Here is a 55806-nt window from a genome sequence, read left to right on the forward strand (position 1 = left end):
CGTCCATCGACCGTTTTCGATCGTTCCTTTCAGTAATTCCGAATGGTGTGGCTCCTAGCCGGGCCCTTGTCCCGTGGACCCCCGGACCACCAGCTCCGGCTGGAACACGTACTCCGTCCGCTGGACCGGAGTTCCGGCGACCGCCTCCAGGAGTGCTCCGACCGCCGCCGTGGCCATGGCGCGCACCGGTTGGCGGACCGTGGTCAGCGGGGGGTCGGTGAAGGCGATCAGCGGGGAGTCGTCGAAGCCGACCACCGAGATGTCCTCCGGCACGCGCAGGCCCCGTTCGCGGGCGGCCCGTATGACGCCCAGTGCCATCGGGTCGCTGCCGCAGACGATGCCCGTGCAGCCCCGGTCCAACAGGGCTCCGCCCGCCGCGTGGCCGCCCTCGACCGTGAAGAGGGTGCGCTGGATGAGGCCTTCGGCCGCCGCGGAGGGGAGGGCGGCGGTGAAGCCCGCCTCCTTGCGGGCCGACGGGACGTAGCGCGTCGGCCCGATGGCCAGGCCGATCCTGCGGTGGCCCAGGTCCTCCAGGTGGCGCACCGCCATGTCCGCCGCCGCGCGGTCGTCCGGGGAGATGAAGGGGGCCTGGACCTGTTCGTTGAAGCCGTTGATGAGGACGAAGGGCACCCCGCGGGCCGCCAGCCGCTGGTAGCGGGACGGATCGGCCGAGGAGTCCGCGTGCAGGCCGGACAGGAACACGATGCCGGTGACCCCGCGCTCCTCGAGCTGCTCCACCAGCTCGTCCTCGGTGGCCCCGCCCGGGGTCTGCGTGCACAGCACCGGGGTGTAGCCGTGGCCCGCGAGGGTCTGCTCGATGACCTGGGCGAACGCGGGAAAGATGGGGTTGGTCAGCTCCGGGGTCAGGAGACCCACCAGGCCGTTGCTGCGCCTGCGCAGCCGGACGGGGCGTTCGTACCCCAGCAGGTCCATGGCGGCCAGCACCTTGTGCCGGGTGCCGGACGCCACGCCCGCCTTGCCGTTGAGCACGCGGCTGACGGTCGCCTCGCTGACCGCGGCCTGCGCGGCGATGTCCGTCAGCCGCAGCGGGGAGGTCATCCCCGCCACCACACCGCCGTGTCGGCCGGCAGCTCCGACGCGTCGGGCAGGGGCCCGCTCGCCAGCAGTACGGTGCCCGGCGCGGGCATCCGTACCGGCTCCTCCGTGGTGTTGACCGTGCAGGTGAAGTCCCCCCGGCGGAAGGCCAGGACGCCCGCCGGGGCCTCCAGCCACTCCACGCCGTCGCCCGCGCCCAGCTCGGGGTGCGCGCGGCGCAGGCGCAGCGCGGCGCGGTAGAGCTCCAGGGTGGAGGCCGGGTCGCCGGTCTGCGCGGCCACGCTCAGGTCCGCCCACTCGGCGGGCTGCGGCAGCCAGCTGCCGCCCTCGCTGAAGCCGTACGGGGCCTCGGTGCCCGACCACGGGATCGGGACGCGGCAGCCGTCGCGCAGTCCGTCCTGCCCGGCGCCGCGGGCGAAGGCCGGGTCCTGGCGGACGGCGTCGGGGAGGTCGACGACCTCCGGCAGGCCGAGTTCCTCGCCCTGGTAGACGTACGCCGATCCGGGCAGCGCCAGCATGAGCAGCGCGGCCGCCCGCGCCCGGGCCAGGCCCTGGGCCCCGCCGCCGTAGCGCGTGACGTGGCGCACCACGTCGTGGTTCGACAGGACCCACGTGGTCGGCGCGCCCACCGGGCGCATCGCGTCCAGGGACTCGTCGATGGTGGCGCGCAGCGCCTGCGCGTCCCAACCGGTGTTCAGGTAGTGGAAGTTGAAGGCCTGGTGCAGTTCGTCGGGCCGCAGGTACATGGCGGTCCGGTCGGCGCTGGGGGTCCAGGCCTCGGCGACGCCGATGCGGTCGCCGGCGTACTCGTCGAGGACCCGGCGCCAGGAGCGGTAGATCTCGTGGACGCCGTCCTGGTCGAAGAAGGGCAGCACCTGGTTGCCGAGCAGCTTGAGCTGTTCGCCGCGGCCGAGGTCGGGCAGGCCGGGGGCCTTGACCAGGCCGTGGGCCACGTCGATGCGGAAGCCGTCGGCGCCGAGGTCGAGCCAGAACCGCAGGATCGAGCGGAACTCGTCCTGGACGGCCGGGTGTTCCCAGTTGAAGTCGGGCTGCTCGGGCGCGAAGAGGTGCAGGTACCACTCCCCGTCGGCGACCCGGGTCCAGGCGGGTCCGCCGAAGATGGACTCCCAGTCGTTGGGGGGCTCCGAGCCGTCGGCGCCCCGCCCCGCGCGGAAGTGGAACCGTTCGCGCAGCGGCGTACCGGGCCCTTCGCGCAGTGCCTGCTTGAACCATTCGTGCTGGTCGGAGCAGTGGTTGGGGACCAGGTCCACGATGATCCGCAGGTCCAGGGCGTGGGCTTCGCGGATCACGGCGTCGGCGTCGTGGAGGCTGCCGAACATCGGGTCGATGGCCCGGTAGTCGGCGACGTCGTAGCCCGCGTCGGCCTGCGGGGAGGCGTAGAAGGGGCTGAGCCACACGGCGTCGACGCCGAGGTCCTTGAGGTAGGGCAGTCGGCTGCGGATGCCTTCGAGGTCCCCCATGCCGTCCCCGTTGGAGTCGGCGAAACTGCGCGGATAGACCTGGTAGATCACCGCTTCTCTCCACCAGCCGGGCTGGGTGCCGGTGGAGGTGGGGAGGCCGTCCAGCGAGGGTTCGGCGGCGAGGTGCTGGGTCATGTCGTCCTTGAAGAGGTCGGGCCGGTTGGTACGAGGGCGGGGCGCGGGGTGGTCAGCCCTTGGTCGCGCCCGCCGTCATCCCGGCGACGAGGTGACGCTGGGCGAAGAGGAAGAAGAACGCCGCGGGGATGGCGATGAGGATGGAAGCGGCGCTCATCGCACCCCAGTTGGAGGTGTACTGGGTGACGAAGGTCTGCAGGCCGCCGGCCAGCGTGAGGTGCTCGTCGCCGACCATGAAGGCGGAGGCGTAGGCGACCTCGCCCCAGGCGGTGATGAAGGCGTAGAAGCCGGTGACGGCGAGGCCGGGCTTGGCGAGCGGCAGGATCAGGCGCCAGAAGGTGCCGAAGGGGTTGAGCCCGTCGACGCGGCCGGATTCGTCGATCTCGACCGGGATGGTGTCGAAGAAGCCCTTCATCATCCAGGCGCAGAACGGCACGGCGATGGTGAGGTACGTGATCACCAGGCCGAGCGGCTGGTTGAGCAGCCCCAGGTCGCCCATGAGGTTGTAGAGCGGCACGATGAGGATGGCCATCGGGAACATCTGCGTGATGAGCAGGGTCCACATCAGCGGCTTCATTCCGGGGAACTTGAAGCGGCTGACGGCGTATCCGGTGGTGGCGGCGATGAACACCCCGAGGACGGTGGTGATGCCGGCGACCAGGACGGAGTTGCCGAACCAGGTGAGGAAGGAGGTCGACTCCACCAGGTAGCGGTAGTTGTCGAGGGTCGGTTCCTTGACGAAGTCCGTGGAGATGGCGTGCTTCGCGGGCTTGAGGGAGGTCAGCAGGATCCACAGCACCGGGAAGACGGCGATCACGGCGGCGAAGGCCAGGGTGCCGTGCAGGCCGGCGGAGGCGAGCGCGGAGCGCTTGCCGCGGGGGCGGGCGGAGCCGTCCTTCGCGGCACCGGCGGAACGAGCGGAGTCGGTCGTCGTCATGGTCACCACACCTCTCCCTGCTTGCGCAGCGAGCGCCGGTAGACCAGCGCGAACATCGTGAGCAGCAGGAGGATCAGTACGCCCCAGGTCGCCGAGACCGCGAAGTCGCGCGGGCTGGTCACGAACGCCTCGCGGAAGGCCTGGGTCACCAGGATCTCCGTGGAGTCGCCGGGGCCGCCCCGGGTGAGCAGGAAGATCACCGGGAACATGTTGAAGGTCCAGATGGTGGAGAGCAGGATCACGGTCATGCTGACCGTGCGCAGTCCCGGCAGGGTGATGTGGCGGAACCGCTGCCAGGGGCTGGCCCCGTCCATCTCGGCCGCCTCGTAGAGCTCGCCGGGGATCGACTGCATGCCGCCGAGCAGGGCGACCATCATGAAGGGGACGCCGAGCCAGACGTTGACGGCGATGACCGCGATCTTGGCCCAGGTCGGGTCGTCGAGCCACGGGACGGCGGAGATGCCGCCGCCTTCGAGGATCTTGTTGAGGATGCCGTTGTCGCGGTTGAAGAGGAACCGCCAGGCGAAGACGGAGACGAATCCGGGGACGGCCCAGGGCAGGATGAGCGCCATCCGGTAGGCGGCGCGTCCCTTGAACTCGCGGTTGAGCAGGGTGGCGAGGCCGAGGCCCAGCGCGAAGGTGACCGATACGCAGGCGACGGTCCACGTCACCGTCCACACCAGCCGCTGCAGGAACACCGGGTCGGCGAGGACCTCGGCGTAGTTGTCGAGGCCGATGAACTGGTACGTGGCCTCGATGTGGTTGACGCCGATGGTCCGGCTGACGTTGCGCTCGGTGGCGTCGGTCAGGGACAGGTAGACGCCGCGGACGAGCGGCCAGCCGATGATCACGCCGAGCACGAGCACCACGGGGGTGATCATGGCCCAGGCGTACCAGTGGGTGGCCAGGGCCCGCTTCAGCCCGGGGCGGTTCTTCCCGCCGGCGTTTCCGTCAGTCCTGCGGCTCCGGCCGCGGACGGCGGAACCGGCGTCAGGGCCGGTCTCGCCGTCCGCGGCCTTCGCCACCGACTGGCTGGTGTGAGCAGCCATCTTTTCGTTACTTCCAGCCCTTGAGGATCTTGCGGAATTCGGCGCCGGCCGCCTTGGCCGCGTCCTCGGGGCTCGACGCCCCGGTGATCGCCTTGGTGTATTCGACCTTGAGCGGCTCGAAGAGGGATCCGTTCTCCGGGATCCAGGCGCGCTCGACGGCCTTGTCCACGGCCGGCTTGAAGAACTGCACCATCTCGCTGGACTTGACGTCGGGCTGCTCGTAGGCGGCCGTCCGGGTCGGGAGCAGGCTCAGCTCCTTGGCGGACTGGACCTGCACCTCCTGCGAGGTCATGTAGTCGACGAAGGCGTTCGCGGCGGCGATGTTCTTGGAGCCCGCGTACACGGCCAGGTCGTGGCCGCCCTGCGGGGCGCCCGCCTTGACGGAGCCGGCCGGGACCGCGGCGATGCCGAGGTTGGCCTTGTCCTTGAACTGGTCGCCCGCGTAGCTGTCGGCCACGGCCCAGGGGCCGTTGATCATCATCGCGGCCTCGCCCGTCTTGAAGGCGGTCTGCATGTTGGTCCAGCCGTCGGTGGCGTTGGTGATCGCCGCACCCGAGGTGACCAGGTCGCGGGCGGCCTTGAAGGCCTTGACGCCCGCCGCGTTGTCGACGGTGACCGTCTTGGTCTTCGCGTCGACGAGGTCGCCGCCCTCTCCGTAGATGAGGGGGAGGAACCAGTAGGAGTCGTCGCCGCGCAGGTAGAGGCCGGCCTTGCCGGTCTTGGCCTTGATGGCCGCGGCGGCGGTCTTCACCTCTTCCAGCGTCTTGGGGGGCTGGACGCCGGCGTCGGCGAGCATCTTCTTGTTGTAGAAGAGGCCCATGGTGTCGATGACCTGCGGGACGGCGTAGGTCTTGCCCTCGTACTTGCCGCTGGCGGCGGCCTGGGGCAGGAACTCGGCGTCGACCTTCTTGGCCGTGTCGGCCGGGACCTCGGCGAGGTAGCCGAGGGAGGCGAAGTCGGCGACCCAGCCCACGTCGGCGCGGATCACGTCGGGGGCCTCGGAGCCGCTGCTGAAGGCGTTCTTGACCTTGTTCTGCGCGTCGCCGTAGGGAACGTTGACGTACTTGACGGTCACCTTGGGGTGCTTGGCGGTGAACGCCTCGGCGAGCTTCTGGAAGGACGCCTTCTCGGCGTCGTTCGAGGTGTCCCACCACGTGACCGTGCCGGAGAGCTCCCCGTCGGCCTTGGCGCCGCTGTTGCCGCCGTCCTTGGTGTCACCGCCGCAAGCCGTCGCCGCGAGCGCCAGAGCCGCGACCAGCGCGGTGGCCGCTATGCCACGCCGCATATGAACTCCTTCGATGATCCCGGCCGCGCCTCGCGTCCCGAGTTGCCGAGAACGTAACAAGCCTGAAAGCCGACCGAAAGACCTTGCGGGAACTTTCTGCAAGAAGGGGTGATCGTTACATCCGTGTGTCCGGACGGTTGCCGCAGCTTGCTGTTAGTTCGAACCCTCTTCGACTGTCCGGGCCCGCAACCAGGGGGCTCGTACGCGCGTTGACCCGATATGACCCACGAGTTGACCGCCTCCCGGCTTGCAAGCGCTTCCAGCAACGCCACCACGAGCGGCGGCTGGTGGCGCGATGCCGTCATCTACCAGGTGTACGTGCGCTCCTTCGCCGACAGCGACGGCGACGGCGTCGGGGACCTGCGCGGGATCCGCGAGCACCTGCCCCACCTGGCCCGGCTCGGGGTCGACGCGGTGTGGCTGACCCCCTTCTACGTCTCCCCGCAGGCGGACGGCGGCTACGACGTCGCCGACTACCGGGCCGTCGACCCCCTCTTCGGGGACCTCTCCGACGCCGACGAGCTCATCCGGGCCGCGCACGCCCTGGGGCTGCGGGTGATCGTGGACGTGGTCCCGAACCACACCTCCGAGCAGCACGTCTGGTTCCGGGCGGCGCTGGCCGGGGAACCCGGGGCCCGCGAGCGCTACCACTTCCGCCCCGGCCGGGGGCCCGCCGGGGAGCTCCCGCCCAACGACTGGGAATCGGTCTTCGGCGGACCCGCCTGGACCCGGACCCCGGACGGGGCCTGGTACCTGCACCTCTTCGCCCCCGAGCAGCCCGACCTGAACTGGGAGAACCCCGAGGTCGCCGAGGAGTTCTCCGCCGTCCTGCGGTTCTGGCTCGACCTCGGCGTCGACGGCTTCCGGGTGGACGTGGCCCACGGCATGGTCAAGGCCCCAGGCATGCCGGACATCGGCCGCGGAGCGCAGGCCACCCTGATCGGCACCGAGCCGCTCCCCTTCTTCGACCAGGACGGCGTCCACGAGATCCACCGCTCCTGGCGGCGGCTGCTCGATTCCTACGAGGTCCCGCGCATCGGGGTCGCCGAGGCCTGGGCGCCCACCTCCGAGCGGCTCGCGCTGTACGTCCGCCCCGACGAACTGCACCAGGCCTTCAACTTCCGCTTCCTGGAATGCCCGTGGGACACCGGCGCGCTGCGCACCGTCATCGACGAGTCGCTGGCCGCCACCGCCTCCGTCGGCGCCCCGACCACCTGGGTGCTGTCCAACCACGACGTCGTGCGCCACCGCACCCGCTACGGCAGCCTGGCCCGGGCGCGGGCGGCCGCGCTGCTGATGCTGGCGCTGCCCGGATCGGCGTACGTCTACCAGGGCGAGGAGCTGGGCCTGCCCGAGGTGAGCGACCTCCCGGACTCCGCCCGCCGGGACCCGGCCTTCGCCCGGAGCGCCGGGCAGGACGGGCTGCGCGACGGCTGCCGGGTGCCGATCCCGTGGTCCGGCGAGGAGCCCCCGTACGACTTCGGGCCGGCCGGGAGCTGGCTCCCGCAGCCGGCGGGCTGGGGCGGGCTCAGCGTCGCCGCGCAGACCGGGGACCCCCACTCCACCCTGGAGCTCTACCGGGCCGCCCTGGAACTGCGCCGGGCTATGCCGGGCCTCGGGGCCGCGGAGGCGGGGGTCACCGGGGACGAGCCCGGAATGCGGTGGCTGCCCGCGCCCGAGGGGGTGCTGCTCTTCACCCGCCCCGGCTTCGCGTGCACGCTCAACACCCGCCCGGTCCCGCTCGAACTGCCCTCGCCCGGACGCCCCGTCCTGTCCAGCGCCCCGGTGGAGACGGACGGCCGTACCGTCCGGCTTCCCCCCGATTCGTGCACGTGGTGGTCATTGTGAACGTCCGACCGGTACAGTCCAATCCCGTGACCGCACGGCTAGCCGACATCGCAGCCCAGGCGGGGGTCAGCGAAGCCACAGTCAGCCGCGTGCTCAACGGCAAGCCCGGTGTGGCCGCAGGCACCCGTGAATCCGTGCTGGCCGCGCTCGACGTGCTCGGGTACGAACGCCCCGTACGCCTGCGCCAGCGCAGCGCGGGACTCGTCGGCCTGATAACCCCCGAGCTGGACAACCCCATCTTCCCGGCGCTCGCCCAGGTCATCGGCCAGGCGCTGACCCGGCAGGGGTACACCCCGGTGCTGGCCACGCAGACGCCCGGCGGATCCACCGAGGACGAGCTCGTCGAGATGCTCGTCGAGCGCGGGGTCTCCGGGATCATCTTCGTCTCCGGACTGCACGCGGACACCACCGCCGACATGGGCCGCTACGACCAACTCCGCGGCCAGGGCGTCCCGTACGTCCTCATCAACGGCTTCTCCGACAAGGTGCAGGCCCCCTTCGTCTCCCCCGACGACCGGGCCGCGATGCAGCTCGCGGTGACCCACCTGACGGCGCTCGGGCACACCCGGATCGGGCTGGCCGTCGGACCCAAGCGGTTCGTGCCGGTGCTCCGCAAGATCGAGGGCTTCCGCCTCGGCATGAAGGAGCGGCTCGGACTCGGCGAGGAAGAGGTCGAGGAGCTGATCCAGCACTCCCTCTACACGCTGGAGGGCGGGCAGGCCGCCGCGTCGGCGCTGATCGCGCGCGGCTGCACGGCGGTGGTGTGCGCGAGCGACATGATGGCGCTCGGCGCGATCCGGGCGGCCCGGCAGCAGGGTCACAGGGTCCCGCAGGACGTGTCGGTGGTCGGCTTCGACGACTCTCCGCTCATAGCGTTCACGGACCCGCCGCTGACCACCATCCGCCAGCCGGTACAGGCCATGGGCCAGGCCGCGGTGCGGACCCTGCTGGAGGAGATCGGCGGTACGCCGGCCCCGCACAGCGAGTTCGTGTTCCTGCCCGAGCTGGTGGTCCGCGGCTCCACCGCGTCCGGACCGCAGCAGGGCCGCGGGGGCGCGCGCGCCTGAGGCGCGGGGGGGCCGAGGCGCGGGGGGGCCGAGGCGCGGGGGCCCGAACCGTACCCGTCGCGCCTTCCGCACCGACTCCGCGGGGGCCGGAATGGCCTCGTGAGCGTCTACGGAGCAGACGGCGACCTGATCCGCAACGGGAAGCTCCGGCCGGACGCCCGTCCCCGGGGAGGCCGGGGACCGACCCCCATCCATCCCCTAGGGACGCACGGCCTCCGGTCGTCCTCGAGGCGGAGAGGCTGCGGCCAAGACCGTCCCAAGGGATGATCGGAGGCGAGTCCGCATCTGGCAGACTCTTTTCCTATGGGTGAAGCGAGCGTGAAGACACTGGATACCCGGACGGACGTCTCGTCATCCCCCGTGACCGAGAACCAGGACCGCCCGGAGTCGTCCGAGCGTGCCGTGCTCTCCAGGCTGCGCGTGCCGCGGCGACCCCGGATCTGGTTCGAGGTCCTGCTGATCGCGGTCAGCTACTGGACGTACTCGCTGATCCGCAACGCCGTGCCCGAGCAGAAGGCCGCCGCGCTCGCGAACGCCGACTGGATCTGGAAGGTCGAGCAGACCCTCGGCATCGCCGTCGAGGAGAGGGTCAACCACGCCGTCAATTCGGTGACCTGGCTCGTGGTGAGCATGAACTACTACTACGCCACGCTCCACTTCGTCATGACCATCGGCGTTCTGGTCTGGATCTACCGCTTTCATCCCGGGCGTTACGCGGCCACCCGGCTCGTCCTCTTCGCCACCACGGGCGTCGCCCTGGTCGGCTACTACTTCTACCCGCTCGCGCCGCCCCGGCTGATGAACGGGCAGAACTTCATCGACACCGTGCTGGTCCACCACACCTGGGGCTCCATGGCCTCGGGCAACCTCAAGCACATGTCGAACCAGTACGCCGCCATGCCGTCCATGCACATAGGGTGGTCGCTCTGGTGCGGACTGACGATCTTCGCGGTCGCCTCCGCCCCCTGGGCCCGGATCCTGGGCCTGCTCTACCCGACGGCGACCCTGGTCGTGATCGTGTCCACCGCCAACCACTTCTGGCTCGACGCCCTCGGCGGCATGCTCTGCCTGGCCTTCGGCTACGCCGTCTCCCGTGCCTGGTACGGGTCCCTCCCGCACCGGCTGCCGCGCCGGCCGGAGGAGACCGGCCGCCACCCGCTGGCGGCGGCCCTCCTGAACCACCCGGCGCTGGCCCGCTTCCAGCGCTGAGCCGCGCGGCGGATTCCGGCCCCGCCCGGCGCCCCCGCTCAGCGGGCCCGCCCGTCAGCCCGACACCGCCCGGTGCGTGATGCGACCGCCCGACATGGTGAGCCGGACCGGCGCCCCGGCCAGCTCGTCCGCCGGGGCGTCCACCGGGTCCACGCCGAAGGCGGTCAGGTCCGCCCGGTAGCCGGCCGCGATCCGGCCCGCCACCGTTTCCTCCCCCGCCGCCAGCGCGGCGTGCGAGGTCATGCCCTCCAGGGCCATCGACCCGCTCAGGGCCGCCCCGGTCCAGGCCCCCGTACCGGCCGAGGCCGCGCCGCGCGGGCTGCGGGCGGTGGCCAGGACCTGGCGGGCGTCGTAGTGGGCGATGGGCCAGTCCGAGCCGAGCGCGAGCACCGCACCGGCCTCCCGCAGGTCCCGGCAGCGCCAGGCGCGGCCCGCCCGCTCCTCCCCCAGCCGCTTGGACCACTCGTCGCTGTGGTCGGCCCGGGTGTACGCGGTGTGCGGCGGCTGCATGGAGGCGATCACCCCGAGCTCCGCGAACCGCTTCAGCTGGCCGTCCGGGACCGTCTCGATGTGCTCGATCCGGTGCCGCATCCGGCCCCGCGCGCCGAGCGACTCCACGGTGTCGAGGACGTGCCGGACCGCCGCGTCCCCGATGGCGTGGGTCGCGGTGCGCACCCCGGCCGCGTCGAGGACCCGTACCGCCTCGGCGTAGGCACGCGGGTCGGGCCAGAAGGCGTCGGTGCCCCGGCCGTGGCAGTCGGCGTGCTCCAGCCAGGCGGTGCCGCCCTCGACGGTGCCGTCCATGAAGAACTTCACCCCGCCGACCTTCCAGTGCCGGCCCGCGAGCCGCTGGAGCTCGATCAGCTCCTCCAGGTCCTCGGCGGTGGCGCCGGGCATGCACCAGGGCGAGAGGTTCAGCCGCAGCGGCAGGTCGCCCTCGTACTCGGCGGTCGCGAGCAGGGCGGGTACGTCCCCGTCGCCGAGGTCCATGACGTGGGCGCCGGTCAGGCCGGTGGCCGCCATGTCGCGGAGCAGCGCGGTGAGGCGTTCCCGGCGCTCGGTGTACGTGGGCTTCGGCGCGAGCGAGCCGACCAAGTCCATCGCGGCGTGCTCGACGAGGTGGCCGGTGGGCCGCCCGTCGGAGTCGCAGACGATCTCGGAGCGCTGGGCGAAGGCGCGCGGGCCGGTGATCCCGGCGGCGGCCAGGGCCGCGCCGGAGGCGAGCGCGGAGTGGCCGTCGTAGAGGCGCAGGAAAGCGGGGGCCCCGGCGAGGGCCTCCTCGATCAGGGCCTTGTCGACGGGGCGGCCGCCGAAGGCGTTGTGGTCGAGGCCGAAGCCGGTGATCCAGCCGCCGGGGCCCCGCTCGGCGGTGCGCAGGGCGGCGCGGAGCTGGTCGAGGTCGGTGACGGCGGAGAGGTCCGTACCGGTCGCCATCTCGATGCCCCAGACGGGGTGGCTGTGGGCGTCGGTGAGGCCGGGGGTGAGGGTGGCGCCGCCGAGGTCGACGGTCTCGGTGCCGGGGCCGCGCCAGTCGCGGACGTCGGCCTCGTCGCCGACGGCGACGATCTCGCCGCCGAGGACGGCCACCGCGCGGGCCTCGGGGCGGGCGGGGTCGAGGGTGCGGACGCGGGCTCCGGTGAGGACGGTGTCGGCAGCGGGCACGGCTCTACTCCTTGCGGGGGTTCGGGCTGGTCGGGCTGATCGGGCAAGTGCGGGTCGGGCTGGTCGGGCTGTTCGGGCAAGTGCGGTTCGGGCTGGTGCTGTTCGGGCGGTACGGGTGCTGCGGGCTACGCGGACGCCACGGGAGCCGCCGGCTCCCCGTGCGCTGCCGGTGCCGCAGGTCCGGCTTCCCCGGCCGGCTCCTCCGCGAAGCGGGCGTAGACCTCGGGCCGGCGGGTCTTCAGGCGCTGGGCGAGGGCGAGCCCGGCGAGGAAGACGGCGGGCACGAGGGCCACGAGGAGGGTGTTGACGGTGGTGGAGGCCATGGTGAAGAGGGCCACCTTGGAGACGACCAGGCAGATCGCGACGGCCAGCAGCACCGCGGCGATGACGGGCGCGATCAGGGTCCGCCAGGGGCCCTCGTCGTGCCGGGCGCGGTGGAAGTAGACGGGTACGGCGATGGCGGCGAGCAGCATCAGGGCCATGAGGCCGATCATGCCGGGTGTGTTCACCCAGAGCAGCAGCTGCTGGTATGGGTCGGCTCCGGCGAGGGCGAAGCCGAGGACGATCACGGCTCCGAGGGCGGTCTGCGCCGCGCCGGCGAGGTACGGGGAGCCGTGGCGCGGGTGGATCCGGCCGAGGGCGGCGGGCAGGACGCCCTCCTCGGCGAGGGCCAGCGCGTACCGGTTGATGGCGTTGTGGAAGGCGAGGAGGGAGGCGATGACGCTGGTGACGATGAAGACGTGCATCAGGTCGGCCGCCCAGGGGCCCACGTAGGTGGTGATGGCGGTGAAGAAGAGCCCGGCGGGGTCCTCGGCGGCCGCGGCGAGCACCTCCTCGGAGCCGAAGGCCTGGATGACGGTCCAGACGATGAAGGCGTAGAAGAGGCCGAGGAAGGCGACGGCGATGTAGGTGGCGCGCGGGACGGTCCGGTCCGGGTCGCGGGCCTCGCGGCGGTAGATGACGGTGGACTCGAAGCCGGTGAACGCGGCGAAGGCGAAGGCCAGGACGGCCGCGGTGCCGGGGACGAGCACCGCGCCGGGGGCGAAGGATCCGAGGGAGAGGCCGTGGGCGCCGCCCTTCAGCAGGACGCCGCCTGCGAGCAGGACGAGGATCCCGGTCTCGGCGACGAGCAGGACGCCGAGCAGTTTGGCGCCGAAGTCGATGGAGCGGAAGCCGCCGTACCAGACGAGGAGGAGGCCGGCGAGGGAGACGGGCAGCCACGGAATGTCGAGGCCGGCCAGGGCGTGCCCGGTGTCGGCGGTGGTGGTGCCGAGGAGCCCGTAGACGCCGATCTCCATGCCGTTGTAGCCGATGAGGGCGAGCAGCGCGGCGCCGATGCCGACGCGCTTGCCGAGGCCGCGGGCTATGTAGGCGTAGAAGGCGCCGCCGCTGCGGACGTGGCGGCTCATGGTAGTGAAGCCGACGGCGAAGACCGCGAGGGTGAGCCCGGCGAGGAGGTAGCCGGCGGGGGCGCCGATGCCGCCGAGGAGGATCGCGACGGGGGCGACGCCGGCCATGACGGTGAGCGGGGCGGCGGCTGAGACCACGAAGAAGGAGATGTCGGCGGTACCGAGGGCGCCGCGGCGCAGGTCGGTACCGGTTCTCGGCGGCTCGGGCGTTTCGGGCATGCGGGAGCACCCTTCTGCGAACGGCAGGCTGCGGGGAGACAAAACCTAAAGGCTTTCGGTTTGCGGCAATGTAGCCTCCGGTTTTGACGTACGGGAAGACCTGACGGCGGGAGAAATACGATGGCGCGGCCGCGCACCCCACTGCTCGACCGGGAGCGGATCGGCGCTACCGCCCTGCAACTGCTGGCCGAGCAGGGCGAGTTCAGCGTCCCCCAGATCGCCCGGGCGCTCGGGGTGCAGACCGGGTCGCTGTATCACCATGTGGACGGCCGGGCCGGGGTGATCGAGCTGATCCGGGAGCGGGTGTGCGCCGGGATCGACGGCGGGCCGCTGTCCTCGCCGGAGCCCTGGGACCGTTCCCTGGAGGCCTGGGCCCGCTCGTACCGGGCCGCCTTCGCCGCCTACCCGCGGGCCATCCCGCTGCTGATGACCACCCCGGTACGAGCGCCCGCGGTGCTCGCGCAGTACGAGCGGGCGGTCGCCCTGCTCCTACGGGCCGGGTTCGCCGCGGAGCAGGTGATGCCGCTGCTCACGGGCCTGGAGAACCTCGTCCTGGGCTCGGCCCTGGACCTCGCGGCCCCGGACGCCATGTGGGAACCGACCCCGGGCACCCCGCTGCTCGCCCGGGCGCTGGCCGCCCAGGGCCCGGGGCGCGCGGAGGCCGCCTTCGAGGTGGGCCTGACGGCGTTCCTGGCGTACGCGCGGGGGCTGCGCGACGTGGCGGGGGCGGTCGTGGAGGCGGGGCCGGTCACGGGGGTGGTCACGGAGGCGGACAGGACTTGAGCAAGTACCCCCGCCCCCGGTGAGTACGCGTACTCACGCGGCGGGCCCGGCATGATCAGAGACTGTCCGCATGACCCGAACCCATGGCTCCACCAGCACGTTCTCCCGCTCCTCGCGTCGCCGGCCGCTGCTCCCCGTCGCCCTGACGGCCCTCGCCGTGCTGGCGCTCGGCGCGTGCGGAACCGCGAAGGCGACCGGCGGCGGCGAGCCCGCAGCCCCGGCCGCGCCCGCCGCCTCGGCCACGCCTGCGGCTTCGGCCGCGCCCGCAGCCGCTGCCGCGAAGCCCATGGGAAGCCTGACCTCTCCGGCCCTCGCGGAGATACAGGCGCACATCGCGCAGTCGTGCCCGGCTCCGGGCACCCTCCAGGAGGGTCCGCCGAGCCCGCGGCCGGCGCCGCCCGGCGCGGAGGCGCAGAACCCCGGGGTCACCCCGATCACGCCCACGGCGGGCCCCATGGTGGAGCTGGACACCCGCGACTGGTGCGCGGGCGTCAGCCACGAGTCGCAGGTCTACCTGGCCGTCGAGAAGATCGCGGAGCCCACCCCGGCCAAGGTCAGGGCGGCCCTGAACGCCGCCGGCTACCCCGACGACCGCATCCACGGCCTCGAGCAGTCCGGCGCGACCACGCACTTCCTCCTCGACCTGCGCGAGAACGGCGGACGGCTCTGCGTGGAGGGCTCGGTGGGCGGCGGCGAGGAGCCCGTCACGGACAAGTGCGTGGCCCCCGCGACCGGCCCGTTCACGGCCAGGGGCACGCAGTACTGACCTCCGCGCCGACCTCGGCACTGGCCTCCGCGGCCACGGACACGCGCCCCGCGCCCGGCGGCGGGACAATGGTGGCGAGACGCGGAGCCGACGACGCGGCTGCCCTCGCGGAGAGGCGGGACCTCGTGGTGGAGTACATAGCCGTGACCGCCCTGAGCCATGTCGGGCTGGTCCGCGAGCACAACGAGGACAGCCTGGTCATCGGACCGTGGACGCTGTGCGGGACCACGACCCGGAGCCCGCAGACCCTCCTCTTCCCCCTCGGCAGACCGCTGGTGGTCGCGGTCGCCGACGGGCTCGGCGGACAGCCGGCCGGCGAGGTCGCCAGCGAGCTGGTCGTCCGGGAACTCGCCCTGCTCGGCCCCACGCTGGACGGCGCCGAGGCGGTCGAGGACGCGCTCAACCTCTGCAATCGCGCGGTGCACTCCGCCGCCGCGGGCCGTCCGGAGCTGACCTCGATGGGGACCACGGTCGCCGGGACCCTGGTCATGCCGGAGTCGCTGTTGTCGTTCAACGTGGGCGACAGCAAGGTGTTCCACGTCTCCGCGGACGGATTGCGCCAGGTCAGCGTGGACGACAGCCCGCCGCCGCTGCCCGGGCACCGCACGACGTCGGCCGTCACGCAGACCCTCGGCGGGAGCCGCGCCGAACACGTCCTCACCCCGCACGTGGCCACGTTCCCGCTGGCCACGGGCGACCGCTACCTGGTGTGCACCGACGGGCTGACCGACCCGGTGCCCGACGAGGCCATCGACGAGGTGTTGCGGACGCACGACGACGGCAAGGCCGCGTTCGAGCTGTGGCGGGCCGCCATCGAGGCCGGCGGCCCCGACAACATCACGCTGGCACTGGTGCGCATCGGCGCCTGAGGGGCGGCTAGGCCTGGTTCAGGGTGGCCGCGGCCTCGCGCTTCGACTCGTCGTACGCCTCGCGCGCCCGCTGCACGTCCGCCATGCGCACCCCGGTCCACTGGGCGAGGGCGCGGACCCGCTCGGCGGCCTCGCGGCCCATCGGGGTGAGCGAATAGTCGACGCGGGGCGGGATGACGGGCTTGGCGTCGCGGTGCACGAACCCGTCGCGCTCCAGCGTCTGCAGGGTCTGGGTCAGCATCTTCTCGCTGACCTTGGCGAGCGTTCCGATCCCCCGGCGCAGTTCGCTGAACCGGTACGAGCGGTCGAGCAGGGCGTCCAGGACGAGGACGCCCCAGCGGCTGGTGACGTGCTCCAGGACGAGCCGGTGCGGGCACATGGCCTCGGCCCGGACCAGCTTCTCGCGCATCTCACTTACTCCCATGCCAGTACCTTACTTCAAAGTGGGTACTGTCGTTTGGTTAGTGCCCACCGTACGGTGAGTACACAGCCCGGGAACGGGAAGCAAGGTCCAGATCCAGGAGTGAACCACCATGAGCATCGTCGTCACCGGAGCCACCGGAGCCCTCGGCCGTCTCGTCATCGACGAACTGCTCGCCCGGGACGTCCCCGCCGGGGAGATCGCCGCGGTCGTCCGCGACAAGGAGAAGGCCGCCCCGCTCGCCGCGCTGGGCATCGAACTGCGCATCGCCGACTACAGCGCGCCCGAGACCCTCGCCGGGGCGTTCCGTTCCGGCGACCGCGTCCTGATGATCTCCGGGAGCGAGGTCGGCCGGCGCGTGCCCCAGCACTCCGCCGTGATCGACGCGGCGAAGGCGGCCGGGGTGGCGCAGTTCGCGTACACCGGCATCCTGGGCGGCCCCGAAGCGGACTTCGACCTGGCCGCCGAGCACCGGGCGACCGAGGAGCTGATCCTCGCCTCCGGCCTGCCGTACACCTTCCTGCGCAACGGCTGGTACACCGAGAACCACACCGGCAACCTGGCTCCGGTGCTCGCGCACGGGGCCGTCCTCTCCAACGCGGGCGAGGGCCGGGTGGCCTCGGCGGCGCGGGCCGACTACGCGGCGGCCGCCGCGGCCGTGCTGACCGGGGAGGGCCACCTCGACCGGGCGTACGAGCTGAGCGGCGACGTGGCGTGGTCCTTCGCGGAGTACGCGGCGGCGGTGGCGCGGGCCACGGGCCGGGAGATCACGTACAACGCCGTGACCCCGGAGGCCCACCACGCGGTGCTCACCGGCGCGGGAGTCCCGGCGCCGTTCGCCGCGATCTTGGTCGACGTGGACCTCGCCATCGAGCGCGGCCGCCTGGCCGGCACCTCCGGCGACCTGTCCCGCCTGATCGGCCGCCCCACGACGCCGATGGCGGACACGGTGGCCCGGGCGGTGGCCACCGCCCCGAGCGCCGGCTGAAACTCCCGAGACGGGGCGGCTCGCCTCGCGTTAGGTTGACCTCATGGGTTCGTACTCGTACTACTTCTTCCGCTGATCCGCGGCGCGGACGCGGCGTCAGGGCCCGGCCCTGCGTCGCGCGTCCGCGCTGCCCGCATTCAGAAGGAGAACGTGGAAGAAGACCGAGTACCCCGAGGGGATCCCCCATGCGCTCGCGCGCCCATCAGCAGTCCCACCCGAAGCCCCAGACCCAGGCTCAGTCCCAGTCCCAGTCCCAGTCCCAGCTGACGCTGTCCGGAGTCACCAAGGCCTACGGCGACCGGGTCGTGCTCGACCAGGTGTCGCTGACCGTACGGCCCGGTGAGAGGGCCGCCGTCATCGGCGAGAACGGCTCCGGCAAGTCCACCCTGCTCCGGCTGCTCGCCGGAGCCGAGCAGCCGGACGGCGGCGAGGTCACCGCCGTCTTCCCCGGCGGCACCGGACACCTCGCCCAGACCCTCGACCTCGCACCCGGACTGACCGTCCAGGACGCCGTCGACCTCGCCCTCGCCGACCTGCGGGAGCTGGCGGCCCGCATCGGCGCCGCCGAGACCGCCCTCGGCGACTCCGGCGGCGAACCCGACCCCGCGCTCCTCGACGCGTACGGCGCACTCCTGACCGCCTACGAGGAACGCGGCGGCTACCAGGCAGACGCCCGCACCGACGCCGCGCTGCACGGGCTCGGCCTCGGCCACGTCACCCGGGGCCGCACCCTCGGCTCGCTCTCCGGCGGCGAGTGCTCCCGGCTCGCGCTGGCCTGCGTCCTGGCCGCCTCACCCGAACTCCTGCTCCTGGACGAGCCGACCAACCACCTGGACCGGCGGGCCGTCGACTGGCTCGCGGAGCGGCTGCGCACCCATCGGGGCACGCTCGTCGTCGTCACCCACGACCGGGACTTCCTGGAGCGGATCACCAGCACGGTCCTGGAGGTCGACCGGGACCTGCGCACGGTCGTGCGGTACGGGGACGGCTGGGCGGGATACCTCGCGGCCAAGGCCGCCGCGCGCGGCCGCTGGGCGCAGCGGTACGCGGAGTGGCGCGCGGACCTGGCACGCACCGAGGGCCTGGTCGCGGCGGCGGGCCGACGGCTCGACCACACCGGCAAGGACCCCGGCCAGGGCTTCGGCAAGCACCGCCGTTCCTCCGAGGCCAAGCTGTCCGGGCAGGTCAGGGCGGCCCGGACGCATCTCGAACGGCTGCACGCGGAGGCGGTGGCACCGCCGCCGGTGCCCCTGCGCTTCGGCGCCGGGATCGCCACCACCCCCGCGACCGGCTCCGGGACCGGCCCCGAACCCGCCCGCGCACCAGCCCCCGAAGGGCTGTTGCTCGAACTCTCCGGGATCCGGGTCGGCGACCGGCTCCGGCTCCCCGCCCTCACCGTGCGGCCGGGGCAGCGGCTGCTGGTGTCCGGCCCGAACGGGGCCGGGAAGAGCACCCTGTTGCGCGTCCTGGCCGGCGACCTGGCCCCGGACACGGGCACGGTGCGCCGCGCGGAGCACGTACGACTCGGCTATCTGGCACAGGAGTTGCCCCACTCCCCCACCCGGATCCCGCTGCTCTCCGCGTTCGCGGCGGGGCTCCCCGGCCTGCCCGAGGAGCACGCGGAGGAACTGCTGACGCTCGGGCTGTTCCGCGAGGAGGACCTGCCGGTACCGGTCGCGGCGCTGTCCGCAGGTCAGCGGCGGCGCCTCGAACTGGCCCGCCTGGTGACCCGGCCCGCCGACGTCCTCGTACTGGACGAGCCGACCAACCACGTGTCGCTCGCGCTGGTCGAGGAGGTCGAGCAGGCGCTCGCCGGCTACCCGGGAGCGGTGGTCGCGGTCTCCCACGACCCCCGCTTCCGCGCGGCGTTCGGTGGTGACCGGCTGGAACTTCGGGACGGGGCCCCCGCGACTCCAGCCGATGAGCACCCGACAGCAAGGCCCCGATAGCCCCAGTAACACCTACTGGGACTCGATAGGACCTTAGGAGATCTTCGTGTAGTCCCGGATCGGCTCGGTGCCGACGGCGGTCCGGTTGCCGAAGGCCCCGGTGCCCTTGCCCGCGTTCAGCCACGGCCGTCCCGCCGTGTCACGGGACAGGAGGTCCGCCTTGCCGTCACCGTTCAGGTCCCCGGCGCCGACGACGTCCTTGTAGCTGCCGCCCCAGTCCTTGAAGACCAGGGCCCGGCTCTGGAAGGTGCTGCCGACACCGTTGCCGTTCCCGGTGCCGTTGTAGCGCCAGAGCTCACCGGAGGCGTCGAGGGCCAGGACATCGGCCTTGCCGTCGCCCGTGACATCGCGCCGTACGGGAAGCTTGCGCGAGGCGGTGGTCGTGAGGTATCCGACCCTGCGGGTGACGCCTTCGGCGTCCGGCTCGTCCTGGCTGAGCGCCACGCTCGGGCGGCCCTCGGCGTCGAGGGTCATACCGAAGCCTCCGCCGTTCGACGCGCTGAGTACCGTGGGGCCGCCCAGGTACCGCCCACGAACGTGGACACCAGCGCACGGCCGTCCCAGCTCCAGGCGACGACCACGGTGCCGTTGGCGGCGAGCACGCTCTGCACGAGTAGGAATCGACCTGGGCGGCCGGGAAGCGCTGCCCTGCCGCCCAGGTGCCCTTGGCCTCCGAGCGCACGCTGTACCAAGGCGCCCCGAACATCGTCACACCGACCAGGAAGACGTCGCCGTTCGGCAGATCGATCGGTGCGTTGACGCGGTGGGCGTCCCACGGGCCGACGGGCGCGGCGGGACTCCAGGACGTGGCGCCGGGCCAAAGCGAAGCGCGCCGAGTCCCTGCCGGCACGTTCTACCCCTGGACGCACCACGCGAACGAGGAGGAAGCGGACCCGGTGGGCCCCCTCCGCCCGGACGAGCGTGCCGGCGGCGCCACGGCTCCCCCGAGAATTCGTTCGCCCCTCCGGGCAACCGAATCGCGGCGGGCGGTGGTCAAGGGGGGAGGAGGTGCCGATGCAGGCCGAGGAAGAAGCTCAGTTCGAGTCGTTCGTGGCCGCGCGCTGGGCCCATCTGGTGCGAACCGCCTACCTGTTGACGGGTGATCCCTACGACGCGGAGGACGTGACCCAGGCCGCGCTGGCGAAGGCGTACCGCTCCTGGCGGCGCGTGTCGCGCATGGACAGCCCGGAGGCCTACGTCCGCCGGATGCTGGTCACGTGCAACAGCGACCGGTTCCGCAAGCGCCGGCTCGCCGAGCGGCTGACGAGCAGCGTGCCGGACACGACGGTGCGCGACCACGCGGGCGCGTGGGCCGAAGAGCGCGGTGTGCTGATGGAGGCGCTGGCCGAACTTCCCGTCCGTCAGCGGGCGGTGGTGGTGATGCGGTACTGGGAGGACCTCTCCGAGGCCGAGACCGCCGATGTCCTCGGGTGCTCCCAAGGCACCGTCAAGAGCCAGGCCTCCAAGGCGCTGGCGAAACTGCGCACCCGGCCCGGACTGGGCCGGATCGCGACGAGGAGCAAGGGGGCGGTCCTGTGAACGTGCAGGACGACGGCGTGCAGGACGACGCCGGGCAGGACGACGCCGGGCAGGACGAAGAGTTCGAGCTGAGCCTGCGGGGCTGGATGGCCCGGGGCGCCGAGGCGGTGCGGCCCGCCGCCGTGCCGTATCCGGAGATCCTCCGGCGCGGCCGCGCCGAGCGGCGCAGCCGCAGGCTGGCGGTGGCGGGGGCGGCCCTGGTCGCGCTGGCCGTCGTCCCGGTCACGACCCTGGTCCTCACCGGGAACGGCGCCGCCACCGGTCCGACGGACGGGCCGGCGGTCGGACCGGTGGCGGCCGGCGGCCCGAAGGCGAGCGCGCCGCCGCCCACCCCGCAAGCCCCTCCGGGACCGGCCGCACCCGCGACCCCCGGGCAGCTCGTCGACGGGATCACCCTCCAGGAGGCGGCCGCCGGCCTCGAACTGTGTCTCACCGACCGCCGGCAGAACCCCGACCCGTCGGGGTTCGGGCAGGACCTGGGCAAGGCCTCCGACTACCGGATCCTGCTCGGGCAGAACAGCACCGGCAACGACAACTCCCCCGGCGACGGCCGGTACGTCGTCGCCGTCAAGGACGCCCCGCGTCCGACCCGGCTGATCTGCGCGGTCAAGGACGGCAAGGAAGGCAGGGTCGGCGGGCTCAACAGCTCCGTCGGCGACACCAAGGACCCCGGGCGCGGACTCGTCCGCCCCGACGACAACGGCGGCAGCCTCTACCGCCAGAAGCTGCGCTCCGAGGGCTCCTGGAAGCTGCCCTACCGCTGGGGCAGCATCGGCACCTTCGATCCCGGCGTCACCCGGATCACCGTCGGCTACGGCGGCGCCACGGTCGAAGCCGCCCTGGACCACGGCTGGTTCGCCGCCACCGGAATGCTGGACCGGTCCGTCACCAAGGCCCCGCGGGTCAAGGGCTACGACGCCCAGGGCAAGCAGGTCTACGACTCCGACCAGGACACGGTGTACGACAAGTCCCTCCCGTAACGGGGAGGACCAGCCGGGTGCCCGGGGCCCCGCCGCCGTACAGGGGTCGGCGGCGGGGCCCCGCCACGCACCGGCCGAAGACGGCCCGTCAGCCCGCGTAGAACAGTTCGTCCACCACGCCCCGTGCGCGGCGGGTGATGCGGCGGTAATCCTCCAGCATGTCGCCGACCGTGCCCTCCGCGTAGCCGAGGTAGCGGCCGACCGCGGCCAGTTCGCGGGCCTCCGAGGGGAAGGTGTCGCCCGCGCGGCCGCGGACCAGCATCACGGCGTTGCGGACCCGGGTGGCCAGGACCCAGGCCTCGTCCAGGATCTGCGCCTCCTCGGTGGGGATCAGGCCGGCCGCGTGCGCGGCGGCCAGGGCCTCGCGGGTGCGGGTCGTGCGCAGGCCCGGTTCCGCCCAGGCGTGCCGCATCTGGATCAGCTGGACGGTCCATTCGACGTCGCTGAGGCCGCCGCGGCCCAGTTTGGTGTGCAGGGTGGGGTCGGCGCCCCTGGGCAGGCGTTCGGATTCCATCCGGGCCTTCAGGCGCCGGATCTCGCGGACGGCGTCCTCGCCGAGGCCTTCCATCGGGTAGCGCAGGGGGTCGATCAGGTCGATGAAGCGCCGGCCGAGTTCGAGGTCACCGGCCACCGGTTCGGCGCGCAGCAGGGCCTGGGACTCCCAGGTCAGGGACCAGCGGCGGTAGTAGGCGGCGTAGGAGGGCAGGGTGCGGACCAGGGGGCCGGAGCGGCCTTCGGGGCGCAGGTCCGCGTCGATGAGCAGCGGCGGGTCGGCGGTGGGCAGCTGGAGGAGCCTGCGCATCTCGGCGATGACGCTGTGGGCGGCCTTGGCGGCCTCCTGTTCGTCGACGCCCTCGCGCGGCTCGTGGACGAAGAGGACGTCCGCGTCGGACCCGTAGCCGAGCTCGTGACCGCCGAAGCGGCCCACCCCGATGACCGCGAAGCGGGTGGGCAGGGTGTCGCCCCAGTGGCTCTGGACGGCGGCGCGCAGGGCTCCGGCGACGGTGGCGGCGGTGAGTTCCGAGACGGCCCGGCCGACCCGGTCGACCAGGGCTCCGTGGTCCTCCTCGGCCGGGCTGTCCTCCGTACCGTAGGAGCCGATGATGTCGGCGGCGGTGGTGCGGAACAGCTCGCGGCGGCGGACTCCGCGGGCGGCGGCCACGGCGGCCTCCGGGGTCTCGGCGCGGCCGACGGCGGCGAGCACCTCCTGTTCGAGCGCCTCGTGGGTACGGGGAACCAGGCCTTCGGGGTCGCCCAGCAGGGCGACGGCTTCGGGGGCGCGCAGGAGGAGGTCGGGGGCGAGGCGTCCGGCGGAGAGCACCCGGGCGAGGTTCTCGGCGGCGGCGCCCTCGTCGCGCAGGAGGCGCAGGTACCAGGGGGTCCTGCCGAGGGCGTCGGAGACCTTGCGGAAGTTCAGCAGGCCCGCGTCCGGGTCGGCGGAGTCGGCGAACCAGCCGAGGAGCACGGGCAGCAGGGTGCGCTGGATGGCGGCGGCGCGGGTGACGCCGGAGGCCAGGGCTTCGAGGTGGCGCAGGGCGGCGGCCGGGTCGGCGTACCCGAGGGCTTCGAGGCGCTGGCCGGCGGCGCGCGGGGAGAGCCGGGTCTCGCCGGGGGCGAGCTGGGCCACGGCGTCGAGGAGCGGCCGGTAGAAGATCTTCTCGTGCAGCCGGCGGACCACGGAGGCGTGCCGGCGCCAGGCCTTGTTGAGCTCGGCGACGGGTTCCGTGCGCAGGCCCAGCGAGCGGCCCAAGCGCCGCACGTCGGCCTCGTCCTCGGGGACGAGGTGGGTGCGGCGCAGCCGGTAGAGCTGGATGCGGTGCTCCATGGCCCGCAGGAAGCGGTACGCGTCGTGCAGTTGGGCGGCGTCGGTGCGCCCGACGTAGCCGCCGGCGGCGAGGGCGGTGAGCGCGTCGAGGGTGGTGCCGGAGCGCAGGGTGGCGTCGGAGCGGCCGTGCACGAGCTGGAGGAGCTGGACGGCGAACTCGACGTCGCGCAGGCCGCCGGGGCCGAGCTTCAGCTCGCGCTCGACCTGGGCGGCGGGGATGTTGTCGACGACGCGGCGGCGCATCTGCTGGACGTCGGGGACGAAGTTCTCGCGCTCGGCGGCCTGCCAGACGAGGGGAGTTATGGCGGCGATGTACTCGACGCCGAGCGCCTCGTCGCCGGCGACGGCGCGGGCCTTGAGGAGGGCCTGGAACTCCCAGGTCTTGGCCCAGCGCTGGTAGTAGGCGAGGTGGGAGGCGAGGGTGCGGACGAGCGGACCGTTTCTGCCCTCGGGGCGGAGGTTGGCGTCGACGGGCCAGATGGTGCCTTCGACGGTGGTCTCGGAGCAGATCCGCATGAGGTGGGAGGCGAGCCGGGCGGCGGCCTGGACGGCCTTGCCCTCGTCGGCGCCGGGGGCCGCGTCGCCGACGAAGATGACGTCGACGTCGGAGACGTAGTTCAGCTCGTTGCCGCCGCACTTGCCCATGGCGATGACGGCGAGCCGGCAGATCGCCGCGTCCTCGGGTGCGGCGGCGGTCGCGATGCGCAGGGCCGCGCGCAGGGTGGCGGTGGCCAGGTCGGCGAGCTCGGCGGCGGTCTGGGCCACGTCTATGGTCCCGCACACGTCGCGGGCGGCGATGGAGAGCAGACAGCGGCGGTAGGCGACGCGCAGCTCGACGGGGTCGTGGGCGCCGGCCAGCCCGTTCTCGAACTCGGGCAGCCCGGGGTGCAGATCGGCCGCCTCGTAGGTGACCAGGGCCTGCCAGTCCCGGGGGTGGCGGGCGAGGTGGTCGCCGAGGGCCTCGGAGGCGCCGAGCACGCCGAGGAGGCGGTCGCGCAGGGGTTTGGCGCTGACCAGGGTGTCGAGGAGGCCGGGCAGTTCCTCGGGGGCCTGCGCCTCGGCGATGCGGACCAGCCCGAGGAGGGCCAGGTCGGGATCGGCGGTGGCCCCGAGGGCGTCGAGGAGCACCGGATCGGCGCGTACGGCGGCCAGCGCGTCGGTGTCGAGCAGCCGGGCGGCGGCCGAGGGGTCGGTGAACCCGCTGCGCAGCAGCCGGCTGAAGGTACTGCTCCTGCGTCCCGGGACTGTCATCCCGCCGCCTCCCGCGTACGTCGGCCTGCCCTTGCCTCTGCCCTGGCCGGGCGGTTTCGCGGGGTCTCACTCGCCTTCGGCGGGTGTCGCCGTCGGCAGGGCCGCGGTTCCGCCCGGGGAGAGCCTAGCCGGATCAGTCGTTCGACTCACCGCAGGGCCGGTGGGGCGTATTGTCGGATTTTTGGCACACTTGTGCCGCAATGGGGCCCGCTCCCCGCCGACCGGCCCGGAGGACCCCGATGCACGACCCCGAACGCCCCGCCGAGGAACCTTCCGCCCGGCGCGACGACGGCTCCGGCTGCGACGGCTCCGGCTGCGACGACGGCTCCCGCGGCGACCACGGAGACGGCCGGGGCTCCCGTCCGCGCGGCGCCCGCGCCAATGCCCGTACCCGGCGGGGCCGCGCGGCGGCCCACAGGCGGCGCGGGCGCATCGTCAAGGCCGTCGGCGCCGCTGCGGTGGCCGCCGCCGTCGGGGGGATGCTGCTCTGGGGGAACGGGGCCCTCGACGCCCTCCTCCACCCTGACGGCGCCGACGGCAAGGCGGCGGGCACCTCCTCCGGGGCCGCCGACCCCGCGGCCCTCTCGGACGCCGGCCGGGTGCTCCAGGTCCTGGCGCACCCCGACGACGACCTCTACTTCATGAACCCGGACCTGCGCTATTCCATAGCGGCCGGCCATCCCGTCACCTCGGTCTACCTCACCTCCGGCGAAGCCGACGGGATCAACGCGCGCGCGGCCGAGGTGGCCGTCACCCCGCCCGACAAGGCCGCCTACGCCGAGGCCCGCCAGAACGGCATCCGCTCCGCCTACGCCCAGATGGCAACCGGCGACCGGGACAGCCCCTGGAAGCGCACGGTCGTGCCGACCGAGGGCGGCGGCCACGCCGAGCTCGACGTCCTCATCGCGAAGCCGCAGGTCAACCTCGTCTGGCTGCAGATGCACGAGGCCGGTCACGTCTGGGCGGAGCGGCCGGTCAGCCTGCACGGCCTCTGGGACGGCAAGGTCCCCCGGCTGGAGTCGATGCTCGCCTCCGGGAGCCCGGTCAAGCAGCAGTTCACGTACACCAAGGACCAGGTCGTACGGACCCTCGTCGGCATCCTGACGCGGTACGAACCGACCACCGTCCGCTCCCAGGACCCGACGCCCGGCCGGTACCCCGACGGCGGCAGGCACTACACGGACCATCAGGACCATTTCTACGGTGCCCGCTTCGTCCAGCTCGCGCTCGGCGCCTACGCGAAGGAGGTCAAGGACCGTCCGCACTTCTCCGTGCAGAACTACCTCGGCTACTTCAACGGCTGGCTCCCCAACGCCCTCGACCCCGACGAGGCCAAGGCCAAACTGAACATCCTGGACACGTATGCGTGGCTCGACCGGCAGAACCACTGCGGCAGCACCGCCGGCTGCGGGGACCTGAAGGTCGCCGACAAACCGACCGGCAACCACTGGAGCTCCTCCATCAACTACGCCCGCGGCACCGCCACCTCCTGGCTGGCCGCCGACAAGGAGCACGGGCTGTGGGCGTTCAAGGTGCTCGACGGGCAGCTCGCCCTCTGGCACCGGGGCGGCCTGCTCGGCCCCTGGAGCGGCCCCCGGCTGCTCCCCGAACCCAACGGCACCGTCATGGACCAGGGCATCTCCACCGTGACGCTGACCGACGGCCGGATCGCCGCCTTCGGCACCCGCACCTCCTTCGGCGCCAAGCCCGCCGACTACCGGCGCGAGGTCGTCTACACGGTGCAGCGGACGCCCGGCTCCGAGGAGTTCGGGGACTGGACGGCGCTCGGCACTCCGGAGACCTCCGACGAGAACTGGACCTCCGACATCAGTGCCCCCGCGGTGGCCCTCGACGGCTCCGGGCGGCTCGCGGTCTACGTGCGCGACGGCGCGTACACCCTGCGCGGGCGGGTGCGGTCCCCGGCCGGCACCTGGGGTCCGTGGGACCGCTACGGCGGCTCCGACCTGCACGGCAGTCCGGCCGCCGCGACCGACTCCGCCGGACGGCGCGTGGTTCTCGCCGCGACCACCAAGACCGTGCTGGCCTGGTCCCAGCCGAAGCCCGGCGCGCCGCTCGGCCCCGCCACCGCGACCGGGCTGCCGGCGCCGGCGCTGCCGATCACGGCGCAGAGCCGGGAGGACGGCGTACGGCTGTGGTTCCGCAAGCCGAACTCGGGCGGGGTCGCCACCGCCCTGTTCACGGGGGGCGGCGGGCTGAAGGTGACGGGCCTCACCGACCTCGGCGGGCAGGCGGGCTTCGGCTCGGTGACGGCGAGCGGCCGGCTGCTGGCCGGGCGGGCGGCGGGTGGGCGGCTGGGCTCGGACATCGGCCCGGGCCGCCCCTGGGAGCGGTCGCCGCTGATGTTCGTCGGGGCACCCTCCTCTACGCTGAACGGCAAGAGCACGGTGAACCTGGCGGTCATGGGGCTCGACGGGCGGCTGTACGTGACCTCGGCGGCGGACGACCCGAACGCGCACCTGGCTCCGTGGCAGCCGGTGGGGCCGCCGAACGACGCGCCCTGACCGCCCGGCCGGCGCCCGCGGGCACGCGACCGATCAACGCCCCCCACGGGGGCGTTTTTTGGTGGCCCGCACCCGCGTGACGTCCGTCACGTAGGAACCGCCCGCAGGCCGCACACGGGTCGGCCGTTTCGACAAATCGGAATTCACGGTGATCCGAGTGAACCAACTTGCCCGAATTGGACTCTCACTGACTGTCCGATAGCTTCACCCGGTTCTTCCTGCCGAACGACCCAAGGCGCCGCCACTCATGCCCGTATCCCGTCGACGTTTCCTCCTCGCGACCGTGGTCCCGATGCTGACCATCGGAGTCACCGGCGCGCTCGCCGTCGCCTCCGGCCAGCAGACCGCGGCCGAGGCCGTCCCCGGCACGGGCTCCAAGACCGCCGTCCAGGCGAGCGCCACCGGGGGCTCGATCGTCCAGATCGTCGCCCACCCGGACGACGACCTGTTCTTCATGAACCCGGACATCAGCCGCTCCCTGCTGTCCGGCACCCCGCTCACCACCCTCTACCTCACCTCCGGCGAGTCCGACGGCCGCAACCAGGCCAACGGCGGCGCGGCCAAGGACCCGGCGCAGCCCGCCGACCTCAGCCACTACGCGGAAGCCCGCCAGAACGGCATACGCGCCGCCTACGCGCAGATGGCCACCGGCGACCGCACCAGCCCCTGGAAGCGCACGGTCATCCCCACCGCGGGCGGCGGCAACGCCGAGCTGGACGTCCTCATGGCGAAGCCGCAGATCAACCTGGTCTGGCTGCAGATGCGCGAGGCCCGCGCCCCGCTCGCCGACAGCCCCGACAGCCTGCGCGGCCTGTGGAACGGCCGGATACCGGCGCTCCCCCGGCAGCTCACCGCCGGCACTCCGGTCAAGCTGTCGCCCGCGTACACCAAGGACCAGGTGGTGGCGGCGATATCGGGGATCCTGGAGCGGTACAAGCCGACGACGATACGGATGCAGGACCCGTCACCGGGCCGGTACCCCGGCACCGGCAGGCTCACCGACCATCAGGACCACATGTACGGGGCGCGGTTCGCGCAGGCCGCGGCCGCCTCGTACGCCGCGCGGGTCCCGGTCGGGCAGCGTCCCCGCTTCGCCGTGCAGAACTACGTCGGCTACCACAACGGCGCCCTGCCGCACACGCTGGACCCGCAGACGGTGCAGGCGAAGCTCGCCTACCTGAAGACGTACGCGTGGCAGGACCGGCAGAACTACTGCGGCTCGCCCTCCGGCTGCGGCGACCGCAAGGTCGCGGGCAGCCCGACCGGCCACAACTGGGCCCAGTCGCTGCGGTACGCCCGCGCCGACCACTCCTCCTGGCTGGTGCAGGGCACGACCGGCCGGCTGTACGCCTTCGGCGTCCTCGACGGACAGATGGCCGTCTGGACCCGCGGGGCCGGCATCGGCCCCGGCGCCGCCTGGCAGGGCCCGGCGCTGCTGCCGGGCACCGGCATCGACCCGGGCGCGACCACCGCCCGCCTCCCCGACGGGCGCGTCGCCGTCTTCGCCAGCCGCACCAGCTTCGGCACCCGTCCGCAGGACTACCGGCGCGAGATCGTCTACGCCGCCCAGTCCACGCCCGGCGGTCCGTTCGGGGCCTGGGTCGCGCTCGGCACCCCGGAGACCCGGGACGACGGCGGTACCTCCTCGATCAGCGCGCCCGCGGTGGTCGCCGGCCCGGACGGGCTGCTGACGGTGTACGTCCGCGACTCCAAGCGCACCCTGCGCGCCCGCACCCAGGAACCCTCGGGCGCCTTCGGCGGCTGGCAGCAGCTGGGGGGCGCCGACCTCCAGTCCGACCCGGTGACGGCCACCGACTCCGCGGGGCGCCGGCACGTCTACGCCGCCACCACCCAGTCGGTGCTGGCCTGGATCCAGCCCGCCCCCGGCGCACCCCTGGGCGGTCCCGTCCCGACCGGGCTCCCGGCCACCACCATCCCCCTCACCGCCACCCCGGAAGGGGCGGGTGTCCGGCTGTACTTCCGGCGCCCCGACTCGGGGGTCGTCCGCACGGCCCTGGTCACGGCGGCGCCCGGCGCGCCGAAGCCCACGGTCTCCAGCGTCACGGAGACCGGCGGCCGGGCCGGCTACGGCGCGGTGGGCGTGGCGGGCCGCCTCATCACGGGCCGCGCCGACCGGGGCACCGTCGCCGCGACGGGCCTCGGCGGTCCGCCGGCGTGGACGGAGTCCCAGATGCTCTACGCGGGCGCCCCGGCGGGCATCCAGGAGGCGGGTGGCGCGACGACCCTCGCGGTCCTCGGCCTGGACGCCGAACTCCACGTCAGCACCCCGACCGCCACCGCGAACCGCACCGCCTGGCACCGCGCGGTACCGCCGGCGTAGGCCTGAGCGGGGAACGGCGACCGACTGTCCGGCGCCGCACCCGCCGGGACAACGACCGTCCGCCTGAAGTAAATTGAGCCGCTCACGGAAACGAGGGAGCGGGGACGGGATGGCCGCCGACCGACTTGCCCGGCGTGTTGCGACCTACGGGACGGCAGACCGGGACCACGGGCGGTTGAGGACCCTGATCGGCCTCCTGCTGCTCTCGCTCCTGGGCATCGCCTGGATCAGTGTGCGGAGTCTGCTGGAGAGCTACCGGGAGAACGCTCTCGGGCCCTCGGACACTCCTGCCGTCGTGGCGTCGATCGTCAGCATCGGGACCGTGATCGGCGTCCTCACCGGCGGCATCCTCACGGGCCTGGCCAAACTCGTCCAGGCCCGCGGGCAGAGCGAGGCCGATCGGGTCCGCGCGGAGGCCGACATGGTGCGCGCCCAAGCGGAGATGGTCCGCGCCCGGGCAGGGCTGCCGCCCGCCGACGGTCCCCCGGCGAACGACCCGCCCGACTCCCCGCCTGGAGGGCAGGCTCCCGGAGGGCATCCTCCGGCCGAGTAGCGGGCCCGGCCGAGTAGCGGCCCGGCCGACACCGGGCGGAGCCCCGGTGCGAGGATGATCCTCCGGTTGCCCGCACCCGACCACGTGCGGGCACGTCAAGGAGAGAGCACCCATGTCGGCCGACCCGCCGGACACCCGCGGACGGAACCAGGGTTCCCCCGGCGGGCCGAGGCCGCGCACCTCGCCGCTCCGCCGGCCGGCGGCGGCTCCGCTCGCCTCCCTCGCGGTGCTGGGCGCGGGAGCCGCGTACCTCTGGGGCACCAATCCGCACGAGCCCGGCCACTGGCTCCCCCGCTGCCCGTTCAACTGGCTGACGGGCCTGCTCTGTCCGGCCTGCGGCGCGAGCCGGATGTGTTACGACCTCCTGCACGGCGACTTCGCCGCGGCCTTCCACGACAACGCGGTGCTGTTCCTGCTGGGGCTGCCGCTCGCCCTCTTCCTCTACGCCCGCTGGGTCACCGAAGGCCTCCGCGGGCGGAAGTACCACCCGGCGATCGGAGTCCGGGGACAGGCTGCGATCGTTGGGGTCGCCCTGACCTGGGCGGTCGTCCGCAATGCGGTCATGTGATCACGGGTTGATCACGTTGCCGGCAGCAGGGCAACCATGCACGTCCGTGGCAGGTCAGTAGTTCCGCTACGACCCTCGGTCGTGGCACACGTCCCCGCTGAACAGCAGTTTCACTAGGAGCTTTCGCATGTCCCAGAACATCGCCCCGAACGGCCAGCCGTACTCCGACAAGTCCAAGCTGGTGGCCGGTCTCCTGCAGATCTTCCTCGGCGGCCTCGGCATCGGCCGTTTCTACACCGGCCACACCGGCATGGCCATCGCCCAGCTGCTCACCTGCGGCGGCCTCGGCTTCTGGGCCCTGATCGACGGCATCCTGTTCCTGGTCAAGGACGACCGCACCGACAAGGCGGGCCGCGTGCTGCGCGCCTGACGTGTCCGGTAACGCCGTACGGCCGGCCCCCTCAAGACCGAGGGGGCCGGCCGTACGCGTATGCGCCCTGCCGCCTTGGCCCTACAAGACCGGCATCACCTTGCGGAGTTCGAAGGCCGTGACCTCGCTGCGGCGTGCATCGTGCCGGGGTCTCTCGGCTGTCGAGGTGGCTCCGGCACGGTTCACAGCAGTACGAACCGCTCAGATCCAGCCCCAGTTGGTGCATCCGAGGTCCTGGCCGGTCGACGAGTTCCTCGCGCAGACGCGGAACGCACTGATCGGGTATCCGTCGAAGCTCCGCTCGCTGCCACAGCCGCCGGCAGACCCGTTGGCATCGCCGACGTGGTCGAAGCCACCGTTGCTGGTGACGTACTCCGTTCGGATCCCGCGGTTGTCCGCCTTGCCGTCGCAAGCCGAGACTCCGTAGCGATCGTCACTCACGGCGCCGGCGCCCCAGTCGTTCAGCTGCAGCCCCCAAGCTGCCGAAGCCGGAGTGATGTTCAGGCTGACGGCCAGCGCCATGCCGAAGCCAACGCCAAGGCCACGAGCCAATGCGCGCTTACGCATCTCTCTCCCCCATCGGTCCGGAAGGGTGCTTCCCTTCGTGCCACGAGTCTGGGCGCCTCGGCGGCCGAAGCACCAACATTTCGGGCCTGCCCGAAACGTCCTCGCCCGTCGCCAACGGAGCGACGGCCGACGGCCCACAGCCGGCCCATGAGGGGTGAGACGGCTCAGGGCCGGTGGTCATCGACCACCGGCCCTGAGCGTCGGAAAATTCTGAGAGTGCTGCTGTCCCGCGGTTACAGCACCGGCATCATCTTGCGGAGTTCGAAGGCCGTGACCTCCGAGCGGTACTCCTCCCACTCCTGCTTCTTGTTACGCAGGAAGAAGTCGAAGACGTGCTCGCCGAGGGTTTCGGCGACCAGTTCGCTGCGTTCCATCAGGGCGATGGCCTCGCCGAGGTTCTGCGGGAGGGGTTCGATGCCCATCGCGCGGCGTTCCGCGTCGGAGAGGGCCCAGACGTCGTCGTCGGCGCCGGCCGGGAGTTCGTAGCCCTCCTCGATGCCCTTGAGGCCCGCGGCCAGCAGGACGGCGTACGTGAGGTACGGGTTGGCGCCCGAGTCGATCGAGCGGACCTCCACGCGGGAGGAGCCCGTCTTGCCCGGCTTGTACATCGGGACCCGGATCAGGGCCGAACGGTTGTTGTGGCCCCAGCAGATGTACGAGGGGGCCTCGCCGCCGGAGCCGGCGGTGCGCGAGGAGCCGCCCCAGATGCGCTTGTAGGAGTTCACCCACTGGTTGGTGACCGCGGCCGTTTCGGCGGCGTGCTTGAGGAGGCCCGCGATGAAGGAGCGGCCGACCTTGGAGAGCTGGTACTCGGCGCCCGACTCGTAGAAGGCGTTGCGGTCGCCCTCGAAGAGGGAGAGGTGGGTGTGCATGCCCGAACCGGGGTACTCCGAGAAGGGCTTCGGCATGAAGGTGGCCTGGACGCCCTGTTCCAGGGCGACCTGCTTCATGACCAGGCGGAAGGTCATGATGTTGTCTGCCGTCGAGAGGGCGTCGGCGTAGCGCAGGTCGATCTCCTGCTGGCCGGGAGCGCCCTCGTGGTGGCTGAACTCGACCGAGATGCCCATGGATTCGAGCATCGTGATCGCCTGGCGGCGGAAGTCCATGCCGACGTTCTGCGGGGTGTGGTCGAAATAGCCCGAGTTGTCGGCCGGGGTGGGCCGGGTGCCGTCCAGCGGCTTGTCCTTCAGCAGGAAGAACTCGATCTCCGGGTGAGTGTAGAAGGTGAAGCCCAGGTCGGAGGTCTTGTTCAGGATGCGCTTGAGGACGTAGCGCGGGTCCGCGTAGGAGGGCGAGCCGTCCGGCATCAGGATGTCGCAGAACATCCGCGCCGTTCCGGGGGCCTCCGCGCGCCACGGCAGTATCTGGAAGGTGCTCGGGTCCGGCTTGGCGATCATGTCGGACTCGTAGACCCGTGCGAATCCCTCGATCGCCGAGCCGTCGAACCCGATGCCCTCGTCAAAGGCCTGTTCCAGCTCCGCCGGCGCGACCGCGACGGACTTCAGGAAGCCCAGTACGTCGGTGAACCACAGGCGCACGAAGCGGATGTCGCGCTCCTCGAGCGTCCGGAGGACGAATTCCTGCTGCTTGTCCATGGCTTCATCCTCGCAGTTCAGGCGGCCTGTGCACCACTGCCGCGAGGGCACGGGCACAGTCGGGCCGCCCCAGTATCGCCAGCGGTGGTTTCCGCCAGATTACGCACCCCGGGAAGCCGGTGGCACCCCCGCACTGACCTTGGGTCGGTCATGAGCATTACCATCGGCGCCCATGGGGGGCCATGCGCGGGACGAGCGAGGACGTCGGAGACGTCCGCTGCTCCGGCGTGCCGCCCTCCTGATGGCCTTCGGGGTGCTGGCCGGCACGGCGTTCCTGTGCCGGGCGGCCGGCGCCGGGGATCCGGCCGCCGCCGGCCCGGGTGCGCGCGCCGGGCACGCCGCCCACACCGCCGGTGCGCACCGCGCCGTCTGCGTGGCGCCGTACGACCGGCCCGGCTGCTCCCCGCTCTCGCACGTCCTGCCCGGACTCCTGCCCCCGGCGCCGCCCGCGGTCCCGGTGGCCGGCGGGGCGCCCGCGCCCGCCGCGCACCTCGCGCCGGCGCAGGGGATCCGGCCCCCTTCGGCGCTCGCGCGCGGCCCCGACCTGTACGCCCTCCAGGTGCTGCGGACCTGACCGGTCCGGTTCGGCAGTGCCCGGGCAGCGCGTGCTCCTCCGGCAGCACGCGTCCAGGCAGCGCGTTCTCCCCACCCCACCCCCCTCAGCAAAAGGATTCAGGGCCATGGCCAGCAGGAACTCCGAAACCAACAGCTCCCGCCAGGCGCGGATAGCCGAGATGCGCCGCGCCGACCAGTCGCGCGACCGGCGCAACAAGGCCATCGCGATCACCGCGTCGGCCGCCATCGTCACCGGGCTCATCGGCTTCGGCGCCTGGGTGATGATCGACCAGCAGAACAAGAAGGAAGCCGAGGAGGCCGCCCTCAAGGCGCCGGTCGCCGGCGAGCAGAGCTGGGACGCCAAGAAGCTCGGCCGCAAGCACGTCGAGACCCCGGTGAAGTACGAGATGACCCCGCCGGTCGGCGGGGACCACAACCCCCGCTGGATGAACTGCAACGGCGACGTCTACAAGAACCCGATCCCCGAGATCAACGCCGTGCACTCGCTCGAGCACGGCGCCGTGTGGGTGACCTACAACGAGAAGGCCGCCCCGGCCGACGTCGAGAAGCTCGCCGCCACGGTGTCCAAGCGCCCGTACACGCTGATGAGCCCCGTCAAGGAGCAGGCCGGCACGATCATGCTCAGCGCCTGGGGCAAGCAGCTGACCGTGGACAAGGCGGACGACGCCCGCGTGGCGGCGTTCCTCACCAAGTACGTGACGGGCCCGCAGACCCCCGAGCCGGGCGCGGCCTGCACGAACGGGCTGGCCGACAAGTGACCCGTACGGCCGGCAAGGGCTCCGTGACCCGTACGTACTGGGTCGCGGGCTCGGCCGTGGGCCTGGCGCTGCTCTTCGCCGTGGGGGCCACGGTCGCCACCGCGGGGGGCGCCGATTCCGCTCCCGCGTCCTCCCGTACGCCGGGGCTCTACTCCGCCGACGCGGGCTTCGCCCGGGACATGGCGGTGCACCACCAGCAGGCGGTGGAGATGTCCTTCATCGTGCGCGACCGCACGAAGGACGAGCCGGTACGGGTCCTCGCCTACGACATCGCCAACACCCAGGCCAACCAGCGCGGCATGCTGCTGGGCTGGCTGGACATGTGGGGCCTGCCGAAGGTCGTGGCCGACGAGCCGCCGATGTCCTGGATGGGCACGGACGGCTCCGGCGGCTCCGGGCACGGCGGCATGGCGGGCCACTCCATGGGCGGGACCGTCACCAAGCCCGGCGCGCTGATGCCCGGCATGGCCACCAAGGAGGAGCTGGCGCAGCTCGGCTCCGCCGAGGGCCGGGACGCCGAGGTGCTCTACCTGCGCCTGATGACCGACCACCACAAGGGCGGCGTCGCCATGGCCGAGGGATGCGCCGCCCAGTGCGTCGACCCGACCGAACGGGCACTGGCGCAGGGCATGGTCGAGGCCCAGCAGTCGGAGCTCCAGCTGATGGCGGACATGCTGAAACAACGCGGCGCGCAGCCCCCGACAGCGGGCTGACCGTCGGCGGGGCCGGATGTCACCCACGAGGCGACTCCGGCCCCGCCGCCGCTTGGGGCACGGGGTCCGGGGGTCACCCGTACGGCCCACCCCCATCCGTCTGGAGTCGCGGGGGCCGAACGGGCGAATGAGGATGAGGACGCCGAGGCGGGCGCACCCGCGTCCGGCCGCTACGGCGTGCTCAGGAGGTTTACGCGATGACCACCGCCGGAGAGATCATGCACCCCGGGGCCCAGTGGATCCCCGCCACCGAGACCCTGGACCGGGCCGCTCAGCTGATGAGCCGCCTCAATGTGGGCGCACTGCCCATCAGCGACTCCAACGAACGCCTCTGCGGCATCCTGACCGACCGCGACATCGTCATCGGCTGTGTGGCCAAGGGGCACGACCCGTCGAAGATCACGGCCGGCGACATGGCCCAGGGCACCCCGCGCTGGATCGACGCGGGCGCGGACGTCTCGGAGGTCCTGGAGGAGATGCAGAGCCACCAGATCCGCCGGCTCCCCGTCATCGACAACAAGCGGCTGGTCGGGATGATCAGCGAGGCCGACCTGGCCAAGCACCTGTCGGACGAGCAGATAGCCGGCTGGGCCGAGAAGGTCTACGCCCGGGGCTAGTCCGTCTCCCCGGCCCGGGCCGCCGCGTACAGGACCGCCCGCGCCACGTGGTGCGGGCGGTCCAGCATGACCAGGTGTCCGGCCGGCTCCGCGACCACGAACCGGGCGCCCAGCGCGTCGGCCAGCGCCGCTTGGCGGGCCCGCCAGGCCAGGTCCGGGCGGCGCGCGCCGGGGTCGTGGCCGGCCAGCACGGTGACGGGCGCGCTCAGCGGCAGCTCCGCGCGCAGCGCCCGTACCTCGGCGGCCGCGTCGAGGTAGCGGGAGTTCTCCAGCAGGGCTCCGCGCCAGACCCGCCCGGTCCGGTAGCAGCGGCGTACGAGATCCCGCGGGGCCGGGTCCCCGCCGCCCGCGCGGGACGCCCGTACGGCCGCCCGCCGGGCCCAGGGCCCCAGCGCGGCCGGCAGCCCGACGGCGGTCACGGCCCGGCCGAGCACCCGGGCGGCGCCGGTGCGCAGCCCGGCCGGCAGGACCGTACGGAGCGGTCCCTCTTCCACGCTGCCGTCGACCAGCACCAGGGCGGCGGTGCGCCCGGGGTACAGCCGGGCGAAGGCCTCGGCGTGGAACCCGGCCAGGGAGTGCCCGGCCACGGTGACCCGCTCGGCGCCCAGCCCCAGGGCGTCCAGCAGCCCGGCGATCCGGTGCGCCTCCCCCGCGGCGCTCGGCGGCCGCACGGCGGGGCCGCTCAGCCCGTGCCCGGGCCGGTCGAAGCGGACGACGGTACGGCCCGCGGCGACGAGCAGCTCCGCCACCTGGTCCCAGTCGAACCAGGCCATGGCCAGCCCGGCGCTGAGGACGACCGGCGGTCCGGAGCCCTCCACGAGGACGTGCAGCGGCACCCCGTCGGCGGAGAGCCGTACGAACCTCCCGGGGGCGGGCGCGGGCGCGGCCGGACGCCCGCTCACGTACGGCGTTCCCGGTGGACGGAGTACGCGAGCAGGCCCAGCCAGACGGCCACGAGCAGCACCTGGAGCCGCTGCCCGGCGCCGAGCGCCCAGGTGCCGTGCCCGGCGGTGAACAGGGCGATGGAGGCCAGGGTCCAGGCGGTGGCGAGCAGTTCGAGCACGACGAGCGCGGGCCCGAACCGCGCGAGCGGGGCGTGGAGGCCGTAGCGGCGGGCGGCGAGCGTGAGGGCCACGATCCCGACGAGCGCTCCCATCATGGCGAGGCTGCTGCTGACGGCGTGTGCCTGATGGGTGGCGGGGACCAGCCCGGCGGTCTCCCGCGCCGCGCATTCGGGGTCCACGGTCGGCGTGCAGCTCAGCGGCAGCCAGGCGTCCGCCGCGGTGGCGGCGCCGAAGAGGGTGATCCCGGACCAGCCGGCGACGGACCAGAGGCGGCGGGGTTCGACGCGGCGGGCGAGGCGGAGCAGGGCCAGGAGGCCGCCGAGGAGGACGAGGAGGCCGGCGGTGAAGTCGGTGGCCCGGAACAGGCCGCCGAGCGGCTGGTCCTGGGCCGCGAGCTCGCTGACGTACGTCTCGACGGGGTTGAGGCCCGTGGAGAGGACGACTTCGAGGACCCACGCGGTGTAGGCGGCGGCGCCGAGCCCGATGAGGAGGGCCACGGAGCGGACGCCGGTCCGGGACGTGCGGGAGGGGCCCGTCGCGGCGGAGGAGCTGTTCACGGACTTCCAGGATCTCCGGGAGTTCACGGGCTTCAGGTGCTTGAGCGGTTTCAGCGGATTCGACTGACTCAGCGGCGGACCTTTTATGGACATAGTGTGACTAATCCTAAACTCGGCCGGGCCCGGTCCTTCGATCGGATACCCACCCCCGGTAGGGTTCCGCCCATGACCCGACCCGCCTCGCGCACACGGCGACCGGCAGTCCGGTGGCCCCGGCTGCTGCTGTTCGCGGCGCTGCTGCTGGGCATCGCGGGCATGCACACGCTGGGCCATCCGACGCGGGCCCACGCCATGGAGGACGTGTCGTCGGTCCGTTTCGTTCCCCAGGGCGGCCATACGCCGTCCGGGTCGGCGCACGGCGGCCGGACGGACGCCGGGCGGGCGGACACCGGGCGGGACACCGCACTGGACATGGCGCAGGACACGGCGGCCTCGGCCGTCACCACCGCGGCCACCGCCGCCACCACCGCCGTCACCGCCGTCACCGCCTTCGGGGCCCCGGGCCCGCGGCACACCGGCATGGACCCCATGTCCGTGTGTCTCGCCGTGCTCGGCGCCCTCACCCTGCTGGTCCTCGGAGCCGGACTGGCCGGCCCGCGCCGTACCGCGCCGCTCGGGGGCGCGGCACGCGCGCCGGGCCGGTCCGGCGGTCCCGACCCGCCACCACCCCGCGAACTCCTCACCCTGCTGACGGTGCTGCGCGTATAGGCCGGGCTCCGTCGTCGCCCCCGCATGCCCGCGGGGCGGCGGCAGACGGTGCCCACCTGCCCGCCTCAGACCATCACGAGGTGTTCCGCCATGCGCTCTTCTTCCGCGCGCACTCCTGTTTCCCCCTCTCCCTCCCGCCGCGCCGTCCTCGGCGCCGGCGCCGCCCTCGCCGGCTCCGGGCTGCTCGCCGCCTGTTCGGGCTCCGGCATGGCCGGCATGGACCACGGCGCCGGGGCCACCGGCAAGGGGGCCGCCTCACCCGCCCCCGGCGGCTACGTGGCCCCGGCCGGCGCCGAGGTCCGGGCCGCCGAGGCCGCCCGCAAGGCCACCGGGCCGCGCACCGAGGTCCGGCTGACGGCCACCGCCACCCCGCTCGACCTCGGCGCCGGCCGCACCGTCCGCTCGTGGGCGTACGGGGACCGGCTCCCGGGCCAGGAGGTACGGGCCACCGCGGGCGGCACCCTCGCCCTGACCCTGGCCAACAACCTCCCCGAAGCCACCTCGATGCACTGGCACGGTCTGGCGCTGCGCAACGACATGGACGGGGTACCGGGGCTGACCCAGCGGGACATCGCCCCGGGCGGCTCGTTCGCGTACGAGTTCGCCGTCCCGCACCCCGGGACGTACTGGTTCCACCCGCACTCGGGGGTCCAGCAGGACCGCGGCCTGTACGCGCCGCTGATCGTCGAGGACCCCAGGGAGCCCCTCTCCTACGACAAGGAGTGGGTGGTCGTACTCGACGACTGGCTCGACGGGGTCGACGGCTCGACGCCCGACGCCGTGCTCGGCGAACTCCGCAAGGGCATGGACCCGAGCCCGGGCGGCGGCGGCCACTCAGGACACGGAGCCGGATCCGGCTCCGGCTCCCACGCCATGGGCACGCCCGCGCCCGCCGCGAGCGGCGGCCCGTCGCGAGTCCTGATGGGCGGAGTCAGCGAGGTCCTCGGCAGGGACCCGGGCGATGTCGCGTACCCGCACTACCTGGTCAACGGCCGCACCCCCGAGGACCCCACGGTCTTCACCGCCCGCCCCGGTGACCGGATCCGGCTCCGGATCATCAACGCGGGCGGGGACACCGCCTTCCGGATCGCCCTGGGCGGCCACGAGTTCACGGTCACCCACACCGACGGCTTCCCCGTCGAGCACGCGGCCGCCCGCTCCCTGCTGCTGGGCATGGGCGAGCGCTACGACGTCCTGGTGACGGCGGGCGACGGGGTGTTCCCGCTGACCGCGCTCGCCGAGGGCAAGGGTGACGCGGCGTCGGCGCTCGCGGTGCTGCGCACCGGTTCGGGGGCGGCGCCGACGGCCGCGACCCGGCCCGCCGAACTGTCCGGGCGGCCCCTGACGGCGGACGCGTTGAAGGCCGCGGAGCCGGTGGCCCTGGCCATGCGCGAACCGGACCGCACGGTGCGGATCAAGTTGACCGGCGGCATGGCGACGTACGACTGGGCCTTCGACGGCAAGCCGTACGCCCCGGACCAGCGGCACCCGGTGAAGGCGGGCGAACGGGTCCGGCTGGAGTTCGACAATTCCACAACGATGTGGCATCCGCTCCACCTGCACGGGCACACCTTCGCCCTCGGCGGCGGGGCGGGCGGAGCCCGCAAGGACACGGCGGTGGTGCTCCCGAACGGGAAACTGACGGTGGACTTCGACGCCGACAATCCCGGTCTGTGGATGGTGCATTGCCACAACGTCTACCACTCGGAGGCCGGGATGATGACCGTGCTCGGCTACCGGAGCTAGCCGGATCCCGTACCCGACCGGCCGGTGGCGCGTCGTTCCGCGCGCGCCACCGGCCCGGCCGCGGGGGCCCGTAGGGGGCCGAAATGCCCGGCGGGGGGCTCGGATTCCATGACAGGCTGGTGATCGTCACGCGCCGATTGCGACCTGAAGGACTCCCCGCCGGTATGAGCACCCCGCCGAACCCGCCCAGCACCCCGTCCGGCCCGCCGACGGAGCCCGCGGGCACGCCCATACCCGAGGCGGCGGCTCCCATACCGGCGCCCGCGCAGCCCCTGTCCCTCGACAAGCCCCCGGCCCTGACACCGTCCCAGCCCCTCACCCCCGCCCCGGACCTGACCGGGACGGCGGCGGAGAACCCGGCGGAGAAGCCGGCGGAGAACCCGGCCGAGCCCGCGGACGCCGACCCGGCGGCCCCCGCACCCGCCTCCGCCCCCGCCCCCGGCGCCTTCGCTCCGGTCACCCCCGCCCCGGCGGCCGCGACCGCTCCCCCGGCGCCCGCGTGGGGAGCCCCGTACGGCGCCCCGGGCGCTCCCGGAGCACCCGCCCCCGGCAACCCCTGGGCCGCGCCCGGCGGCGGCTACGGCTACCCGGGCGGCCCGCAGGTGCCCGGTTTCCCGCCGCCCCCGGCCCCCACGAACGGCCTGGCCGTCGCCGCCCTGCTCCTCGGGGTGTTCGGCATCTTCGTCGGCCTCATCCCCTTCTTCTTCTGGGCCGGCGCCCTCCTCGCGGTGACCGGCGTCGGCCTGGGCATCGCGGGCGTCGTCAAGTCCCGCAAGGGAGCTCCGCGCGGGACGATGGCCGTGATCGGCACCGCGCTCGCCGTCCTCGGCCTCGCCGCCTCCGTCGGCGGCTGGTTCATCACCACGCGCGTCATCGACGAGATCGACAAGAACATCGCCGACAACCGCTCGCGCTACGACTCCGATGACGACTACGACTACGACTACGAGCCGGACTCCCCCGCGACCCCGACGGCCCCCGCCCCCAAGCCCTCGCCCTCCGACATCCCGGGCAGGACCTCGGCCCTGGCCTGGGGCAAGCCCTACACCTACTCGGACGGGGTCCAGGTCACCGTGCAGAGCGCGGTCCCGTACAAGCCGTCCTCGACGGCCATCCCGGACGAGGCCCGCAACGGCAACGCGGTCAAGGTGAAGGTGAAGATCGTCAACAACTCGGGGGCCGCGCTCGACGTCAGCCTGTCCCTGCCGCACGCCCGCGACGACCAGGGCACGGAGGCCGAGATGGTCTTCGACGGCTCCGTACCGAAGATGTTCAAGGGCTCGGTCCTGGCCGGCGAGTCGATGACCGGCACCTTCGCCTTCATCGTGCCCGAGGGCACCAAGAGCCTGCACTTCGAGATGGCGCCCGGCTTCGAGTACGACGAGGCGATCTGGAGCGGCCCGATCGGCGGCTGAGCGGGCGGCCGAACGGGCGGCTGAACCGGTAGCTGAACCGGCGCGACACCGGCGACTGCGGCGACTCCCAGGACATCGCGTCAGAAAGACGATTAGACTGGGCCGCGTGCCTCAACTACGCCTCGCTCTGAATCAGATCGACTCGCAGGTCGGCAACATCGCCGCCAATGCCGACTCGGTAGTCCACTGGACCCGGCACTCCGCCGAACAGGGCGCCCACCTGGTGGCGTTTCCGGAGATGGTGCTGACCGGGTACCCCGTCGAGGACCTCGCCCTGCGCGGCTCCTTCGTCGAGGCCTCCCGTACGGCGCTGCTCGACCTCGCGCGGCGCCTGGCGGCCGAAGGGTTCGGGGACCTCCCGGTCGTCGTCGGCTACCTCGACCGTACGGAGAAGGCCGCGCCCCGGCTCGGCCGCCCGGCCGGGTCCCCGGAGAACGCGGCCGCCGTGCTGTACGGCGGGCAGGTCGTCCTGCGCTTCGGCAAGCACCACCTCCCCAACTACGGGGTCTTCGACGAGTTCCGGTACTTCGTGCCGGGCGACACCCAGCCGGTGATCCGGGTGCGGGGCGTGGACGTGGCCCTGGCCATCTGCGAGGACCTCTGGCAGGAGGGCGGGCGCGTCCCCGCCACCCGCTCCGCCGGGGCCGGGCTGCTGATCTCGGTCAACGCCTCCCCGTACGAGCGCAACAAGGACGACCTCCGCCTGGAACTGGTGCGCAAGCGCGCCCAGGAGGCCGGCTGCACCCTCGCGTACCTGGCGATGATCGGCGGCCAGGACGAGCTGGTCTTCGACGGGGACTCGATCGTCGTCGACTCCGCGGGCGAGGTCATCGCGCGCGCCCCGCAGTTCTCCGAGGGCTGCGTCCTGGTCGACCTGGACCTGCCGGCCGCCTCGGCGACCCCCGTCGAGGGGATCGTGGACGACGGCCTGCGCATCGACCGGGTGATCCTCACCGAGGAGCCGGTGGAGCCGTACGAGCCGGTCGTGACGGGCGGTTACGCCGACCGGCTGGAGGACGACGAGGAGATCTACGACGCGCTGGTCGTGGGGCTGCGCGCGTACGTGCGCAAGAACGGGTTCCGGTCGGTCCTGATCGGCCTGTCCGGCGGCATCGACTCGGCTCTCGTCGCCGCGATCGCCTGCGACGCGATCGGCGCGCAGAACGTGTACGGCGTCTCGATGCCGTCCAAGTACTCCTCGGAGCACTCCCGGGGCGACGCGGCCGAGCTGGCGACGCGGACCGGCCTGAACTTCCGGACCGTGTCGATCGAGCCGATGTTCGACGCGTACATGGGTGCGCTGGGCCTGACCGGCCTCGCCGAGGAGAACCTCCAGTCCCGGCTGCGCGGCACCCTGCTGATGGCGCTCTCCAACCAGGAGGGCCACATCGTGCTGGCCCCGGGCAACAAGTCGGAGCTGGCCGTCGGCTACTCCACGCTGTACGGGGACTCGGTGGGCGCGTACGGCCCCATCAAGGACGTGTACAAGACGGACGTCTTCCGGCTCGCCGAGTACCGCAACCGGGCGGCGGCCGAGCGCGGCGAGACCCCGCCGATCCCGGAGAACTCCATCGTCAAGCCGCCGAGCGCCGAACTGCGCCCCGGGCAGGTGGACACGGACTCGCTGCCGGACTACCCCGTGCTCGACGGGATCCTGGAGCTGTACGTGGACCGTGACCAGGGCCTGGAGGCGATCGTGGCGGCGGGCTACGACCCCGAGCTGGTCGCGAAGACGCTGCGGATGGTGGACACCGCCGAGTACAAGCGCCGGCAGTACCCGCCGGGCACGAAGATCTCCGCGAAGGGCTTCGGCAAGGACCGCCGGCTGCCCATCACGAACGGCTGGCGCGAGCGGGCGTGACGCCCGCGGGGTGACGCTGGTGGTCGCGCAGCAGGGCGACCACCAGCACGGTCACGGCCGTCACCAGCAGCGCGGCCCCCCCGAGCAGCGAGGAGGCCGGGTTCCAGTCGACCCTGCCGGTCCGCAGCAGGGGCGCCCTTACGGCCGGACGGTGACCCGGGCCGCGATGGGGAGGTGGTCGCTGCCCGTGCGGGGCAGGGTCCAGGAGGCCTCGGGGGTGACCCCGCGGACCAGGATCTGGTCGATGCGGGCCATCGGGAACTGCGCGGGCCAGCTGAAGCCGAAGCCGTCGCCGGACGCTCCCTGGGTGGAACGCAGCTGCGAGGTGACCTCGGACAGGGCCCGGTCGTTGACCGTTCCGTTGAGGTCGCCGAGCAGGATGACCCGCTGCAGCGGTTCGGCGGCGAGCGCGGCGCCGAGGGCGTCGGCGCTGTTGTCGCGCTGGTTGGCGGTGAAGCCGGCGTTGAGCTTGACCCGGACCGAGGGGAGGTGCGCCACGAAGGCGGCCACGTCTCCGTAGGGGGTCTTGACGGTGGCGCGCATGGCCCGGGTCCAGCCCATCTTGATGTCCACGGGCTTGCTGGACACCAGCGGGTACTTGCTCCAGAGCCCGACGGTGCCTTCGACCGAGTGGTACTTGTAGGTCCCCTCGAGGGCCTTCTCGTACACGGGGACGACGCTGCCCTTGAGCTCGGTCAGGGCCAGGACGTCGGCTCCGGCCCCGGCGACCGAGGCGGCGGTGCCGGCGGGGTCGGCGTTGTCGGCGTCGACGTTGTGGGTGGCGACCGTGAGGTTCCCGCCGGTCCGCGCCTTGTCGGTGACCAGGCCTCCGAAGAGGTTCGCCCAGACCGCGGCGGTCAGCAGTATCGCGATCAGCGCGGTCGCGGACTTGCGGAAGAGCGCGGCGGCGAACAGCAGCGGGACGGCCAGGCCCAGCCAGGGCAGGAAGGTCTCGGTGAGGCTGCCGAGGTTGCCGATGTCGTTGGGCAGCTCGGCGTGGAAGATCATGACCAGCGAGATCAGCAGGGCGAGCGCGGCGAGCACGATCCCGCGGCGCCAGATGCCCGGATCCCGCCGCAGTTCGGCCAGCCGGCGCCGGAGACCCACTCGGGAGGGCTCGGGCTCCGAGCCGTTGCTCCCCGTCTCCGTCATGTACGCCTGTGCCATGCCACTGCCCTCGCTGCCGTGCTCGCGCTCCGTCCCCGCCTCTTGACCCTAGGCGATGGACGGAGGGTTCCGCGCCGATTGTGTCGACCGTACGTCCGGGAGGACGAACGTCCCAGCGGCCGGGGTTCCGGTTGTCACCAAACGCGCACATTGCCCCGCGGGCCCGGCCGCCCGGCGAACGGGACCTCGCACGTGGCTCGTGCCACTTCCCGCCCGGGCCCCGGGAGTGCCACCATGGTGGTGAGTCCGGGGACGCCGTAAGGGTGCCTCGAGATGAACATCAAGGAGCAGTTGCAATGACGCATGCCGTTTCGCCTGCCCGCGAAGCCTCCTCCCCCACCCTGTACGGAGGCACGGGCACCCGGCGCATCACCGTCCGCGACCTCACCCTCGCCAAGGAACGCGGCGAGAAGTGGCCCATGCTCACCGCCTACGACGCCATGACGGCGTCCGTGTTCGACGAGGCCGGCATCCCGGTCATGCTCGTCGGCGACTCGATGGGCAACTGTCACCTCGGCTACGAGACCACCGTCCCGGTGACGATGGACGAGATGACCCTGCTGTCGGCGGCCGTCGTACGCGGCACCAGCCGGGCCCTGATCATCGGCGACCTGCCCTTCGGCTCCTACCAGGAGGGCCCCGTGCAGGCGCTGCGCAGCGCCACCCGGCTCGTCAAGGAGGCCGGGGTCGGAGCGGTGAAGCTGGAGGGCGGCGAGCGCTCGCTGGCCCAGACCGAGCTGATCGTGCAGTCGGGCATCCCCGTCATGTCCCACCTGGGCCTGACCCCGCAGTCCGTGAACGCCATGGGCTACCGGGTGCAAGGCCGCGGCGACGAGGCCGCGCACCGGCTGCTGCGCGACGCGAAGGCGGCGCAGGACGCGGGCGCCTTCGCGGTGGTCCTGGAGCTGGTCCCGGCCGAGCTGGCCGCCGAGGTCACCCGGTCCCTGCACATCCCGACGGTCGGCATCGGCGCGGGCGCGGAGTGCGACGCGCAGGTGCTGGTGTGGACGGACATGATGGGGCTGACCGGCGGCAAGATGCCGAAGTTCGTCAAGCAGTACGCGAACCTCCGCGCCACCATGGGCGACGCGGCGAAGGCCTTCGCCGAGGACGTGGTCGGCGGAACGTTCCCGCAGGAGCAGCACGCCTTCCACTAGTCCGCTAGTCCGCCCGATCCCTCGCGATGGGCCCGCCCGCGGACCCGCCGACGTCCTGTCGGTGCTGCCCGGGCGGGCCGTCGGTGACCCTGTCGGTGGCCTGTAGGTCACCTGTAGGCGCTTTGTCAGTGGCGTCTGGTCCCATGGTGGACATGACGCGAAACGACAAGAATCCCCTGAACGGCTCGAACGCCGTAGAGGTCCGGGGGCTGGTCAAGCACTACGGCGAGACCAAGGCCCTCGACGGTGTGGACCTCGATGTCCGCGAGGGAACCGTCCTCGGGGTCCTCGGCCCCAACGGGGCCGGCAAGACCACCCTGGTCCGCATCCTCTCCACCCTGATCACCCCCGACGCCGGCACCGCCCGGGTCGCCGGCTTCGACGTGGTCCGCCAGCCCCGCCAGCTGCGCCGGACCATAGGCCTGACCGGCCAGTACGCCTCGGTCGACGAGAAGCTCTCCGGCTGGGAGAACCTCTACATGATCGGCCGCCTGCTGGACCTGTCCCGCAAGGACTCCCGCAGCCGCGCGGACGAACTGCTGGAGCGCTTCTCCCTCACGGACGCCGCCAAGAAGGCCGTGATGACCTACTCCGGCGGCATGCGGCGCCGGCTCGACCTGGCCGCCTCGATGATCGGCAGCCCGGCCGTGCTGTACCTGGACGAGCCGACCACCGGTCTGGACCCGCGCACCCGCAACGAGGTGTGGGACGAGGTGCAGCGGATGGTCTCCGAGGGGGCCACCGTGCTGCTCACCACCCAGTACATGGAGGAGGCCGAGCAGCTCGCGAACGAGCTGACGGTCATCGACAAGGGCAAGGTCATCGCCAACGGCAAGGTCGACGAGCTGAAGGCCCGCGTCGGCGGCCGCACCCTGCGGATCCGCCCGACCGACCCGGCCGAGCTGCCCGGCATGGCCCGCTCCCTGGCGGAGGCCGGTCTGGACGGGGTCGCCGGTTCCCAGGCCGTCCCGGACGAGGGCGCCCTGCTGGTGCCGATCCTGGCCGACGAGCAGCTGACCGCCGTGGTGGGCCTGCTGGCCGCCCGCGGGTACGGGATCTCCGACATCAGCACCTACCTGCCCAGCCTGGACGAGGTGTTCCTGTCCATCACCGGGCAGAAGCCCGCCGCCGAGGACTCCGTCGAGGAGTCCATCCCCCACCAGAAGACCGAGGAGGTCGCGGCATGAGTACCGTAACCACGACGAAGCCCAGCCCCACCGCGGCAGCCCCGGCCGGCGGGCCCGTCCTCGCGGACGAGGGCCGGATCGGTCTGCGGGGCAACCTGCGGCACATCGGCGCCCTGGCGCGGCGCAACGTCCTGCAGATCAAGCAGGACCCGGAGTCGATGTTCGACGTCCTGTTCATGCCGATCATCTTCACGCTGCTGTTCGTGTTCGTCTTCGGCGGCGCGATCGCGGGCAAGGGCAACCAGGGCGACTACGTCAACTACCTCGTCCCGGGCCTGATGGCGATGATGGGCATGAACATCGCCATGGGTGTCGGCACCGGGGTCAACGACGACTTCAAGAAGGGCGTGATGGACCGCTTCCGGTCCATGCCGATCGCCCGCTCCTCGGTGCTCATCGCCAAGATCGTGGTCGAGCTCGGCCGGATGATGGTCGCCATCACCATCCTGCTGGGCATGGGCTTCCTGCTCGGCCTGTCGATCAAGACCTCCGTGCTGGACCTGCTCCTGTCCGTCGGACTCGCGGCCGTCTTCGGCTCCTCGCTCATGTGGATCTTCATCCTGCTGGGCCTCACCATGAAGACCCCGCAGGCCGTCCAGGGCATGGCGATGCTGGTCCTGATGCCGCTGCAGTTCGGCAGCTCGATCTTCGCCCCGACGACGACGATGCCCGGCTGGCTCCAGAGCTTCACCGACGTCAACCCGCTGTCCAACCTGGCCGACGCGGCCCGCGCCCTGATCAACGGGACACCGCTCGGCAACTCCGTGTGGATCACGCTGGCCTGGTCGGTCGGCATCACGCTGGTGACCATGCCGCTCGCCGTGCGGAAGTTCCGCCAGAAGACCTGATCCGCGGACCGGTCCGTTCCGGATCGCGTCCCGGACGGACCCCCCACGGGGAGAACCGGATCAGATGAGGGCGGTGGCCTCCTCCAGGGTGAGGCCGCCGCCTTCGGCGTACGCCGCCTCGTACGCGGCGCCGCCGAGCTCGTCCCGGCACTGGCGCTCGACGAACTCGGCGTCCGCGCGCTCGATGGTGACCGGGTGATGGCCCGGCGGTACCAGCGCGCGGTAGGCGCCGAGCAGCCGGGTGGCATCGCGCACCCGCTCCGGACCGCCCAGCCCGGCGAGCGCTCGGGCGGCCGTCACCAGGTAGGTGATCCGCATGTGCGGGGCGATCATCATGGCCAGCGGGGCCTGGACGGTGTCCATGGCCTCCCGGGTCATGCCGAGGGCGTTCTCGTACTTGCCCTCCTCGTTGTCCAGCCAGGCCAGAATGCCGAGGAGGAAGCCGTCGAATATGGCGAAGGCGCCCGCGGCGAAGTCCTCGCGCAGCGACTGGAGCTGGGCGCGCGCCTCGGCGACCCGACCGGTACGGCCGTAGACGGTGGCGAGGAACATGCGCCCGGCGGGCACGGCCTCGTCGCCGAACTGGGCGAGGCTGCCGCCGAGGAGTGAGGTGAGGAGCTCCTCCGCCTCTTCCAGGTGGCCGTCCTCGGCCAGGGCGCCGGCCATCCGCACGCGCAGCACCGAGACCTGGGCCTTGGCACCGAGCCGCCCGGCGTGCTCGATCGCGGCCCGGTAGTCCGCGGCGGCCAGGGCGTATTCGCCGTACCGCTCGCGGGCCTCGGCCCGGGCGGAGAGCGCCTCGGCGCAGCCCCAGTCGTCGCCCAGGGCCGCGTAGAGGGCGAGGCTCTCCTCGGCGTCGCGAGCGGCGTCGCCGGCCCAGTCCGCACGGTTGGCGAGGATGTTGGCCCGCAGCTGGAGCGCGGCGGCCAGCTCCCAGCGGTAGCCGAGCGCACGGGCCGTCTCCACGGTCTTCACGGCGACGGTGAGCAACAGGCCGGGATTCCCGGAGATCATGACGGCGAAGATCCACAGCGAGGCGGGGGTCCGACAGGTCTGCGGCAGGCCCGGGCGGTAGACGGCGTTCATCCGCGCGACCTGGTCCCGGATCACGGGGTCGGACCAGTTCTCGTGGTGGTGGTCGCGCGAGGACAGGAGCAGCAGGTGGACGCCGCGCCACGCTTCCGTGAGGAGTTCGCCCTCGTACGGCGGGGGCGTGTCGACGATCCGCTCGTGGACGGGCTCGGCCGGGACGACCGGCTCCGCGAAGGGGTCCGGTCCGAGAGCGGCCGCGGCCTCGGACCAGTGCCGGATCTCGGCGCGCAGGTCGTGCATCTGCCAGTACCAGGCCAGGGAGTGCAACAGGCACAGGACCTCACCCGTATCGCGGGTGGCGACGGCCCGGCGCAGCGCGGTGCGCAGGTTCTCGTACTCGGTGGCGATCCGGTCGGCCGCGGCCCGCTGGCCGTGGCCGCGGAGCAGCGGCTCCGTGGTGCGGGCGAGTTCGCGGTAGTGGGTGAGGTGGCGGCGCTCGGTGGCGCCGCGGTCGTCGCCTGCCTCGGTGAGCCGCTCGGAGGCGTACTCGGCGACGGTCTCCAGCAGGCGGTAGCGCATGCCGGTGCCGACGGCGTCGGGGGCGGCGACGACGAGGGACTTGTCGACGAGGGAGCCGAGGAGATCGGCGGCGTCGAGTCCCTCGGCGGCGTCGGTGCAGACGGCCTCGGCGGCGTCGAGGTCACAGCCGCCGGCGAAGACGGACAGCCGGCGCAGGACGGCCCGTTCGGGCTCGTCCAAGAGGTCCCAGGACCAGTCGACCACCGCGCGCAGCGTCTGCTGGCGGGGCAGATGGGTGCGCGAGCCGCCGGTCAGCAGCCTGAACCGGTCGTCCAGCCGGTCGGCGATCTGGCGCGGGGTGAGCAGCCGCAGCCGGGCGGCGGCCAGCTCGATGGCGAGCGGCATCCCGTCGAGCCGGCGGCAGATCTCCACGGCGGCGGCCGGATCGTCGTCGACGCTGAACCCGGCCCGGGCGGCGGCCCCCCGGTCGTCGAGGAGCCGCAGCGCGACGGGATCGGGCAGCGGGTCCACCGGGCGCAGGGTCTCCCCCGGCACGCCGAGCGGTTCGCGGCTGGTGGCCAGGATCCGTACGCCGGGGCAGCGCGCGAGCACTTCCTCGGCGAGGCGGGCGGCGGCGTCGACGACGTGCTCGCAGTTGTCGAGGATCAGCAGCATCCGGCGCCGTCCGCAATGCTCCGCGAGGCGGTCGAGGGGGTGGTCCCCGCGCTCGGTCAGCACCCGCAACTCCTCGGCGGAGCCGCCGCGCAGCTTCGTCTCCCGGGCCCCGAGCGCGGCGAGCACGGCCTCGGGCACGTCCTCGGGATCGTCCACGGGAGCCAGCTCCACGAACCACACCCCGTCGGCCCAGCCGGCGGCGGGGCCGCCCGGCGTGCCGGGGCGTACGTCCGGCGGCGTGCCGCGGCCGGCCCGTGCGTGGGCCTCGGCGGCCTCCTGCGACAGCCGGGTCTTGCCGGCGCCGCCGGGTCCGAGCAGGGTGACGAGCCGGGACCGGGCGAGGTCGTCGCCGATGACCCGGATGTCCTCTTCCCGGCCGACGAAGGTGGTCAGCCGCATCCGCAGGTTCCCCGCGCCGGGCACGGACGCGGCGGAGCCCGGCACGGACGCGGCGGGGGCGGGCGGGGCCGGGCGGGCCGTCGGGGTCCCGGCGGGGTGGACGGCGTGGACGGGGGCGGTGTCGGGGCCGCGGCCGTCCTGGCCGCTCCGGGCGGGCTGCCCGTCGGTCCCGGCCGGCTGATCGGAGCGTCCGGGGGCCTCGTCCGTCGGGGCGGTCCTGCCCGGTCCGCCCGGCCCAGGGGGGAGGGGGCCGGGTGCGGTCGGCGGCGCGGGCCGGCGGGGGTCCGGCGTCGGGTCGGCCAGGAGGGCCCTGTGGAGGGTGCGCAGGGCGGGGCCCGGGGTGGTGCCCAGGCGGGTGGCCAGGTCGCGGCGGACCTCGTCGTAAGCGGCCAGCGCCTGCGCCGGGCGGCCCGCGTCGCTCAGGGCGCGGATGCGCAGGGCCTGGAGGGGTTCGTCCAGCGGCAGCTCCGCGCACAGCGCGGTCAGCTCCGGCAGGACCCGCTCCGCCTCCCCCAGCACCAGCGCCGCGTGCAGGCGGCCCCGGCGCGCGTCCAGCCGTAGCGCCTCCCAGCGGGCGGCCTCCGGTCCGGTCCCGGAACCCGGCAGGGAGCTCAGCGGTTCGCCCCGCCACAGGGCGAGGGCCTCGTCGTACAGGGCGGCCGCCTCCGCCGCGTCGGCCTGGGCCGCGGCGCGCGCGAGCCGCTCGAAGCGGTACAGGTCGATGTCGTCCCGGGCGGCGACGAGCCAGTAGCCGCCCTCCCCGGACCCCACCGCCTCGCGCCCCAGCGCCCTGCGCAGCCGTCCCACCAGCGCCTGGAGCGCCGCGGGGCCGTCGGCGGGCGGGTCGCCGTCCCAGACCTCCTCGATGAGCGAGGCCGCCGGCACCGCCCGCCCCGGCCGCAGCGCGAGCGCGGTCAGGAGCGCGCGCAGCCGCGCTCCGCCGACGGGGACCGTGGTCCCGTCGTCGCGGATGGCCTGGGTGGTGCCGAGCATCGCGTAGCGCACCGGCCCATTGTCTCCGGCCCGGAGCCCCCTCGGGCGCCGCCTCCGGGATAGGTTCGCCGTATGGGTTCCCAGGGCAGTCGCAACCGTAGCCAGTACAGCACTCACGACCGCGGCGACCGGCGGATCAGTCCCGTGTTCCTCGGCATCTTCGCCGTCATGGCGGTCACCGGGTGGGCCGTGTGGACGGAGTACGCGGCCAGCACCGGGCTGGCCGTCTTCCTCTTCGTCACGGCGGCCTGGATCGTCTCCCTGTGCCTGCACGAGTACGCGCACGCCCGCACCGCCCTGCACAGCGGCGACCTCAGCGTCGGCTCGAAGGGCTACCTGACGCTGAACCCCCTCAAGTACACGCACGCACTGCTCAGCGTCGTCCTGCCGGTGCTGTTCGTGATCATGGGCGGCATCGGTCTCCCCGGCGGCGCGGTGTACATCGAGCGCGACCGGATCGAGGGCCGGTGGCGGCACAGCCTCATCTCGGCGGCCGGCCCGCTGACGAACGTGGCCTTCGCCGCGGTCTGCACGGCCCCGTTCTGGCTGAACGCCCTGGACGGGGTCCCGATCCCGTTCCGCTTCGCGCTCGGCTTCCTGGCCCTGCTCCAGGTCTCGGCGGCGATCCTGAACTTCCTGCCGGTCCCGGGCCTGGACGGCTACGGCATCATCGAGCCCTGGCTCTCCCACTCGGTCCGCCGCCAGGTGGCGCCGCTGGCGCCGTTCGGTCTGCTGGCCGTCTTCGCGCTGCTGTGGGTCCCGGAGATCAACGCGTACTTCTTCGACGCGGTGTACGGCGTGCTGTCCGCGCTGGGCGTGGGCGAGCTGGAGGCCTACTGCGGCCGTGACCTCTACCAGTTCTGGCAGGACACCAACGGCTTCTGCGCGACGTCCTGACGACGGCCGGAGGAGAGGGCCTAGCCCGCGGTGCGGGCCGCTGCCGCGGCCTTCTCGATCTTCGCCTTGCGCACGTAGAACCACGCCATGTTGGACGTGATGCCCGCCATGAGCACCCACACGATCCCGAGCAGGCTGCCCTCGACGAAGGAGACCACGGCGGCGGCCACGGCGAGGACGCAGAGAACGACGGCGAACACGGCAAGGCGGGGCATGGTGGAGGCTCCTCGAAGACACTGAAGCGGTTCAAGCCCCTCCAGTGTCCCCCATGCCCCGGCGTGCTCCCGTCCGGCTGATTTCCGCCATCCCGTGATCTTTTCCTCCCCCCGCCGCTACGGTTCGCCCCAGACGCACCGCGCAGGGGGGTGCGGAAGGACCGGGGGGTAACACATGCAGGAGATCCCGAAGGGCGCGAACGTCAGTCTGACCGCCCTCAGCGAGGACGCCGGGGCGGTCGTCGTGAGCCTGGGCTGGAGCAGCGCTTCGGGGGCCGGCGACGCCGATGTCTCGGTACTGCTGCTGGACGAGAACGGCAAGATCCGCGACGAGAACGACTTCTACTTCTACAACAACCCGGCGGCCGCCGACGGAAGCGTGCAGCTGCTGGGCAAGGTGCCGACCGACAACGGCGACGAGGACCGCATCAGCGTGGACCTGACGGCGGTCCCGGAGGGGGTCGCGCGGATCGTCGTGGCGGCCAGCCGGTACGCCGGCGCGCGCTTCGGAGACCTCGACGACCTGCGGATGACGGTCGCGGACCGCTCCGGGGAACCGCTGGTCGGCTACTCCATCGAGGACGCGGGCGTGGAGACCGCCTTCATCTTCGGCGAGCTGTACCGGCGGGGCGAGGAGTGGAAGTTCCGCGCGGTAGGCCAGGGGTACGAAACCGGCCTCGCGGGACTGGCCACCGACTTCGGAATCCCGGTCTTGGAGGACTCCGAGGAGGCCGAGGCGGCGGAGCAGGCAGGGCCGGCGGAGGAAGCGGAGCCGGCCGGCGCGGCCGGGGAGACCGGGCTCGCGGGTGAAGGGGAGCCGGTGGAAGCCGCTGCCCCGGCGCAGACCCCGGCGGCCGTTGCCGAGGCGGAACCCGCCTCCGGGCCCGCGCCCGCCGGGGCCGTCGCCGTACCGGCGCAGACCCGCGGCCGGAGTCCCCGTACGACCAGGAAGAAGGTCACCCTGCCCAAGGTGGCCAAGAAGTCCCTCGCCGAGAACGACTCCTGGAGCCAGGCCCGCCTCTTCCCCGTCCCCTCCCTCAAGAGCGACCGGGAACGGGAGGTGCGCGCCACCTCCGTCCTGCTGTCGGTCATGGCCCAGGTACCGGAGTTCGGCCGCCGCCTCACCGCCGGGTTCGGCGCTCCCGCCGGCCGGATGCAGACCTTCACGGAGGTCTCCCTCCCCCACGGCGACACTCCGCGACGGCCCGACGGGGTGATCCGGGTGGAGCGCGCGGGCAAGCTGTGGACGGCGCTCGTGGAGACGAAGACGAACGGCAACCCGCTCAAGGCGGAGCAGGTCCAGGCGTACATGGACATCGCCGCGCGCCGCGGCTACGAGGCCGTGATCACCCTCTCCAACGACGTGGCTCTGGAGGGCCGCCCCATGGTGGAGGTGAAGGTGGACGGCCGGCGCAAGCACAAGGTCAGCCTCTGGCACCTGTCCTGGGCCGAGGTCGCCCACCAGGCGCAGCTGCTGATCCGCCACGAGGGCGTGGGCAATGCCGCGCACGCCTGGCTCCTCCAGGAGCTGCTGGAGTACCTGCGGCACGAGCAGTCCGGCTGTCACGGCTTTCAGAACATGGGCGCGGCCTGGGTGCCCGTGCGCAAGGGCATCGAGGACGAGACCCTCGGCCTCGGGGACGCCCGGACCGTGGAGGTCGTGGAGAGCTGGGAGCGGCTGATCCGGCAGGTCTGCCTGCGGCTCGGCGGGGAGCTCGGGCAGAAGGCGCTGCCGGTGCAGCGGGCCCGGCGGGGCAGTGATCCGCAGGCCCGGCGGGTCGCGGCGGCGGATCGGCTGTGTGCCGACGGGAAGCTCTCCGCGGAGCTGCGCGTCGACGGGACCAGCAGTGTCATCGCGGTGAGCGCCGACCTCAGGACCTCCAAGGTGCGGACGTCCGTGGACGTGCCGGCGCCGGAGGGCGCGTACCCGCTGGTCACGGTGAAGCGGCTGCTCAGGCTGCTCGCCGAGGCACCGGCGGACCTGCACGTGGAGAGTCTCCTCGACGCGGGGCCGGGCGCCGGGGCGGGTCCGGGGAGCGGGCCGCGGGGGACGCTGGAGCGGCTGCGGCCCGAGCCGGGCGATCTGCTGCCCGCGGACGGATCGGCCGTCGTCGGTTTCCGGCTGTCGCTGCTCAAGGGAATGGGCAGCACGCGCGGGAACACGGAGTCCGGGTTCATCCGCAGCGTGGACGATGCCGTGGAGCGCTTCTACCACGGTGTGGTGGCGCAGCTGGGCCCGGTCGAGGGGCGCGGCGGCCGGCGCGGCTGAGGCGGCGCGGCGGACGACCGGCCGAGAGCGAGGCCCGGCGCGGGGCCACCCGGGCCGCCGGGTCCGTGGAGGGCGGCGGGACGGGTGGCCGGGCGGCTCAGACGTCCGTGACGCGCAGGCCGGCGTGGGCCTTGTAGCGGCGGTTGGTGGAGATCAGGTTGGCCACCAGCGACTCGACCTGGTGGGCATTGCGCAGGCGGCCCGCGAAGACGCCGCGCATGCCCGGGATCCGGCCGGCGAGGGCCTGCACGATGTCGGTGTCGGCGCGGACCTCGCCGAGGACCATCACATCGGTGTCGATCTCGTCGATCGACTCGTCCTGGAGGAGCACCGCCGAGAGGTGGTGGAAGGCGGCCGTGACGCGGGAGTCCGGCAGGAGGGCGGCGGCCTGCTGGGCCGCACTGCCCTCTTCGACCTGGAGGGCGTACGCGCCCTGCTTGTCGAAGCCGAGCGGGTTGACGCAGTCGACCACGAGCTTGCCGGCGAGGTCCTCGCGCAGCGATTCCAGGGTCTTGGCGTGGCCCTCCCACGGCACCGCGATGATCACGATGTCGCTGCGGCGCGCGCACTCGGCGTTGTCCGCGCCCTCCACCCCGAGGCCGAGCTCCTCGGCGGCGGTCCGCGCCCGGTCGGCGGCGCGCGAACCGATGATCACCTTCTGGCCGGCGCGGGCGAGCCGGTAGGCGAGGCCCCGGCCCTGGTCGCCGGTGCCGCCGAGGACGCCGACGACGAGGCCGGAGACGTCGGGAAGGTCCCACGGGTCCTTGGCGGGGGCCTTCGCGGGGGCCTGCGCGGGCTGCTGCGTGCTGTCTGTGGAGGTCATGGGGGCGAGGGTAACCGCGAGATCGTCAGACGCGAACGCACGGACACTGTGAGATGCCCGGCCCGGCGGGAGATGCCGGAGATACGGGAGATGCCGGAGCGGGTGCGGGCCCTGGAGGGAGATGGGGGGAACGGCTCCCGTATGTCCCTTCCATGCGGCAGGATACCGATATGGACGCCGTGAGAGTCGCGCTGCTGCGCGAGGTGCTCGCCGGTACGCAGTGGCCCGGCGCCGCGCGCCGGTTCGCCGGGACGCTGCGGCGGTCGGTGGTTCCGGCCGGCGGGAACCTGTTGCTGGTCGGGACCGAGCAGTACGAGCCCTGGCACCTGGCGGCGCACCTGGTCGACGAGGCCGCCTGGTCGGGGC

The 55806-nt window shown here is 73.0% G+C and carries 47 protein-coding genes (1 of these 47 cut by a window edge); 29 read left to right on the forward strand and 18 right to left on the reverse strand.

Features of this window, described 5'->3' with window-relative positions:
* Positions 1-54: 54 nt before the first annotated feature.
* From ACFYYB_RS08680 to ACFYYB_RS08700, 5 genes are read right to left on the reverse strand one after another with little or no spacing between them, the layout of a single operon-like run.
* Positions 55-1059, reverse strand: a complete 1005-nt coding sequence (locus tag ACFYYB_RS08680; protein WP_389434067.1) for a LacI family DNA-binding transcriptional regulator — start codon at positions 1057-1059, stop codon at positions 55-57.
* Positions 1056-2672: a glycoside hydrolase family 13 protein gene (locus ACFYYB_RS08685; protein ID WP_389434069.1), complete on the reverse strand. Its 1617-nt coding sequence runs from the start codon at positions 2670-2672 to the stop codon at positions 1056-1058. The genes ACFYYB_RS08680 and ACFYYB_RS08685 overlap by 4 nt, the downstream gene beginning before the upstream one ends.
* Before the next feature lie 52 nt (positions 2673-2724).
* Positions 2725-3609 carry a sugar ABC transporter permease gene (locus ACFYYB_RS08690; protein WP_389434071.1) on the reverse strand — a complete coding sequence of 295 codons (885 nt, stop codon included), beginning with the start codon at positions 3607-3609 and terminating at the stop codon, positions 2725-2727.
* Positions 3610-3611: 2 nt separating this feature from the next.
* Positions 3612-4658 (reverse strand): carbohydrate ABC transporter permease, encoded by a 1047-nt coding sequence (locus tag ACFYYB_RS08695; protein ID WP_389434072.1) that lies wholly within the window; start codon positions 4656-4658, stop codon positions 3612-3614.
* A gap of 7 nt (positions 4659-4665) precedes the next feature.
* Complete coding sequence (locus ACFYYB_RS08700) at positions 4666-5943, reverse strand: extracellular solute-binding protein (protein WP_389434073.1); 1278 nt, start codon at positions 5941-5943, stop codon at positions 4666-4668.
* Positions 5944-6162: 219 nt separating this feature from the next.
* Here ACFYYB_RS08700 and ACFYYB_RS08705 point away from each other — a divergent pair, with 219 nt between their 5' ends.
* The 3 genes from ACFYYB_RS08705 (at position 6163) to ACFYYB_RS08715 (ending at position 10067) form a co-directional block, all read left to right on the forward strand.
* Positions 6163-7791 (forward strand): glycoside hydrolase family 13 protein, encoded by a 1629-nt coding sequence (locus ACFYYB_RS08705; protein WP_389434074.1) that lies wholly within the window; start codon positions 6163-6165, stop codon positions 7789-7791.
* A 26-nt stretch (positions 7792-7817) separates the two neighbouring features.
* On the forward strand, positions 7818-8858 hold the full coding sequence (locus tag ACFYYB_RS08710; RefSeq protein ID WP_389434076.1) for a LacI family DNA-binding transcriptional regulator: 1041 nt from the start codon (positions 7818-7820) through the stop codon (positions 8856-8858).
* A gap of 303 nt (positions 8859-9161) precedes the next feature.
* A complete protein-coding gene (locus ACFYYB_RS08715) occupies positions 9162-10067 on the forward strand; it encodes a phosphatase PAP2 family protein (RefSeq protein WP_389434078.1) in 906 nt (301 codons plus the stop codon).
* Positions 10068-10121: 54 nt separating this feature from the next.
* Here the strand turns inward: ACFYYB_RS08715 and ACFYYB_RS08720 are convergent, their stop codons facing one another.
* Entirely contained in the window at positions 10122-11729 is a 1608-nt protein-coding gene (locus tag ACFYYB_RS08720) for an amidohydrolase (protein WP_389434080.1), read from the reverse strand.
* Between the two features lie 125 nt (positions 11730-11854).
* Positions 11855-13357 carry an APC family permease gene (locus ACFYYB_RS08725; RefSeq protein ID WP_389434081.1) on the reverse strand — a complete coding sequence of 501 codons (1503 nt, stop codon included), beginning with the start codon at positions 13355-13357 and terminating at the stop codon, positions 11855-11857.
* A 120-nt stretch (positions 13358-13477) separates the two neighbouring features.
* Here ACFYYB_RS08725 and ACFYYB_RS08730 point away from each other — a divergent pair, with 120 nt between their 5' ends.
* The 3 genes from ACFYYB_RS08730 to ACFYYB_RS08740 all read left to right on the forward strand — a co-directional run bounded on the left by ACFYYB_RS08730 (position 13478) and on the right by ACFYYB_RS08740 (position 15775).
* Positions 13478-14140 (forward strand): TetR/AcrR family transcriptional regulator, encoded by a 663-nt coding sequence (locus tag ACFYYB_RS08730; protein ID WP_389434083.1) that lies wholly within the window; start codon positions 13478-13480, stop codon positions 14138-14140.
* 70 nt (positions 14141-14210) lie between these two features.
* Positions 14211-14906: a hypothetical protein gene (locus ACFYYB_RS08735; protein ID WP_389434084.1), complete on the forward strand. Its 696-nt coding sequence runs from the start codon at positions 14211-14213 to the stop codon at positions 14904-14906.
* 128 nt (positions 14907-15034) lie between these two features.
* On the forward strand, positions 15035-15775 hold the full coding sequence (locus ACFYYB_RS08740; protein ID WP_389434967.1) for a PP2C family protein-serine/threonine phosphatase: 741 nt from the start codon (positions 15035-15037) through the stop codon (positions 15773-15775).
* 7 nt (positions 15776-15782) lie between these two features.
* Here the strand turns inward: ACFYYB_RS08740 and ACFYYB_RS08745 are convergent, their stop codons facing one another.
* A complete protein-coding gene (locus ACFYYB_RS08745; protein WP_389434086.1) occupies positions 15783-16199 on the reverse strand; it encodes a winged helix-turn-helix transcriptional regulator in 417 nt (138 codons plus the stop codon).
* A 109-nt stretch (positions 16200-16308) separates the two neighbouring features.
* Between ACFYYB_RS08745 and ACFYYB_RS08750 the strand changes: the two genes are divergently transcribed.
* Together ACFYYB_RS08750 and ACFYYB_RS08755 are read left to right on the forward strand one after the other, a co-directional pair.
* Complete coding sequence (locus ACFYYB_RS08750; protein ID WP_389434087.1) at positions 16309-17184, forward strand: SDR family oxidoreductase; 876 nt, start codon at positions 16309-16311, stop codon at positions 17182-17184.
* 185 nt (positions 17185-17369) lie between these two features.
* Complete coding sequence (locus tag ACFYYB_RS08755) at positions 17370-19133, forward strand: ABC-F family ATP-binding cassette domain-containing protein (RefSeq protein WP_389434088.1); 1764 nt, start codon at positions 17370-17372, stop codon at positions 19131-19133.
* A gap of 33 nt (positions 19134-19166) precedes the next feature.
* Here ACFYYB_RS08755 and ACFYYB_RS08760 read toward each other — a convergent pair whose 3' ends face one another.
* Positions 19167-19607 (reverse strand): FG-GAP repeat domain-containing protein, encoded by a 441-nt coding sequence (locus ACFYYB_RS08760; RefSeq protein WP_389434089.1) that lies wholly within the window; start codon positions 19605-19607, stop codon positions 19167-19169.
* Positions 19608-20147: 540 nt separating this feature from the next.
* Between ACFYYB_RS08760 and ACFYYB_RS08765 the strand changes: the two genes are divergently transcribed.
* On the forward strand, positions 20148-20672 hold the full coding sequence (locus tag ACFYYB_RS08765) for a SigE family RNA polymerase sigma factor (protein ID WP_389434090.1): 525 nt from the start codon (positions 20148-20150) through the stop codon (positions 20670-20672).
* On the forward strand, positions 20669-21652 hold the full coding sequence (locus ACFYYB_RS08770; RefSeq protein ID WP_389434092.1) for a hypothetical protein: 984 nt from the start codon (positions 20669-20671) through the stop codon (positions 21650-21652). Before ACFYYB_RS08765 ends, ACFYYB_RS08770 begins: the two co-directional genes overlap by 4 nt.
* Before the next feature lie 88 nt (positions 21653-21740).
* Here the strand turns inward: ACFYYB_RS08770 and ACFYYB_RS08775 are convergent, their stop codons facing one another.
* Entirely contained in the window at positions 21741-24728 is a 2988-nt protein-coding gene (locus ACFYYB_RS08775) for a bifunctional [glutamine synthetase] adenylyltransferase/[glutamine synthetase]-adenylyl-L-tyrosine phosphorylase (protein WP_389434094.1), read from the reverse strand.
* 239 nt (positions 24729-24967) lie between these two features.
* On the opposite strand from ACFYYB_RS08775, the gene ACFYYB_RS08780 reads away from it, so the two are divergent.
* From ACFYYB_RS08780 to ACFYYB_RS08800, 5 genes are all read left to right on the forward strand, one after another.
* Positions 24968-27250, forward strand: coding sequence for a PIG-L family deacetylase (locus ACFYYB_RS08780; RefSeq protein ID WP_389434095.1), 2283 nt, complete (start codon positions 24968-24970; stop codon positions 27248-27250).
* A gap of 247 nt (positions 27251-27497) precedes the next feature.
* Positions 27498-29591, forward strand: coding sequence for a PIG-L family deacetylase (locus ACFYYB_RS08785; RefSeq protein WP_389434096.1), 2094 nt, complete (start codon positions 27498-27500; stop codon positions 29589-29591).
* 175 nt (positions 29592-29766) lie between these two features.
* The gene (locus tag ACFYYB_RS08790; RefSeq protein WP_389434097.1) at positions 29767-30144 is read left to right on the forward strand and encodes a hypothetical protein; all 378 of its coding nucleotides are present in this window, start codon (positions 29767-29769) and stop codon (positions 30142-30144) included.
* Positions 30145-30256: 112 nt separating this feature from the next.
* Positions 30257-30712 carry a DUF2752 domain-containing protein gene (locus ACFYYB_RS08795; RefSeq protein WP_389434098.1) on the forward strand — a complete coding sequence of 152 codons (456 nt, stop codon included), beginning with the start codon at positions 30257-30259 and terminating at the stop codon, positions 30710-30712.
* Positions 30713-30839: 127 nt separating this feature from the next.
* On the forward strand, positions 30840-31082 hold the full coding sequence (locus ACFYYB_RS08800; protein WP_266909300.1) for a TM2 domain-containing protein: 243 nt from the start codon (positions 30840-30842) through the stop codon (positions 31080-31082).
* 201 nt (positions 31083-31283) lie between these two features.
* Here ACFYYB_RS08800 and ACFYYB_RS08805 read toward each other — a convergent pair whose 3' ends face one another.
* Positions 31284-31649: a hypothetical protein gene (locus ACFYYB_RS08805; RefSeq protein ID WP_389434099.1), complete on the reverse strand. Its 366-nt coding sequence runs from the start codon at positions 31647-31649 to the stop codon at positions 31284-31286.
* A 233-nt stretch (positions 31650-31882) separates the two neighbouring features.
* Positions 31883-33244, reverse strand: coding sequence for a type I glutamate--ammonia ligase (glnA, locus tag ACFYYB_RS08810; RefSeq protein WP_243329674.1), 1362 nt, complete (start codon positions 33242-33244; stop codon positions 31883-31885).
* Positions 33245-33416: 172 nt separating this feature from the next.
* On the opposite strand from glnA, the gene ACFYYB_RS08815 reads away from it, so the two are divergent.
* From ACFYYB_RS08815 to ACFYYB_RS08830, 4 genes are all read left to right on the forward strand, one after another.
* The gene (locus ACFYYB_RS08815) at positions 33417-33818 is read left to right on the forward strand and encodes a hypothetical protein (protein ID WP_389434100.1); all 402 of its coding nucleotides are present in this window, start codon (positions 33417-33419) and stop codon (positions 33816-33818) included.
* A 106-nt stretch (positions 33819-33924) separates the two neighbouring features.
* Positions 33925-34578, forward strand: a complete 654-nt coding sequence (locus ACFYYB_RS08820; protein WP_389434102.1) for a DUF3105 domain-containing protein — start codon at positions 33925-33927, stop codon at positions 34576-34578.
* Between the two features lie 23 nt (positions 34579-34601).
* Positions 34602-35291, forward strand: a complete 690-nt coding sequence (locus ACFYYB_RS08825) for a DUF305 domain-containing protein (RefSeq protein ID WP_389434969.1) — start codon at positions 34602-34604, stop codon at positions 35289-35291.
* Between the two features lie 197 nt (positions 35292-35488).
* Positions 35489-35908 (forward strand): CBS domain-containing protein, encoded by a 420-nt coding sequence (locus ACFYYB_RS08830; protein WP_327307020.1) that lies wholly within the window; start codon positions 35489-35491, stop codon positions 35906-35908.
* On the opposite strand, the gene ACFYYB_RS08835 is transcribed toward ACFYYB_RS08830, so the two are convergent.
* Together ACFYYB_RS08835 and ACFYYB_RS08840 are read right to left on the reverse strand one after the other, a co-directional pair.
* Positions 35905-36810: an alpha/beta fold hydrolase gene (locus tag ACFYYB_RS08835; RefSeq protein ID WP_389434103.1), complete on the reverse strand. Its 906-nt coding sequence runs from the start codon at positions 36808-36810 to the stop codon at positions 35905-35907. The genes ACFYYB_RS08830 and ACFYYB_RS08835 overlap by 4 nt on opposite strands.
* On the reverse strand, positions 36807-37529 hold the full coding sequence (locus ACFYYB_RS08840) for a DUF998 domain-containing protein (protein ID WP_389434104.1): 723 nt from the start codon (positions 37527-37529) through the stop codon (positions 36807-36809). Before ACFYYB_RS08840 ends, ACFYYB_RS08835 begins: the two co-directional genes overlap by 4 nt.
* 165 nt (positions 37530-37694) lie before the next feature.
* Between ACFYYB_RS08840 and ACFYYB_RS08845 the strand changes: the two genes are divergently transcribed.
* From ACFYYB_RS08845 to ACFYYB_RS08860, 4 genes are all read left to right on the forward strand, one after another.
* On the forward strand, positions 37695-38237 hold the full coding sequence (locus ACFYYB_RS08845) for a hypothetical protein (RefSeq protein WP_389434106.1): 543 nt from the start codon (positions 37695-37697) through the stop codon (positions 38235-38237).
* Positions 38238-38327: 90 nt separating this feature from the next.
* On the forward strand, positions 38328-39983 hold the full coding sequence (locus tag ACFYYB_RS08850; RefSeq protein WP_389434107.1) for a multicopper oxidase family protein: 1656 nt from the start codon (positions 38328-38330) through the stop codon (positions 39981-39983).
* Positions 39984-40147: 164 nt separating this feature from the next.
* Positions 40148-41398, forward strand: a complete 1251-nt coding sequence (locus tag ACFYYB_RS08855) for a DUF4190 domain-containing protein (RefSeq protein ID WP_389434109.1) — start codon at positions 40148-40150, stop codon at positions 41396-41398.
* A gap of 106 nt (positions 41399-41504) precedes the next feature.
* Positions 41505-43259 carry an NAD+ synthase gene (locus ACFYYB_RS08860; RefSeq protein ID WP_389434110.1) on the forward strand — a complete coding sequence of 585 codons (1755 nt, stop codon included), beginning with the start codon at positions 41505-41507 and terminating at the stop codon, positions 43257-43259.
* Between the two features lie 138 nt (positions 43260-43397).
* Here ACFYYB_RS08860 and ACFYYB_RS08865 read toward each other — a convergent pair whose 3' ends face one another.
* Positions 43398-44426 (reverse strand): endonuclease/exonuclease/phosphatase family protein, encoded by a 1029-nt coding sequence (locus ACFYYB_RS08865; RefSeq protein WP_389434112.1) that lies wholly within the window; start codon positions 44424-44426, stop codon positions 43398-43400.
* 296 nt (positions 44427-44722) lie between these two features.
* Here ACFYYB_RS08865 and panB point away from each other — a divergent pair, with 296 nt between their 5' ends.
* From panB to ACFYYB_RS08880, 3 genes are all read left to right on the forward strand, one after another.
* On the forward strand, positions 44723-45583 hold the full coding sequence (panB, locus tag ACFYYB_RS08870; RefSeq protein ID WP_389434114.1) for a 3-methyl-2-oxobutanoate hydroxymethyltransferase: 861 nt from the start codon (positions 44723-44725) through the stop codon (positions 45581-45583).
* Positions 45584-45726: 143 nt separating this feature from the next.
* Positions 45727-46770: an ATP-binding cassette domain-containing protein gene (locus tag ACFYYB_RS08875; RefSeq protein ID WP_389434116.1), complete on the forward strand. Its 1044-nt coding sequence runs from the start codon at positions 45727-45729 to the stop codon at positions 46768-46770.
* Positions 46767-47618, forward strand: a complete 852-nt coding sequence (locus tag ACFYYB_RS08880) for an ABC transporter permease (RefSeq protein WP_389434117.1) — start codon at positions 46767-46769, stop codon at positions 47616-47618. The genes ACFYYB_RS08875 and ACFYYB_RS08880 overlap by 4 nt, the downstream gene beginning before the upstream one ends.
* Before the next feature lie 60 nt (positions 47619-47678).
* Here ACFYYB_RS08880 and ACFYYB_RS08885 read toward each other — a convergent pair whose 3' ends face one another.
* Positions 47679-51236 (reverse strand): BTAD domain-containing putative transcriptional regulator, encoded by a 3558-nt coding sequence (locus ACFYYB_RS08885; protein WP_389434970.1) that lies wholly within the window; start codon positions 51234-51236, stop codon positions 47679-47681.
* 72 nt (positions 51237-51308) lie between these two features.
* Between ACFYYB_RS08885 and ACFYYB_RS08890 the strand changes: the two genes are divergently transcribed.
* Positions 51309-52133: a site-2 protease family protein gene (locus ACFYYB_RS08890; RefSeq protein WP_389434119.1), complete on the forward strand. Its 825-nt coding sequence runs from the start codon at positions 51309-51311 to the stop codon at positions 52131-52133.
* 20 nt (positions 52134-52153) lie between these two features.
* Here ACFYYB_RS08890 and ACFYYB_RS08895 read toward each other — a convergent pair whose 3' ends face one another.
* Positions 52154-52348, reverse strand: coding sequence for a hypothetical protein (locus tag ACFYYB_RS08895; RefSeq protein WP_250743664.1), 195 nt, complete (start codon positions 52346-52348; stop codon positions 52154-52156).
* A 175-nt stretch (positions 52349-52523) separates the two neighbouring features.
* Between ACFYYB_RS08895 and ACFYYB_RS08900 the strand changes: the two genes are divergently transcribed.
* The gene (locus ACFYYB_RS08900; protein ID WP_389434121.1) at positions 52524-54617 is read left to right on the forward strand and encodes a TerD family protein; all 2094 of its coding nucleotides are present in this window, start codon (positions 52524-52526) and stop codon (positions 54615-54617) included.
* A 97-nt stretch (positions 54618-54714) separates the two neighbouring features.
* Here the strand turns inward: ACFYYB_RS08900 and npdG are convergent, their stop codons facing one another.
* A complete protein-coding gene (gene npdG / locus ACFYYB_RS08905; protein WP_389434122.1) occupies positions 54715-55440 on the reverse strand; it encodes an NADPH-dependent F420 reductase in 726 nt (241 codons plus the stop codon).
* A 170-nt stretch (positions 55441-55610) separates the two neighbouring features.
* Between npdG and ACFYYB_RS08910 the strand changes: the two genes are divergently transcribed.
* A protein-coding gene (locus tag ACFYYB_RS08910) for a hypothetical protein (RefSeq protein WP_327307006.1) crosses the window boundary here: on the forward strand, positions 55611-55806 show its 5' portion. 410 nt of this gene lie beyond the right edge of the window; the window shows 196 of its 606 coding nt (coding positions 1-196); its start codon is at positions 55611-55613; its stop codon lies beyond the right edge, outside the window.

The sequence above is a fragment of the Streptomyces sp. NPDC002886 genome (genome assembly GCF_042888445.1).
Taxonomy (GTDB): domain Bacteria; phylum Actinomycetota; class Actinomycetes; order Streptomycetales; family Streptomycetaceae; genus Streptomyces.

What these genes read in the sequence shown, in the direction of transcription:
- ACFYYB_RS08680 (WP_389434067.1), bottom strand. Translation starts at nt 1,059, where the DNA reads ATGACCTCCCCGCTGCGGCTGACGGACATCGCCGCGCAGGCCGCGGTC.
- ACFYYB_RS08685 (WP_389434069.1), bottom strand. Translation starts at nt 2,672, where the DNA reads ATGACCCAGCACCTCGCCGCCGAACCCTCGCTGGACGGCCTCCCCACC.
- ACFYYB_RS08690 (WP_389434071.1), bottom strand. Translation starts at nt 3,609, where the DNA reads ATGACGACGACCGACTCCGCTCGTTCCGCCGGTGCCGCGAAGGACGGC.
- ACFYYB_RS08695 (WP_389434072.1), bottom strand. Translation starts at nt 4,658, where the DNA reads ATGGCTGCTCACACCAGCCAGTCGGTGGCGAAGGCCGCGGACGGCGAG.
- ACFYYB_RS08700 (WP_389434073.1), bottom strand. Translation starts at nt 5,943, where the DNA reads ATGCGGCGTGGCATAGCGGCCACCGCGCTGGTCGCGGCTCTGGCGCTC.
- ACFYYB_RS08705 (WP_389434074.1), top strand. Translation starts at nt 6,163, where the DNA reads ATGACCCACGAGTTGACCGCCTCCCGGCTTGCAAGCGCTTCCAGCAAC.
- ACFYYB_RS08715 (WP_389434078.1), top strand. Translation starts at nt 9,162, where the DNA reads ATGGGTGAAGCGAGCGTGAAGACACTGGATACCCGGACGGACGTCTCG.
- ACFYYB_RS08725 (WP_389434081.1), bottom strand. Translation starts at nt 13,357, where the DNA reads ATGCCCGAAACGCCCGAGCCGCCGAGAACCGGTACCGACCTGCGCCGC.
- ACFYYB_RS08730 (WP_389434083.1), top strand. Translation starts at nt 13,478, where the DNA reads ATGGCGCGGCCGCGCACCCCACTGCTCGACCGGGAGCGGATCGGCGCT.
- ACFYYB_RS08735 (WP_389434084.1), top strand. Translation starts at nt 14,211, where the DNA reads ATGACCCGAACCCATGGCTCCACCAGCACGTTCTCCCGCTCCTCGCGT.
- ACFYYB_RS08745 (WP_389434086.1), bottom strand. Translation starts at nt 16,199, where the DNA reads ATGGGAGTAAGTGAGATGCGCGAGAAGCTGGTCCGGGCCGAGGCCATG.
- ACFYYB_RS08750 (WP_389434087.1), top strand. Translation starts at nt 16,309, where the DNA reads ATGAGCATCGTCGTCACCGGAGCCACCGGAGCCCTCGGCCGTCTCGTC.
- ACFYYB_RS08755 (WP_389434088.1), top strand. Translation starts at nt 17,370, where the DNA reads ATGCGCTCGCGCGCCCATCAGCAGTCCCACCCGAAGCCCCAGACCCAG.
- ACFYYB_RS08760 (WP_389434089.1), bottom strand. Translation starts at nt 19,607, where the DNA reads ATGACCCTCGACGCCGAGGGCCGCCCGAGCGTGGCGCTCAGCCAGGAC.
- ACFYYB_RS08765 (WP_389434090.1), top strand. Translation starts at nt 20,148, where the DNA reads ATGCAGGCCGAGGAAGAAGCTCAGTTCGAGTCGTTCGTGGCCGCGCGC.
- ACFYYB_RS08775 (WP_389434094.1), bottom strand. Translation starts at nt 24,728, where the DNA reads ATGACAGTCCCGGGACGCAGGAGCAGTACCTTCAGCCGGCTGCTGCGC.
- ACFYYB_RS08780 (WP_389434095.1), top strand. Translation starts at nt 24,968, where the DNA reads ATGCACGACCCCGAACGCCCCGCCGAGGAACCTTCCGCCCGGCGCGAC.
- ACFYYB_RS08785 (WP_389434096.1), top strand. Translation starts at nt 27,498, where the DNA reads ATGCCCGTATCCCGTCGACGTTTCCTCCTCGCGACCGTGGTCCCGATG.
- ACFYYB_RS08795 (WP_389434098.1), top strand. Translation starts at nt 30,257, where the DNA reads ATGTCGGCCGACCCGCCGGACACCCGCGGACGGAACCAGGGTTCCCCC.
- ACFYYB_RS08800 (WP_266909300.1), top strand. Translation starts at nt 30,840, where the DNA reads ATGTCCCAGAACATCGCCCCGAACGGCCAGCCGTACTCCGACAAGTCC.
- ACFYYB_RS08805 (WP_389434099.1), bottom strand. Translation starts at nt 31,649, where the DNA reads ATGCGTAAGCGCGCATTGGCTCGTGGCCTTGGCGTTGGCTTCGGCATG.
- glnA (WP_243329674.1), bottom strand. Translation starts at nt 33,244, where the DNA reads ATGGACAAGCAGCAGGAATTCGTCCTCCGGACGCTCGAGGAGCGCGAC.
- ACFYYB_RS08815 (WP_389434100.1), top strand. Translation starts at nt 33,417, where the DNA reads ATGGGGGGCCATGCGCGGGACGAGCGAGGACGTCGGAGACGTCCGCTG.
- ACFYYB_RS08820 (WP_389434102.1), top strand. Translation starts at nt 33,925, where the DNA reads ATGGCCAGCAGGAACTCCGAAACCAACAGCTCCCGCCAGGCGCGGATA.
- ACFYYB_RS08830 (WP_327307020.1), top strand. Translation starts at nt 35,489, where the DNA reads ATGACCACCGCCGGAGAGATCATGCACCCCGGGGCCCAGTGGATCCCC.
- ACFYYB_RS08845 (WP_389434106.1), top strand. Translation starts at nt 37,695, where the DNA reads ATGACCCGACCCGCCTCGCGCACACGGCGACCGGCAGTCCGGTGGCCC.
- ACFYYB_RS08850 (WP_389434107.1), top strand. Translation starts at nt 38,328, where the DNA reads ATGCGCTCTTCTTCCGCGCGCACTCCTGTTTCCCCCTCTCCCTCCCGC.
- ACFYYB_RS08855 (WP_389434109.1), top strand. Translation starts at nt 40,148, where the DNA reads ATGAGCACCCCGCCGAACCCGCCCAGCACCCCGTCCGGCCCGCCGACG.
- ACFYYB_RS08865 (WP_389434112.1), bottom strand. Translation starts at nt 44,426, where the DNA reads ATGGCACAGGCGTACATGACGGAGACGGGGAGCAACGGCTCGGAGCCC.
- panB (WP_389434114.1), top strand. Translation starts at nt 44,723, where the DNA reads ATGACGCATGCCGTTTCGCCTGCCCGCGAAGCCTCCTCCCCCACCCTG.
- ACFYYB_RS08875 (WP_389434116.1), top strand. Translation starts at nt 45,727, where the DNA reads ATGGTGGACATGACGCGAAACGACAAGAATCCCCTGAACGGCTCGAAC.
- ACFYYB_RS08880 (WP_389434117.1), top strand. Translation starts at nt 46,767, where the DNA reads ATGAGTACCGTAACCACGACGAAGCCCAGCCCCACCGCGGCAGCCCCG.
- ACFYYB_RS08885 (WP_389434970.1), bottom strand. Translation starts at nt 51,236, where the DNA reads ATGCTCGGCACCACCCAGGCCATCCGCGACGACGGGACCACGGTCCCC.
- ACFYYB_RS08890 (WP_389434119.1), top strand. Translation starts at nt 51,309, where the DNA reads ATGGGTTCCCAGGGCAGTCGCAACCGTAGCCAGTACAGCACTCACGAC.
- ACFYYB_RS08895 (WP_250743664.1), bottom strand. Translation starts at nt 52,348, where the DNA reads ATGCCCCGCCTTGCCGTGTTCGCCGTCGTTCTCTGCGTCCTCGCCGTG.
- ACFYYB_RS08900 (WP_389434121.1), top strand. Translation starts at nt 52,524, where the DNA reads ATGCAGGAGATCCCGAAGGGCGCGAACGTCAGTCTGACCGCCCTCAGC.
- npdG (WP_389434122.1), bottom strand. Translation starts at nt 55,440, where the DNA reads ATGACCTCCACAGACAGCACGCAGCAGCCCGCGCAGGCCCCCGCGAAG.